Raw genomic sequence first — 56,677 nt, forward strand, 5'->3', positions numbered from 1 at the left:
TTTTTCTGCGGCAACAGGCGGAAGTCCTGGAACACGACGCCGATGCCTCGGCGCAGCTTGGGCACGCGCCACGAGGAGATACGTGCAACGTTCTGCCCGGCAACGTGCACCGAACCACCGGTTGCGACGATTTCGCGAAGGATCAGGCGGAGGAATGTGGACTTGCCGGAACCGGAGGCCCCCACAAGAAACGCGAAGTCACCGCGGTCAATCTCAATGGTTACGTCGTCGAGGCCAGGGCGCGCATTCTCCGAGCCAAGGCGTGACTTTTGGTCATAGACCATCGTGACGTTTTCGAATCTAATCATCGCAGCTCTGCCCGCGGGATCGCCGGCGCATGATCCAGGCACGGGACTTTGTTGAAGGAAGTTGCAAAGCCAGCCCTTGAACTCTATCCGTCCCGGCAGCACACATCCGGGACAAAAAGCGGGTGTGTCACGAAACTGTGAGTCCGATGGGCGCGCACTGCGTATCCGATCCGTGACGTTCAACCGCGGACAGCAGACTCACCACCGCACGTGCAAGTCTCCCGCTAAGGCAACGACGTGCCCGCTCACGGCGCAGGGATCGATGATCTCGTGAACGACCGGGAATCGGCGCTATCCCAGCAACAACGGCGCTTCCGTCGCGGACTGGACCTGCTCGGGGGTGACGCCGGGAGCGCATTCGATCAACCGAAGCCCTGCATCCGTGATGTCGATGACGGCGAGATCTGTGATGATGCGTTGCACCACCGCGCGGCCGGTCAGCGGCAGGGAGCATTCGTTGACGATCTTCGCGCTGCCGTCCTTGGCCACATGCTCCATCAGGACAATCACGCGCTTGGCACCGTGGACCAGGTCCATTGCTCCGCCTGGGCCCTTGACCATCTTGCCCGGAATCATCCAGTTGGCCAGGTCTCCGACGGCGGACACCTGCATGGCACCGAGGATTGCTGCATCGATCTTGCCGCCGCGGATCATCGCGAAGCTGGTGGCCGAATCGAAGTAGCTGGCGCCGGGAAGCACGGTCACGGTTTCCTTCCCGGCATTGATCAGGTCGGGATCGACATCTGCCTCGGCGGGATACGGGCCAACGCCAAGAATCCCATTTTCCGATTGGAGCACCAACGTGCGGTCGGCCGGAACATAGTTCGGCACGAGCGTGGGCAAGCCGATCCCCAGGTTCACGTATGCACCGTCCGGCAGTTCAAGCGCGGCGCGTGCCGCCATTTCATTGCGTGACCAAGACATTGCCTAGGCCTCCTTCGTCAGCGGCCGGTCGCCCGATGCAGCGCCTGCTGCCTGCACGGTGCGCTTTTCAATTGGCTTTTCGATGTCGGTTCCGACTTCGACCACGCGGTGGACAAAGACCCCGGGCAGATGGATTGCATCGGGATCGAGTTCGCCAGGCTCGACCAGGTGCTCCACCTCGGCAATGCAGATCTTCCCTGCCATCGCCGCTACGGGCGAAAATTGCCGGGCGGCCTTGTTGAACACGAGGTTGCCATGACGGTCCCCGTAGGCCGCATGCACCAGCGCATAGTCGGTGACGATGGATTCTTCAAGGACAAAAGTCTTGGTTTCCCCGCCCGGCGCAAAGTCACGCTGGTCCTTGGGTTTGGAAGCCTGGACGATTTCTCCGTCTGGCCCGTATCGCTGGGGCAGCCCGCCCTCGGCCACCTGTGTGCCGACGCCGGTGCGTGTGTAGAAGGCCGCAATTCCGGCTCCGCCCGCGCGTAGTTTCTCGGCGAGCGTTCCCTGCGGGGTCAGCTCGAGCTCCAGTTCGCCTTTGAGGTAGCGGCGCGCAAATTCCTTGTTCTCCCCGACGTAGGAGGACGTCATCTTCGAAATCCGGCCGGCACCCAGCAAAATCCCCAGACCTTGCTCGTCGGTTCCGCAATTGTTCGAGACGATCTTGAGGTCGCCCACCCCGCTTTCCAATACCGCGCGGATCAGTGCGTTGGGATTTCCCGAGAGTCCAAATCCGCCCACCGCGATGGACGCAGATTCGGGGATGTCCGCCACTGCGGCGCCGGCAGATTCGTAGGTCTTGTCTAACATTCCTGCACTCCTGGGATTGCGGATGGACGATACCCGGAGACCACATACCGGTTGGCGCGAAGCACGCGTGCTTGGATGCTTGGCATCGCATGACCTGCGTGTGGTTCCTTAGCCACATCGTAGGACGTCCAAGCGGGAAATTCACCCATAGGCACCGAAGGGCCGTCGAACGGGCTGGCCGGCATCCCGAGATTGCGGCCGGGCCTTCGACCCGTGCGCCCATGTTCCTGCCTCCAGGCGGACAACGACGGAGGTCCCACAGGCACATGGTGAAATGTGCCTGCGGGACCTCCGTCGTGTTGGTGAGTGTTTAGGCCTCCGGGCGGCGCTGCGCGGCGCGCCAGCGGATCCCGGCGTCGATGAAGTCGTCGATGTCGCCATCGAGCACCGCAGAGGTGTTTCCAACCTCGTGTTCGGTGCGCAGGTCCTTGACCATTTGGTAGGGGTTGAGGACGTAGGAGCGCATCTGGTCGCCCCACGATGCCTTCACGTCGCCGGCCATCTGCTTCTTTTGTGCGTCCTGCTCGGCCTTTTTCACGAGCAATAGGCGCGACTGCAGGACGCGCAGCGCGGCCGCGCGGTTCTGGATCTGCGACTTTTCGTTCTGCATCGACACCACGATGCCCGTGGGGATGTGGGTCATGCGCACCGCGGAGTCGGTGGTGTTCACGGACTGCCCACCGGGGCCCGAGGAACGGTAGACATCGACGCGGATCTCATTTTCCGGGATCTCGAGGGAGTCGTTTTGCTCGATCAGCGGGATGACCTCGACCGCGGCGAAGGATGTCTGGCGGCGGCCTTGGTTGTCGAAGGGCGAGATGCGCACCAGGCGGTGGGTTCCGGCCTCGACCGACAGTGTGCCGAATGCGTAGGGGGCGTTGACCTCGAAGGTCGCTGACTTCAGGCCGGCCTCTTCGGCGTATGAGGTGTCCATGACCCGGGTGGGGTGGCCGTGTTTTTCCGCCCAACGCAGGTACATGCGCATCAGCATCTCGGCAAAATCGGCTGCGTCCACCCCTCCGGCCCCGGCACGGATGGTGACGACGGCCTCGCGCGAATCAAATTCGCCGGAGAGCAGGGTCACCACCTCCAGGTCGGCCAATGCCTTGCGCACCGACTTGAATTCGGTCTCGGCCTCCTGCAAGGTGTCGGCGTCGCCTTCCATTTCCGCGAGTTCGACGAGCACTTCCAGATCCTCGATGCGGTTGTGGATGACGGTCAGTCGCTCAAGCTCGGATTGGCGGTGCGAGAGCTTGGAGGTGACTACCTGCGCGGCGGCCGGGTTGTCCCAAAGATCGGGAACGCCGGCTTCCTCGGAGAGCATTGCAATGTCCGCACGGATGCGCGGCACATCGGAGACCTCTTCAATGGAGGCATAGGTGGAGCGCAGTGATTTGATTTCGGCAGAAAAGTCAGTTGAAGCCATGGTAGTTTCCAGCCTACGACATTTGCGGGGCCAGGCATTGCGCCGACCGGTGATTGTGCCCAATGCGTCCGGGCACGATGGGGCTGTGCTGCGGTTCGGATCCGGCCGGCAAGGTGTTCCCGGCGAGCGCAGTGGCCGAGGGCCAACCGGCGAGCGCAGTACCCATCGTCCCGTGCACGTGGGGCGGGGATTCAGCGTGAAAGCAGCGTCCGCGCATAGGCGTCCACCCGGATATTCACGCCGCCCGGGACCACCCAGCCGATGATCGGCGGGTGCACGACCGCACCGAGCCGCACATGTGCGGTGACTGCGTCCGGTTCCACCCCGGCGGCAACGATGTGCAGGTTGGAAAAGCCCGCCCCGGCGTTGACGTCGCCGAGGTATTTTTCCGCAGCGTGCCGGACCTCGGATGGCTGCAGGCGGAGCGTGGCAATGTCCTCACCGCCGGCGGTGAGCTCGAAGTTGTCGGCCGCCGCCGCGACCGCGCCGTCGGCCACCGACAGCAGCTTGTGCGCCTGGACGTTGACCGCCGTGGCGGCGAGCACGACGCTGATGGCCAGCAGGGCGATCGCTACCATTCCGATGATCAGCACCATGGATTGGCCCGCTTCGCGCCCCGGTGGAAGCAGGGTTCGCAACGCGCTCCGGTGGCCCCCGGAGCCCGGCCGGGGTGCGGGAGTGTCCCCCGGGCGGGGCTTCGCGCGTATTCCCGTGCGGCTACCCATATCGATCAACCCGTTGGGTTGCGTCGGATTGGACGCTGCCGGTGCGCCAGCTCCAGCCCTCGGGGAGCAGCGGGAGGACCGTTTCAACGGACACGTGGACCGTCACGGTGCTTCCCGCACTCAGGCAGGCGCCCCGGCAGCTGTAGGTGAAATGTGTGCGGCCGGGCCCGATCTCCATGTTGGCCGCGGCGCGTTGCACGGCATCGGCCGCCCTTGCACGGCCCTGGCCTTCGGTTTGGGCGGTGACGAAGACCTTGGCGGCGTGGTCCGCCGCTCCCACTGCGGCGTAACTGGCCGCCTGGACGTGCGCGGCACCCACCACCAGGTAGACCAGCGGCACCAGCAGCAGCACCACCAGGAAGATGAATTCGATGATGGACGAGCCGTCCTGGGTGCCGCGGGACGCCCGACGACGTATGCTGGTTGCTGCGGGGTTCGCAGCGGTTGTGGCCCGGATCGCGGCGGCGGGACGGCATGCGTTACCCGGGCACCGGCGCCGGGAACCGGCCTCCCGGGGAGCGGCGTGGCCTCGTGCCCTATCCATACCGCACCGACTCCCCCTGGACCACGAACTCGCCCATGAACGGGACCATGCCGAACAGCGGGATTCCTGCCCGCACGGTGATCCGCACGCCCGGTGTGCCGCCGATGTCGATGGGGGTGGCGTGCACGTTGGAAGCGAACCGGTCGCTGAGCGCCCCGCGGATCAGTTCCTGGGTGCGGCGCACCCCGTCGCCGGGCCCGCGGTCGGCCAGGGTTCCGTATCTGGCGCCGGCCGCCGCCGCATCCATGAGCGTGTTGCGCACATGCAGCGCAAAAGTCAGCTGCAGGATGCCCATGAAAACCGCAATCAGCAGCGCGGAGACCATCACGAATTCGGCGACCGCCGAACCCTGTTGGTTCTCCTGCGTGCCGTGCTTCCGGGATTCATGGGGCCGTGGCATGCGCGCGTCGCTAGCCCATCCCCGCAACCCGGTCGATCGCCTGGTTGAACAGCTCTTCCAGGCGCGGGCCGGCGATGGCCAGGAGCGCCGCAACGAGCAACGCGCTCATTAAAGTGATCATGACCCAACCCGGGACGTCCCCGCGTTCGTTGCGCTTGATGCTTCCGGCCAGGCCCATGGTGCGGGTCCCGACCCACATTCCCATGCCGATGACCATCAACCCGATCCTGTCTGCGATCCTCATGTTCCTTCTCCTTGCTGGATTGCCCCGCCGCCTTCACGGCCGCGGGAGCCTGGTGCTTCATGATGCGATGTCTTGCCCCGTGCCTTCGGTCCTTCCCCTCCCGGGGGCAGGTTGCCGACCCGAAGATGGCGGCGATGGCCATCAACGCCCGGGCAGCTTCGTCGGTGCCCCTGCCGGTGTGGCCTCGCCGCCTTCCGGTGGGCGGTTTGCGGTGTGATCCCTCCTGTCAGTAGTTCATGTCGATCAGCGCGAGCCCCGGGAACACCGCAAAAACGATGGTCAGCGGCAGCACGCCGAAAACTATGGGCACCATCATGCCGATTTCCTTTTTCCCCGCCGATTCCATCAGCTCGCGCTTGGCCGCGTCGCGCACGTCCTGGGCCTGGGCTCGCATCACCGCGGCGATCGGGGTCCCTCGCTCGGCCGCCACGGTGATCGCGTCGACGAATCGGGTCATGGCCGTCAACTGGATCCGGTCCGACATCTCCGCCAGGGCCTCGGCCAGGGTTGCCCCGGCGCGGACGTGGGCCAGCGTCAGCGCGAATTCCTCGCTGAGCGCTCCCCTGGAGGTGCGGGCCACCCGTTCGATGGATCCCACGGTGCTCTCCCCCGCGGCCACCGCCAACGCCATGAGTTCGGCGATCGTGGGGAACTGGGCCAGGATCCGCCTGCTGCGCCGGGTGGTCTGCTCCCCCAGGTACCAGTCGCGCAGCAGGTAGCCCCCGACGGCGCAAAAGACCAGCACGAGGAACGCGAACATCGGGTTGAAGCGCCCGGCCACGAGGTTCGCGGCCAGCATCGCGGCACCGGCCAGGGTCAGCCCGGCGGACCACAGCAGCTGCTGGGCACGGAAATCCAGCACGCTGATACCCAGCCCGGCCCGGGCCAGTCTCCGGGCCATGGCCTCGTTGCTGGGGTTCAGGCGCTGGGACAGCCTGGCCGCGTCGGCCAGCATCGGACCAAGAATGCGGCCCAGCGGGCCAAAGGGCGTCTGCGCCGCGAAGGACTCGTTGAGCATCCGCGATCCGCTGCGCCCGGCACGCAGGTGCGGGGCCACGCGTTGGGCGAAGGTGACCGGGCGCATCGCCGGGATCCGCACCAGCACCAGCCACAGCCCGCTGCCCAGGGACAGCCCGAGGACCAGCGACAGGATCATGGCGGAGCTCATCGGAACACCCGTTCTTCCTCGGGCAGCCGGCCGATGCGCATCATCGTCCGGTAGCAAATGAACGAGACGACCAGCCCTCCGATGAGCACCAGCATTCCGGTGACCGAGGAGTAGGCGATGACGGCCGCCGGCTGTCCGGCCAGCAGCAGGAGGATGACCCAGGGTGCGGCGATGGCCAGGCGGGCCGCGGACACCGTCCAGGACTGCCTGGCCTCGAGTTCCCCGCGGGTGCGGGCCGAGTCGCGCAGGAAGGAGCTGAGGGTGCCGAGCATCTCGCCCAGGTCGGTGCCGCCGACCTCGCGGGTGATGCGCAGGGCCTCGACGATCTTGTCGGCCACCGGGTCGGCCAGGCGCGCGGCGAGGGACTCGAGGGAGTCGTTGAAGCGGGCAGTGGCCCGGTAGTCCAGGCCGAAGTCGGTGAAGGCCGGGCGCAGCGCCTCGGGCCCCTGCGATCCCAGTTGCGTCAGCGCTTCGGGCAGCGACATCCCGGCCCGGATTGCCGAGCGCAGGTGGTCCACCACGTCGGGCCATTGCTCGCGCAGGTTTGCCGCGCGCTTGGCCCCTTGGCGGCGCACCAGCGCCCAGGGCGCGCCGGCCCCGAACCCGGCGAAGGTCAGTGCGATCAGCGGGGCACCGGTGAGGATCAGCACGATGAGCCCGACGATGACCGCGGCGGTGATCGAGGCGGAGATGAAGCCGCCGCGGGTGACCTTGTCCAGCCCCGCATGCAGCAACAGAGTCTCGATGCGCCCGTTGCCGGCCCTCACTCCGGGGTGCGCCGCGGCGGTGAAGGCGCGGAATACCAGCAGCAGCCCGAACCCGAGGGTCAGTCCCAGGAAGACGCTCATGCCACGATCCGTCCCAGTTCGGCCACGTCGATCCCCGCGTCGATGAGCTTTTGGTGGGCCAGGTCCGCCGTCGGGGCCAGGGTCAACTGTCCGTCGAGGTGTTCGAACAGCGTGGTGGTCTCGATGGCCCCGTTTTCCACGCGGCGGCCCAACGCCATGATTTCCCCGACGAAGCGCCTGCCCGCCGCGTCCCGGCGGCAGTGCACCACCAGGTCCAGGCACGCGGCCACCGTGGGAACCACAAACGCACTGGAAATGTTCTCCCCGGCCAGCAGCGGCAGCGTGCAGATCTTCGTCAGCGCGTCGTGGGCGGAATTCGCATGGATCGTCGAAAGCCCGGGCAGCCCTGAATTCAGGGCAATGAGCATGTCCAGCGATTCCGCCTCGCGGACCTCGCCGATGACCAGCCGGTCCGGGCGCATCCGCAGCGCCTCCTTAACCAGGCGGCGCATGTTGATTTCCCCGTTCCCTTCCAGGTTTTGCTGCCTGGTCTGCATGGCCACCACGTCGCGCAGGTTGATCTTCAGCTCGAAGATTTCCTCGATGGTGACCACGCGCTCGCGGCTGCCGATCGAGGAGGCCAGGCAATTGAGCATCGTGGTCTTTCCCGCCTGTGTGGCCCCGGAGACCAGCACGTTCAACCCCGCGCCCACGGCGACATCCAGGTAGTGTGCGGCCTGCCGGGACAGCGAACCGAGTTCGACCAGGTGCTCGAGCCTGCTGGCCCGGGCGATGAACTTGCGGATGTTCACCGCCCAGTGCTTGCGGGTGATGTCCGGGATGACCACGTGCAGGCGGGAGCCGTCGGCCAGCTGGCAGTCTACGAACGGCTGGGACAGGTCCAGGCGGCGGCCCGAGGACTTGAGCATGCGCTCCACCAGTGCCGGGACCTCGGCCTCGGTAAGCCGGATGGAGGTCAGCTCGGAGGTTCCCCCGCGCGCGCAGAACACCTCGTGGGGTCCGTTGAGCCAGATTTCCTCGACGTCGGGATCATCCAGCAGGGGCTGGAGGGCGCCGAGCCCGGCCACAGCGTCCATGATGCGGCGCCGGGCCAGGCCGAGTTCCCCCAGCGCCGGGAGCACCCCCAGCAAGGAGCGTTCGTCATAGTCGCGAACCACGTCGTCCACCAACCGGCGGACCTCCCCCACCTGGGTGGAGGGGTCAAGCCCGTTCCTGCGGATGAGTTCGCGTACCTCATCCTCAACTATCGCCAGTCCGTCCGCCATCGTGCATCCCTGCCGTGACCGGCTCCCGGCCGGTGGCCGGGAGCCATGCCGTTCGCCAGGGCGTGCGGGGGCCGGTGCTTGGGATGGCCTCGCGAGGCACCCCGGAGTGCTGGTGAGCGGCAATATCCAGTTAGTTTCATGACGCAATACCGCGACCATACCCGGGTGCCGCGGCGGCTACAAGGCTCCGGCCGAATCTGTGGAGAAACTCCCGGGGCGCATCGGGGTCCGTCCACAGGGGGTGCCATGTTTCCGCGGGCCGGGCGCCGGGCGGTCCTAACGTTGGGGAAGGGGAATCGGGACCGCGGTTCGGCAACGCGCGGCGAAAGGCAGGTGGGCACAAGGCCCATGGGAGGGAAACTGTTCATCAGGCTCGTCTCGGCGGCCCTGGGCCAGCCGGTGCTGGTGGAGCTGGAGGCCGCGGAGCCTCTCGGCGGACCGGTGCTGGCCGCTGCCCTGGCCCGCCGCTGGCCACGGCTGCGCTGGCATGCCGGCGGGAGGCCGCTGGAGGAGATCGCTCAGCTGCCCCGCCAGGGGCGGATGCTGCTGTGCGATGTGCCCGCGGCAACCGCGGACCTTGCTCCCCGCCGATGGCAGGGCGCGTCCGGCGAGATCAAGCCGGCGGTGCTGGTGGTGTTGCGCGGTCCGGATCCCGGCGGGACGCTGCCGCTGCGTCGCGGCCTGTGGGCCCTGGGCCGCGGTGAGGTCGACTTGCCGATCGGGGACCTTCGGCTCTCGCGCCGCCATGCGCTGGTCCGGGTGACCGACACCTCCATCGTGCTCAGCGACGAGGGATCGGCCAACGGGGTCTGGTTCGCCCAGACCCCGATCCGGGAGCGGCGCCTGTTGATCGGGGACACCTTCAGCGCGGGCGACAGCAGCTTCGGGGTGCTGCCGCCCGGCGGGCTGTCCCCCGGGTCCTCCCGATGGCCGCTGCAGCCGGTGCCGATCGCCGCGGAGGAACCGGGCAGCCGGTTGGCGATGATGCTGGTTGGGGCGTTGGCGCCACTGGGGCTGGGCGTGGGGCTGTTCCTGATGACCCACAGCGTGTTCTTCCTGGCCTTCTCCGCGATTTCCCTGGTGACCGGCGGGTTGCCGGCGTTGCTGGTGCTCCGGGGGAAGGCCGGCTTCCGGCGCGCCTGGGCCCGGGCCACCGCTGCCGATGCGAGGCGCCGCGAGGACCTGGCTCCTGCGCTGGGAGCGGTTGCGGCCGGGCTGGCCGCCGGGATTGCGGTGGATGACGACGGATTCCCCGCAATCGTGCTGGGGCACGGACGGCTGGCGGCGTGGTTGTGCACCGCCTCGGGGGCCGCCCCTCCGGATCCGCGACCCGGCCGCGGGCATCGGGAGCGAGGCCGGGAGTCGCGGGGGCGTGCGCGCGGGAAGCCGCGATCCGGGCCCGGGAACAACGGCGGGGCGGCGGGCGACGTGGACAGCGAACCGGTGGTGGATCCCGGCATCTTGTCCGATTCCCCGGTGCCGCTGGCCCTGCAGGCCGGTTCGGCCGTGTGGTTCCAGGGCCCCGAATCGGCGTGGGGTCCGGTGCTGCGCGCGGTGCTGGTGCGCTGGCTTCCGTTGCTCGCATCCGGATCCCTGCGCGTGGTGGTGCAGGGACCCGCCGGCTTCCTTCCCTCGGAATTCGCGATGCTGCCCGGCGTCCAGGTCGGCGGGGCCGACACGCCGATTGCCCCGGATCCGAGGCCCACGATCGTGCTGCTTACCACGCCCGGGCCGCTCCGGGCCGCGGTCGGCGCGGTCGCCGCGCTCGGGGAGTCACGTGGTGCGGCATGCCCCGGTGCGCCCGCCTCCATCCGCTGCGGAGGCCCGGCCCCCGCGCCCGGGGCGGAGGTCCACATCGACTGCTCCACCGGCCGGATCCTGTTGCAGGGGGCGGGCAGCGAACTGAACCCCTGGCTGCGCTCGGCACCCCCGGCAGGGATCCGGAAGTCCCGCCGCTTCCCCGGCGCCCGCACACGTCCCGGGCGGGGCCGGCGGTCCCCGGAGACCGGGGCGCCGCCGCACGGCACCCGGGAACCGTCCCTGCACGTGCTCACCGAAGGCATTGGGTTGCCCGTCCTGGCCCGCGCGGTCTCACGCATGCTGCCCTGGGTCGAGGCAGGTTCGGAGGCCGACGGGGAAAGCGGCACGGGCACCCCGCCCGGGGCCATCGTCGGGGACACCGATGCCGGTCCGCTGCGCGTGGACCTGGATGCCGAGGGGCCGCACCTCCTGGTCGCCGGGACCACCGGGTCGGGCAAGTCCGAGCTGCTGCGCACCCTGGTGCTGGGCCTGGCCGCGGATTCGGGTCCCGATGAACTGGCCTTCATGCTCGTGGATTTCAAGGGCGGGGCGACGTTGGCGCCGCTGCGCGGATTGCCGCACGTGCAGCTTTTCGTCTCCGACCTGGACGCGGCCGAGGCCGAACGGATCCTGGAACTGCTCGACAACGAGCTGCATCGCCGCGAGGCCTTCCTGGCGGCGCATGCGGCCACCGACCACAGGGACTACCTGCGCTCGCGCGCGCCGGACGATCTCCCGCTGCCTAGGCTGGTGGTGCTCATCGACGAATTCCGCGTCTTTGCCACCGAGCTGCCCGAGGCCCTGGAACGGGTCATCCACATCGCCACCGTCGGACGGTCGCTGGGGATCCACCTGGTGCTCAGCACACAGCGGCCCGCCGGGACCGTCAGCGCGCCGCTGCGGGCCAACATCGGCTCGGTCATCGCGTTGCGCACCATCGGCGAAGCCGAGTCCAACGACCTGATCGGTTCGCCGGTGGCGGCCCGGCTGGATCCCGCTGCCCCGGGGCTGGCGTATTTCCGGCGCGGGGGCGGTGCCCCGGTGGGTTTCCGGGCCCGTGTGAACGCCCGCCCCAGCGTCCCGGCCCGGCTGCGGGCCTTCGGGGCCGACCTGGGCGAAATGCTGTTCTCCGAGCAGCTGCCGCATGCCGGATCCGGGCCGGGGCCCGCCGCCACCGGGGTGCCGGATGCCGAAGCCTCCCAAGGCTCCGACGCGGAGTTGGCGGAAGCGGTGTGCCGCATCGTGCTGGGGCACCGGGATATCGAACCCGCGCCGAACCCGTTTTCCGCCGCACTTCCTTCGTCCCTGCCCGCGATCGGCCGTGCGGTGCTGCGGCAGGTGCCAGGAGGCACCGGAGCCATCGGGCTGGTTGATCGCCCGAAGCTGCCCCAGCCAGGTCCCCTGGTCTTTGACCCGCGCACCACGGCCCGGCTGGTGGTGTGCGGGCTGCCGGCCTCCGGCATCGAGAACGTCCCCGGCCTGTTGCTGCACGCGGTGAACCGCCAATCCTGGCGCATGCCGACGCTGCTGCTCGACGGCAACGGGACCCACGGCGCGCTGCGCGGCCACCCGGCGGTGGGCGGATACTTCGGTCCCGGCGATTCGTGGCGCATCAACGAGTTGCTCCTGCAGCTGGGTGATCCCGCGTGCGTGGAGCCGATGCTGCTGCTGGTGTGCGGGCTCGGCGGTTGGGCCCAGGCATTGGAGGGAAGCGTGTTCATGCGCCTCGAGGCGCAGCTGGCGGCGTTCGCCCGCACCGCCCCCGAGCTGGGCCGCGCCCTGGTGGTGAGCGGGGACAGGGATCTGGCCGGTTCGCGGGCGGCATCGCTGTGCGAGACCCGCTGGTATTTCCCGCGCGGCGCCGGACCAGAGGTCCTCATGGGATGGCCGCAGCTGCGCAAGGTGGCCCCGCAGGTGGGCCGGGGCGTGCTGCTGGGGCCCGATGAGCCGGAGCGCGGCACGGCATTCCAATTGCTCGACGACGCGGCGAGCCTGCCGCTGCCCGGCGGGGAGTTCCCCGGCGCGTGGTTGCGTTCCGTGCCGCTGCCCGAATCCCTGGCCGCCGAACAGCTGCCGGCGCTGCCTCCGGGGCCACAGGCGGCTCCGGAACTGGCCATCGGCCTCTGCGGTCCGGACAACCGCACCTTCGTGTGGGCACCGGGCCCCTGCGGGCTGGTCATCGGACACGAGGGTTCGGGCAAGTCCACGTTGATGAGGCACCTGGCCTCGCTGGGCGATGCGGATACCGGCCACACCGTGCACCTGGGCCTTGGGGACGAGTTGCCGGTGCAGGCCGAGGAATTCATGCAGGGCCACCCGAAGGCGGCGCGGGTGCTGGTGGATCGCGCGGACTTGCGCGTGGCCCGGGCTGCACGGGCCGCCGAGGTGCTGCTGGGTGCCGGGCTCCAGCTGGTGCTCAGCGCCGAACCCGGTTCACGGTTGCTGTTCGAGTTGGGGCTCTCGGCGGTGGTGCGCGATGCGCGTTCGTTCCTCGTGCTTGATCCGCAGTTCGGTGCGGACGCCGATCCCAGCGGCTTCAGGTTGCCGCCGGCCACCGTGAGCGTGCGCGGCCGTGCCATGGTCGCGGACCGGGGAACGATCCGCCAAGTCCAATGCGTGAATCGGGTTCCGTGAACCATCCGCCCCCGCGGCGCGGAACAGGGGAATCAGGGTTTGTTGCCGGTCCCGGGGCGCGTCGTCGGCCGGTCGCCCAGGAACGCGGTGGTGCGCGGGTCAAAGAGCAGCACAACGACCACCGCCGCAGGCACCAGCCACAGCCACGCCACCAGCACGTCGACCGGCATGGCGATCTGCAAGGCCAGGATGATCTGGAAGACCTGCCAGACCAGGACGGCCGCACGCGTCCAGGCCCGGGCCCGGAAGAAGTGGTGGGCCACCAGCAGCTGCCAGGCACCGGCCGCAATGATCAGCACCAGCATGAATATCCGTGCCCCCATGCCCAGCTCACCCGTTTGGCCCAGGGACAGGGCATAGGTCAGTGCGTAGGCAAGCACCGCGAGCCCCTCGAGGACCAGAAGCGCCGAAATCAGCAGCACCGAGATCGGGCGGCGTGGGATCGCGGGGCGGCTGGACTGGGGCGCTGGCTGGTTCATCACGCCTCAAATCTAGTACGGCCACCACCGGCGAAGCCAAAGCGGAAGCCGGGCCCGCGTGTGACAAAGACCCCGCAACGGGCCAAGAAACACCCTTGTCACGATGGGACAAACCTGTTAGCGGGAGCCGTAAAACGGGTGCTTGTGACCAAGCACTCAAGGAAGCCAAGGTATTTGCAACACGGGACCCTTGTTTACGTGAACGTAACATGAAAACCTTGTTAGGCAGTCGTTCGGGTATGGCAATTTTCCCGCCACACTGCTTTTGCCCGGCCTCACGGCCCAGGGCGATCCCCCTCACTTTTCCTACCCCCAAGGAGCATCAACAAGCATGGATTGGCGTAGCCGCGCGGCCTGTCTGGACAAGGACCCGGAACTCTTCTTCCCCGTCGGGAACACCGGACCGGCCCTGCTCCAGATTGAAGAAGCCAAGAGTGTCTGCCGACGGTGCCCCGTGGTGGACACGTGCTTGGCATGGGCCATCGAGTCCGGCCAGGATGCCGGGGTCTGGGGCGGAATGAGCGAAGACGAGCGCCGGGCGCTGAAGCGCCGGGCAGCACGGGCCCGTCGAGCCTCCTAGGTCGATTGGTGCTCCACAGCACAGCAAGGTGAGGGGTCGGTTCCACTGGAACCGACCCCTCGTCTGCTTCTGGGCCCCGATGCCCGCCGCACCGGCCGGGCAAGAACCACGTGCCGCCCGTGTGCCACACTCCCCCAAGTCCCCAACCACTGGTTACGATCGATAAGTGACAGCGCCACACACCGACCCCCGCCTGGGCACGATCCTCGATGAACGCTATCGACTCGATGCCCGCATTGCCGACGGCGGCATGTCCACCGTCTACCGAGCCACGGACCTGCGGCTGCACCGCACGGTTGCCGTGAAGGTCCTGCACGCCCACCTGGCCTCCGATCCGGTCATCCTGGAACGCTTCGAGGCCGAGGCGATCATTGCCGCCGGGCTGACCCACGACAACATCGTGGGCATCCGCGACCACCACGTCTCCGGGTCCACCGCGTACCTGGTCATGGAATTCGTGCGCGGGCTGAACCTGAGCCAGTCGCTGAAATCCCGTGGCCGCTACACCCCGCGCCAGGCGCTGGTGGTGCTGCAGGCGATCTGCACCGGGCTGTCGGTGGCGCACGAGGAAGGCATCGTGCACCGCGACATGAAGCCGGCCAACGTGCTGATTTCCGATGAGGGGCGCATCAAGGTCGCCGACTTCGGGCTGGCCCGGGCAGCCACCGCCCACACCAATGCCACCAACTTCCTCGGAACCGCCGCATACATCTCCCCCGAGCTGGCCAAGGGCGAACCGGCCGACGAACGCAGCGACATCTACGCCGTGGGCATCATCGCCTACGAGTTGCTCACCGGCCGCCAGCCCTTCTCCTCGGACAGCGCCTACGGGCTGGCGTTCAAGCACATCAACGACGACGTCCCGCCGCCCTCGGCGCTCGTGCCCGGGCTGTCGGGCGAGCTCGACGAGCTGGTCGCCTATTGCACCAACAAGGACCCCGGGGACCGGCCGCAGAACGCCTCGTTCCTGCTCAGCGACCTCAAGCAGATCCACGATTCGCTGTCCCCCGCGCAGTTGGACCTGGGCTCCGAGACCCTCGGCGGGCTCAAGGACCTGATCCCCCCGGCGACCTCCGCGCACACCTCGGTGCACGAGGCCCTGGCCCAGGCCCAGGAGTACCGCGATTCCGCCGCGGCCGGCCGGGCCGCCAACGGCGCCGACGCGACCATGGCATTGCCGGCAGCCTCCGGGGGTGCCGAGGGCCCCTCGGCCGAGGACGCCACCCGCGCGCTGGGCGTGCCCGGTGACCAGACCACCGTCCTGGGCGGCGCCGGACGCACCCGGGCCCTCGGCGAAAGCCGGGACCACGCCCAGGCCGGGCCGTCCCACACCGAAGCCATGGAGTCCGGGCCGCAGCGTCCGGTGTCCGCCCGGCAGGCCAGGAAAAACGCCAAGGCCGCAGCGATCGCGTGGAAGAAGGATGCGCAGATCCCGACGCACCAGCTGGCACCCCGGACCCCGGCGCGCCGCAAGTGGCTCCTCGGAATCCTGCTGGTGCTGCTGGCCTCGATCGTGGCCGCGGTCTCCCTGTTCTTCGGCATGGGCCCGGGCGCACCCTTCCAGATCCCGACGCTGAAGGGCGCCTCCGCCAGCCAGGCGGTCGACCAGCTGGCGGCCACCGGTGTGCAGGCAGGCACCCGCGAGGTATTCGACGACAAGCTTGAGCGTGGCCTCGTGGTTGGAAGTGAACCCGCCGCCGGGGAAACGATCCGTCGATTTCAGGGCCTGACGCTGATGGTCTCCAAGGGCCCCGAACTCTTTGCCGTCCCCAACCTGACCGGCCGCAAGCAGGCCGACGCCGAGGCCGATCTGAAGACGGCTTTCCTGGCAGCGGGCAAGGTCACGCGGAAGTACTCCGAAGAGGTCGCCAAGGGCGTGGTGCTGAAGCAGGATCCGGACTCCGGGGAGAAGCTGCGCCGCGGCACCAGGGTCGCGCTGGTCGTTTCGCGCGGCCCGGCGCCCGTGGACGTCCCCTCCCTGGCCGGGATGACGCCAAAGGCTGCCGATGCCGCATTGGAGAAGGCCGGACTGAAGGGCAAGAACGCCGGCAAGGAATACAGCACCAGGGTGGAAGCCGGGCAGATCCTGTCGCAGAAGCCGGCCGGCGGGCAGCTGGAGCGCGGCTCGACGGTCGAATACGTCGTTTCGCGCGGTCCGCGGATGATCGAGGTGCCCGACATGCAGGGCCGCCAGCTGGCCCAGGCGCGCCGGGAGCTTGAGGCGCTGGGCTTCAAGGTCGAGGTCGAGGAGTTCCTCGGCGGGTTCTTCGGGACCGTTCGCTCCCAGTCACCCGCCGGCGGCAGCGCCCCGGAGGGTTCGACCATCAAGCTTGTGGTCGTCTAGCACCAAGCCGCGGCCGCTGCCGCCGCGCTCCCCGTCGCGCCGGGTTCCGGGCTGCCGGACCTTTCAGCGATCCACCGAAACGCCGATGGCCGGGTTCCGCTCCCCCGAGGGGGAAGGAACCCGGCCAATGTGCATGGGCCGAAGGTGGCGTTAGCCGCGCGGACCGCGTTTGGCCAGCGCACCGGAAACCAGGAAGGCCATCTCCAGGGACTGCTTGTGGTTCAGGCGCGGGTCGCAGACCGACTCGTAGAGGTCGTCGAACTGCTCCTGGCGGATCGGGTCGGCACCTCCCAGGCACTCGGCCACGTCGTCGCCGGTCATCTCCACATGCAGGCCGCCCGGGAAGGTGCCCAGCGCGTCGTGGACCTCGAAGAAGCCGCGGACCTCGTCCATGACGTCGTCGAAGCGGCGGGTCTTGTAGCCGTTCTCCGAGGTGACGGTGTTCCCGTGCATCGGGTCGGTGACCCAGAGGACCTGGGCGCCGGAGGCGGTGACCTTCTCCACCAGGTTCGGCAGCTTCTCGCGGATGTTGCCCGCTCCCATCCGGGTGATGAAGGTCAGGCGGCCCGGCTCGCGGTTCGGGTCGAGCTTGTCGATGAGCGCCAGGGCGTCCTCGGGGGTGGTGGTCGGGCCGAGCTTGACGCCGATCGGGTTGCGCACCCGCGAGAGGAAGTCCACGTGCGCGCCATCGAGCTGGCGGGTGCGCTCACCGATCCACAGGAAGTGGCCGGAAGTGTCGTAGGGCTGGGAGGTGCGCGAGTCGGTGCGGGTCAGCGCGCGCTCGTAGTCCAGCAGCAGGGCCTCGTGGGAGGCGAAGAACTCGGTGCGCTTCAGCGCCTCGAAGTCCGCGCCGCAGGCGTCCATGAACTTCACCGCGCGGTCGATCTCCCCGGCGAGCTGCTCGTAGGCGGTGTGCGCCGGGTTCGCCATGAAGCCCTTGTTCCAGGAGTGCACGCTGCGCAGGTCGGCAAAGCCGCCCTGGGTGAAGGCGCGGATCAGGTTCAGCGTGGCCGAGGAGGTGTTGTAGGCCTCGACCATGCGGCGCGGGTCGTGCGCGCGGGATTCGGGGGTGAAGTCGTAGCCGTTGACGATGTCGCCGCGGAAGGCCGGCAGCGTCACCCCGTCGCGGGTCTCGTCGTTGGAGGAACGCGGCTTGGCGAACTGGCCCGCCATGCGTCCCATCTTGATGACCGGCATCGAGGCGCCATAGGTCAGCACGACGGCCATCTGCAGGATGGTCTTCACGCGGGCGGAGATCTTGTCGGCGGTGGCGCCGTCGAAGGTCTCGGCGCAGTCGCCGCCCTGGAGCAGGAAGGCCTTGCCCTGGGCCGCGGCGGCCAGGCGATCGCGCAGGATGTCCACCTCGCCGGCGAAGACCAGCGGCGGGCGGGAACCGAGTTCGCGGACGGACTCGGCATAATGCGGGCTCTCGCTCCACGTCGGCTGCTGGGCGATGGGCAGGGTGCGCCAGATGTCCAGGGCGGGGTCCGCTGCCGGACCCGCCGGGGATTGTCCGGGCATTGAGGAAGTCGAAGATAGCTGAGTCACCCCTCTAGGGTAAACCGCCCCGGGGCCCGGCGGGCATTTTGCGCGTAACCGTCCGACTCGGGGCGTTCACAGTGCCGCGCACCGGCACCGGGCGCTACTTCTTCTTGCCGCTCGCGCGGCGCTCGGCATCCAGCTTCGCCTTCACCGTGGCGGCGTAGGTGTCCACGTATTCCTGCCCGGACAGGCGCATGATCGCGTACATGATCTCGTCCACCACCGAGCGCTGCACGAAGCGGTCCTCGCTCATCCCGGCGTAGCGGGAGAAGTCCAGCGGCTCGCCGATGATCATGCCCACGCGGCGGATGGTCGGCACCCGCTTGCCGATGGGCTGGACCTTGTCGGTGCCGATCATCGCGACCGGGATCACCGGGACCCCGGCCTCCAGCGCCAGCTTCGCGACCCCCAGCTTGCCGCGGTAGAGCCGGCCGTCGGGGCTGCGGGTGCCCTCGGGGTAGATGCCCAGCAGGGATCCGTCGACCAGCGCCTGGGCACCGGCACCGAGCGAGTTCGCGCTGGCGGCCCCGCCGGAGCGGTCCATCGGGATCTGGTTGATCATGCGGAAGAACCAGGCGGTGATCCGGCCCTTGGGGCCCTTGCCGGTGAAGTAGTCCATCTTCGCCAGGAAGATCACCGTGCGGTCCACGGCCACGGGCAGGAAGATCGAATCCGAGACCGAGAGGTGGTTGCTGGCCAGGATCGCGCCTCCCTCGGCCGGGATGTTCTCCAGCCCCTTGGCCCAGGGGCGGAAGAACACGTTCACCAGCGGCCCGACGATGAACCTCTTCATGAATTGGTAGAACATTTCCGTGGGTGCCTTCCGGGCCGAGGTGCGGGGTGCGGTGGGGTGGTCGCGGTGTTCCCTCCGGAATCCGCGCGCCCGGGGCCCGCGGACCCGGCGGGGAATGCCGGGTTCTCAGTTAGGCTCTAACTGTAGGCAAAAAACGCCATCGGTCACACTCGGCACGACGCAGGCACCGGGTGCAGCTCCGCGGCGGACCTCCGATTCCCACCCAGGAGCACGCACCAGATGCCAGAGACACCAGGGTCCGCCGGCCCCAATGCACCGTTCCACCACGACGGGACGAACGGCGAGGCGGTGTTGGTGCTGCACGGGTTCACGGCCGGGCCGGCCGGGCTGCTGCCGTGGGCCCGCGCCCTGGCCGGGGCCGGCTACACCGTTGACCTGCCGCTGCTGCCCGGGCACGGCACCAGTTGGCAGGACCTGGCCGGCACCAGGTACACGCAGATCCTCGAGGCGGTGCACCAGGGGTACGCGGCGCTGGCCGCCACGCATTCACGCGTCTTTGTCGCGGGCCTGTCGATGGGAGGTGCGCTGGCGCTGAACCTGGCCTCGACCCACGCGGTGGCCGGGCTTGCCCTGGTGAACCCGGGGCTGACCATCGCCTCCCCGCTGGCCCCGTTCACCGGGGCGCTGCGCTTCGTGGCGCCGAGCGTCGCGGCCATCGCCAACGACATCGCCAAGCCCGGCGGCAACGAGCACGCCTACGACCGCACCCCGGTGGCCGGGGTGCACGAGCTGCGCAAGCTTTTCAAGGCCACCGCCGCGCGGCTGGGATCCATCACCGCACCGGTGCTCGTGTTCCGCTCGGACACCGACCACGTGGTGCCCGAATCCAGCCTTCAGGTGCTGCGCGCCGGACTCAAGCCCGGTGTCCACCTTGAGGTGAAACGGTTGACGCGCAGCTACCACGTGGCCACGCTTGACCATGAGGCGGAAGAGATTTTCGCCCGCACCATCGAGTTCTTTCAGGAAGTGGACACCAGCAGGCCATGACCAACCCGTTTCACGAGCCGGCCGAATCCGGCGATTCCGACGACGCCGTCTGGGAGGACCTGGTCCGCCGCCTGGAGGCGGACCCCGCCGCCGCCCCGGAGGCCCCCGACGCGCCCCCGGGCGACTCCCCCGGGCCCGATGCCCCCGGGACCGTGCTGCCCGGCGCCAACACGCCGCCGGCCGTGGACCCGCAGCTGTTCCGGATGCACCCGGCCCTCACCGGGCCGCGGGACTACGAGGCGTCCGAGGACGATGACGACGGCGCATTCATCCCCGAGGAACCCCCGGCACTTGGATCGGGAAACCCGCTGCTGACCCTGGCCTGGACCTGCGCCGCGGGGGCGCCGATGGCGCTGTTGCTGCTGGCCATCTTCTGGCGCCGGGCGCCGATGCCGCTGTGGATCGGGCTGGTGGTCATCGCCGTTGCCGCCGCGGTGTTCCTCTTCGCCCGGTTGCCGCGGCACCGCCAGGACGACGACGACGGGGCGCGCGTCTAGCGCCGGCGTCCCCGGGCACCGTGCCGGCGCCCGCGACGGTCCCCGCACGGGCAGCGCAGCGCCGTACGGCGGCGGGGTTTGTTGCGAAGCCGGGCAAATACCCGTAAGTTACTAGTGAGTAAACAATGTGACCCGAACCACTAAGATGGGTGGTGAGGGGATCGATGGGGGTTGGCTGGCTCGCACCGCCCCGCCCCGGAACCGAAGGAGCGCAAAATGCAGGAACTAGTAGTCCCTCCGCTGGTGGAGAACACTCCGCAGACCAACATCACCGACCTGCTCCTGCGCCACGCCCGCTCCGCGGCCGACCCGGCGCTGCTGGCCAAGCCCGGCCCGAACGGCACCTGGATCGACATCCCCGCCTCCGAATTCGCCGCCGACGCCGCGGCCCTGGCCAAGGGCTTCATCGCCTCCGGCATCGAACCGGGGGCCCGCATCGGCCTGATGGCCCGCACCCGCTACGAATGGACGCTGGTGGACTTCGCCATCTGGTTCGCCGGCTGCGTCACGGTCCCGGTCTACGAGACCTCCTCCCCCGGACAGGTCGCCTGGATCCTGGGCGACTCCCACGCGGTGGCCGCCGTCGTCGAGGCCCCGCACCACGAGAACGTTGTGCGCCAGGCGGCCCACCAGGAAGGGCTCGACGAGCTGAAGCACGTCTGGCAGATCGAGGGCAACGGGCTTGACGCGCTGCGCACCGCGGGCAAGGACGTGGACGACGCGGTGCTCGAGGAACGCCGGAGTTCAGCCGGACTGGACTCGCTGGCCACCATCATCTACACCTCCGGGACCACCGGGCGGCCCAAGGGCTGCGAGCTGACCCACTCGAACTTCGTGGAACTCAGCGACAACGCCGCCGCCGAGCTTCCCGAAGTCGTCTACCCGGGCGCGGCGACCATCATGTTCCTGCCGCTGGCCCACGTCTTCGCCCGCTACATCTCGGTGCTCGCCGTGGCCGGCGGGGTCAAGGTGGCCCACACCGCCGACGTGAAGAACCTGCTTCCGGATCTGCAGTCCTTCCAGCCCAACTTCATCCTCGCCGTGCCGCGCGTGTTCGAGAAGGTGTACAACTCCTCGATGCTCAAGGCCGAGGACGCCGGGAAGGGCAAGATCTTCCACGCCGGCGCCGACACCGCCATCGCCTTCTCGCGCGCCGAACAGGACGGCAAGGTGCCGCTGGGACTCAAGCTCAAGCACAAGCTCTTCGACGTGCTGCTCTACTCCAAGATCCGCGCCGCCATGGGCGGGAAGGTCGTTCATGCCGTCTCCGGCGGCGCCCCGCTGGGCGAACGCCTGGGGCACTTCTTCCACGGCATCGGCCTGACGGTGCTGGAGGGCTACGGCCTGACCGAGACCACCGCCCCGATCACCGTGAACACCCCCAAGCACCTGAAGATCGGCACCGTGGGGCGCCCGTTGCCGGGCAACGGCGTGAGGATCGCCGCCGACGGGGAGATCCTGGCCAAGGGCTTCTGCGTGATGCGCGGCTACTACAACCGCCCGGACCTGACCGACGAGACCTTTGTCGATGGCTGGTTCCGCACCGGGGACATCGGCGAGCTGGATGCCGACGGGTTCCTGAGGATCACCGGGCGCAAGAAGGAAATCATCGTCACCGCCAGCGGCAAGAACGTGATCCCCGCACAGCTCGAGGACCAGATCCGCGCCGACGCGCTGGTCTCCCAGTGCGTGGTGGTCGGCGATGCCCGTCCGTTCATCGCCGCGCTCATCACCCTGGACGCGGAGGCGCTTCCGGGCTGGCTGGAACGCCACCAGCTGCCCGCCGGCACCACCGTCGCGCAGGCCGCGGAATTGCCGCAGGTCCGAGACGCCATCGCCGCGCTGGTTCAGAAGGCCAACACCGCTGTCTCGCGGGCCGAGGCGATCAAGGAGTTCCGCATCGTGCCCACCGACTTCACCGAGGAATCGGGGCACCTGACCCCGTCGATGAAGATCAAGCGCGCCCAGGTGCTCAAGGACTACGATTCGGTGCTCGAGGAGATCTACTCCGCCGCCAAGCCGCGCGCCTAGCACCTTCGCCGGCGGCAACAAGGCGCCGTGGTGCGGACACCGGCCGGTGTCCGCCCCACGGCGCCTTCGCGTTCCCCCCGGCGCACGGCCCGGTGAACGCCGGCAGGCCGGCCGGGGCCGCGGGCAGGCAGGGCCCCGCGTTCTAGAGCGGGTCCGATTCCTGCGCCGGAACGCCCAGGCCCAGCAGCGCGTTTTCCACGACCTCGCTCAGCGCCGGGTGGATCCAGAACTGCCCGCGGGCCATGGTCGCCACGTCCAGCCCGGTGGCCATGGCCTGGATCAGCGGCTGAATCAGCAACGAGGCCTCGTGCCCCATGATGTGGGCGCCAAGCAGCAACCCGGTGTCCCGGTGGGCCAGCAGCTTCACGATGCCCTCGGAATCCTCCATGGCCCAGCCGTAGGCTGTGGACCCGTAGGGCTGGATGACCGAGAGCACCGCATCGGCACCGTGTTCCGCCCGCGCCTGGGCCTCGGTCGCGCCGACGTAGGCGATCTGCGGGTTGCTGAACACCGCGGCAGGCACGGCGCGCCGGTCCATGGGCCGCATCGCGCCGGGGTTCTCCAGGTTGTGGATCACCACGCGCGCCTCGCGGTTGGCCACGTGCTTGAGCTGCTCGGTGTTGGCCGCGTCGCCGAGGCCGAAGATGCCCTCCACGGGAAGGCCGTCGGCCACCAGGCGCTGGTACTCGTCCACCACCAGCGAGCCGTCTTCGCGCATCTCGAACCCGAGTTCCGCGACCCCGAGGGCATCGGTGTTGGGCGTGCGCCCGGTGGCCACCAGCACCACGTCGGCCTCGAGGTCCAGGGGCTGCCCGTCGCGCCGCAGGCGGACGACCAGCGAATCGCCGCGCTGCTCGATGCCCTGCAGCCCAGCGTTGAGCTCGACGCCCCAGCGCGCGGAGGCTGCCTGCGTGAAGGCCGCAGAGATGTCGGCATCCTGCCGGCGCATCAACGTGCCGGAGCGGTTGACCTGGGTGACCTCGCTGCCCAGCGCGGAGAAGACGGCCGCGAATTCGCTGGCGATGTAGCCGCCGCCGAGGATCACCAGGCGCTGGGGCAGCGCGTCGAGGCGCATGATGGTGTCCGAGGTGTGCACCCCGGGCAGGTCGATCCCCTCGACCTGCGGCAGCACCGGGCGCGAGCCGGTGGCGATCACGAAGTTGTCGGCGGTGATGCTCTGGCCGCTGGCGGTGTTCAGCTCATTGCGCGAGACGAACCGGACATGCTCGGTGTAGAGCGTGACGTTTTCCAGTTCGTGGGCGCGGTAGTTCTTGCCGGCCTCGGAGATGGCGTCGATGCGCCCGAAGATCCGATCCCGCATCGCCGCCCAGTCGGCCCCGTCGAAGCTCATCGACACGCCCAGGGCCTTGGCCTCGGCCACGGATGCGGCCAGCTGCGCCGGGTAGACGAACATCTTGGTGGGGATGCAGCCGACATTCAGGCAGGTGCCGCCGAAGGTGCCGGCATCGATGATCGCCACCTTCCGCCCGTCCCAGTGCTCGGTGATCAGCGAGTTTCCGGATCCCGATCCGATGATGGCGAGGTCGTAGTGTGCCATGTGGTGTTTGGTGCCCCTTCAAGGATGGTGGTCAGTTCGTCGACAAGTTGGCCCAGGGCCCGCCGCGTCGCCCGCCTGGGGGCGGGTCTTCCGGTGGCGGACAGGCCCAGCGCCGCGTCGAAGGGCAGCAGGATCACCGGCCGGTCGAGGTCCGCCGGGAGCACCAGCTCCCCGCCGTCCCCGGCCCCGAGATTAACAACCACGAGTGTGCGTGCGGGTATTCCCGGCCTGCCGTTGGCCTCCAGCCAGGCCAGCTTCTCGCCCAGCGTGGCGCTGAGGGCCGGGTCCCCCGGGGAAACGAGCACCAGCGCGTCGGTGTCATCCAGCATTCCGGCGAACGCTGCCCGGAGCAGGCCCGGTCCGCCCGTCCGGATCCGCCAATCGTTTCCCTCGGTCCGGCGCGCCAATGCGGCCGCCAGTGTCCTGGCACCGGCGTGCTCCCCCAGGGAGAGGAGCGTAATGACCCGGTGGTCCCGGGCGGGCACTGCTGCATCCGGCAGGGGCGCGGGAACCGGGTCCAGGGGCCGGCCGGGATCCGGCGTGCCGCCGTGGCCCGGGCCGCCGTCGTCCTCCGGCAGTTCCCCGGTTTCCACCTCGGCTTCGGACTCCGGTGCGTCCGTGGCCGCGGCCCCGGCAGCGGGAGCCCCGGCGTCCTTCCGGTCGCCGGGATCGGCGGGTGCCCGGTACCCCTCGTCCAGGGGCCCGTCGCCGGTTGGCCCGTCGGGGAACGAAGCGGCGGGGATCCGTTGCCCGGGCGTTGGCGCCGCGGTCGACGCCGCATCCTCGGTTGGCGCCGCGGTCGACGCCGCCTCCTCGGTTGCCGCCCGTGCGGCGGCCTCCTGCTCCGGTGCCGGCGGCAAGGGGTCGGTGGCTCCGCCGGAGGTTGACGCGGCGGGCCCGGACGTCCTGTCGCCGGCGGTGCCCGCGGATTCGGCCGTGTCGGCAGGTGGCGGCGTCGCGGGGCGCGTGTCCGCGCCGGCAGCGGCATCGCGCTCCGGCGCGTTCCCGGCGGAGGCCGGGACGGCTCCCGTTTCCGGGGCAACCCGCCCTGCCCGCCGCGCGAGCCATCGTGCAATGGGGCCTGTCCGCTTGCTGGCCATGGGGCCCACTCCTTACCAGCGGCTCCCCTGGCTCGGTTTGCCGCCACATGTTTCCTGCCCCTGGCGCATCCACTGGCAGTTCGCACCATAACACGCGAACGGGGATGGCCCGTGCCGCGCCCCCGGTGTCGGGGTGCGGCGGGTCCATCCCCGTGCGCATCAGGCGCCCTGGTGCCGGCCCGCCGTTGCGGGCCGGCAAGCGGCAGCTAGGCCGTCTCGATGACCAGCAGCAGATCCCCGCCCTGGACCTGGGAGGTGCCGGAGATCGCCAGGCGGGCCACGGTGCCGGCCACCGTGGAGGTGATTCCGGCTTCCATCTTCATGGCCTCGATGGTGGCGACCGTGCCGCCGACCTCGATCCGGTCGCCCACCGCAACCTGCGGGGTCACCGCACCGGCAAACGGCGCGGCAACGTGGTTCGGGTTCCCCGCGTCGGCCTTCTCGGCGACGACCACGGTGGACTCCACCGAGTTGTCGCGCACCAAAAGCTGGCGCGACTGGCCGTTGAGCAGCACCGTGACGGTGCGCATGCCCTTCTCGTCGGACTCGGAGATCGACTGCAGGATCACCAGCAGGCGCACGCCCTTGCCCAGCGAGACCACGTGTTCGCGGCCCTTGACCAACCCGTAGAGGTAGTCGCGGGTGTGCAGCGTGGAGACGTCGCCGTAGTTTTCGACGGTCGCCTCGTAGTCACGGGTCGGGCCGGCGAAGAGCAGGCGGTTGAGCGTGGCGCGGCGGGTGTCCGAATCCTTGGTCAGCGCGGCGGAGTCCTCGGCCGAAAGCTCCTCGACGTGCGGGCGCACGACGCGGCCCTCGAGGGCCTTGGAACGGAACGGCTCGGGCCAGCCGCCCGGGGGGTTGCCGAGCTCGCCGGAGAGGAACTGGATCACGGAGTCCGGAATGTCGAAGGACTTCGGGTCGCGCGCGAACTCGTCCGGGTCCACGCCCATGCCCACCAGTTGCAGGGCGAGGTCGCCGACCACCTTGGAGGACGGGGTGACCTTCACCAGGCGGCCCAGGATGTGGTTCGCCGCGGTGTACATGTCCTCGATGGCCTCGAAGCGCTCCCCCAGGCCCAGCGCGATGGCCTGCTGGCGCAGGTTCGACAGCTGGCCGCCGGGGATCTCGTGGCGGTAGACCCGTCCGGTCGGCGCGGCAAGCCCGGACTCGAACGGTGCATACATGGTGCGCACCGATTCCCAGTACGGCTCCAGGGAGGCCGCGGCCTCCAGGGAGATGCCGGTGTCGCGCTCGGTGTTCTCCAGTGCGGCCACCAGTGCCGAGGCGGATGGCTGGGAGGTGGTCCCGGCCATGGATGCGGCGGCAACGTCCACCGCATCGACACCCGCATTGATGGCAGCCATGAGCGTGGCCATCTGGCCGCCGGCGGTGTCGTGGGTGTGCAGGTGCACCGGCAGGTCGAAGCGTTCGCGCAGCGCGGTGACCAGCTTGGCGGCCGCGGCAGGGCGCAGCAGCCCGGCCATGTCCTTGATGGCCAGGATGTGTGCGCCGGCGTCGACGATTTCCTGGGCCAGGTTCAGGTAGTACTCGAGGGTGTACAGGTCCTCGTTGGGGTCCAGCAGGTTGCCGGTGTAGCACAGGGCCACTTCGGCCACCGCGGTGCCGGTCGCGCGGACCGCCTTGATGGCCGGTGCCATCTGCGAGACGTCGTTCAGCGCATCGAAGATGCGGAAGATGTCGATGCCGGTGGCGGCGGCTTCCTTCACGAACGCGTCGGTGACCTCGGTCGGGTACGGGGTGTAGCCCACGGTGTTGCGTCCGCGCAGCAGCATCTGCAGCGGGATGTTCGGCAGCTCGGCACGCAGCAGCGCCAGGCGCTTCCACGGGTCCTCGCCCAGGAAGCGCAGCGACACGTCGTACGTCGCCCCGCCCCAGACCTCCATGGAGAACAGCTGCGGCAGCACGTGTGCGTAGGCCGGGGCCGCGGCGAGCAGGTCGCGGGTGCGCACGCGGGTGGCCAGCAGCGACTGGTGGGCGTCGCGGAAGGTGGTGTCGGTGACGGCCACGGCGGTCTCCGCACGCAGGGCCTTGGCGAAGCCCTCCGGGCCGAGTTCCAGCAGGCGCTGGCGCCAGCCGTCGGCCGGGGCCTGGTCCGAGGGGCCGTCGAACGGGCTGCGCTCCGGCTCGGAGGCCTTGTCCCCCGGGAAGGCGGGAAGCTTCTTGCGCGGGTCGATGCCTTCCACGCGTTCCCCGTTGGGCTGGTTGACGGTGACCTCGGCCAGGAAGGACAGGGCCTTGGTGCCGCGGTCCTGGGACTTGCGTCCGGCCAGCAGCTCGGGGTGCTTGTCGATGAAGTCGGTAGCGACCTCCCCGGCCAGGAATGCCGGGTCGTCAAGTACGTTCTGCAGGAACGGGATGTTGGTGGTGACCCCGCGGACCCGGAATTCGGCCAGCGCACGCCGCAGCCGGGCAGCGGCCGTGGCGAAGTCGCGGCCGCGGCAGGTGAGCTTGACCAGCATCGAGTCGAAGTGCGGGGAGACCTCGGCACCGGTGTAGATGGTGCCGCCGTCCAGGCGCACCCCGGAGCCGCCTGCGGAGCGGTACACCGTGATGGTGCCGACGTCCGGGCGGAACCCGTTGGCCGGGTCCTCGGTGGTGATGCGCGACTGCATGGCGACGCCGCGGATCTGCAGCTCGTCCTGGCGGATGCCCAGGTCCTCGAGCGTGGCGCCGGCGGCAATGCGCATCTGCGCCTGCACCAGGTCGACGTCGGTGATTTCCTCGGTGACGGTGTGCTCGACCTGGATGCGCGGGTTCATCTCGATGAACACGTGCTGTCCGGCGCGCTCGCCCTCGGTGTCCACGAGGAACTCCACGGTGCCGGCGTTCTGGTAGTTCAGTGCCTTGGCGAACTTGACCGCGTCCTTGTAGAGCGCCTGGCGGATGGACTCGTCCAGGTTCGGCGCCGGGGCGATCTCGATGACCTTCTGGTGGCGGCGCTGCAGCGAGCAGTCCCGTTCAAAGAGGTGCACGACGTTGCCGTGCTCATCGGCAAGGAGCTGGACCTCGATGTGGCGCGGACGCAGCACGGCCTGCTCGACGAACATCGTGTCATCGCCAAAGGCGCTTGCGGCTTCGCGCATCGCTGCGGAGAGCGATTCGGCAAGCTGGTCGCGGGTGTCCACGCGGCGCATGCCACGCCCGCCTCCGCCGGCCACTGCCTTGACGAAGACCGGGAAACCGATCTTGTCCGCCTCCGCCGTGAGGTACTCGACATCGGAGCTGGGTTCCGAGGACTGCAGCACCGGGATGCCCGCCGCACGGGCGGCACGCAGGGCCTCCACCTTGTTTCCGGCCAATTCAAGGATCTCGGCCGCCGGGCCGATGAACTTGATGCCCGCTTCCGCTGCTGCGCGCGAGAGGTCGGGGTTTTCGGCCAGGAATCCGTAGCCCGGGTAAATGGCATCCGCGCCGGCTTCCTTGGCGACACGGATGACTTCTGCAACGTCCAGGTACGCACGGACCGGATGGCCCTCCTGGCCGATCTGGTATGCCTCATCTGACTTCTGGCGATGGATCGAATTGCGATCCTCGTACGGGTAAACGGCGACGGTCTTCGCGCCCAGCTCATAGCCGGCGCGGAAGGCGCGAATTGCGATCTCGCCGCGGTTGGCTACCAAGATCTTCTTAAACATGGCGCTCCTGCGAAATGATAATCGGGGGTGAAAACGCACGCGATTCTGGGTCTGAACCGGTGCCTCGTGGCGGGTGTCGGCCTAAGTGCGGCGTCCCAAAATCACACCCTACCGTGATCGGCCACACGTCCGGCAAAAGATTGCGCCGGGCACGAAACAGTGGTGTCAATCGGTCATTATTCCCCGTGGCGGCAAAGGAAGCAGAACCCGATTATGATGTTATGGGAACCAGTCGTTACATCGCGAGCAACTAACAGTAGAAAAGGGCGTGGTCCGTTCCGTGCAGGTAGTGAGCATTAGCAGCCTTAAAGGTGGCGTAGGGAAGACCTCCGTTACATTGGGGCTCGCTTCGGCCGCCCTTGCAGCTGGTATCCCCACACTCGTCATCGATCTGGATCCCCATGCCGATGCCAGCACAGGTCTGGGCGTGCGTGCCGACGGGAAGATGACCATCGGGCGGATGCTGAAGGCCTCCCGGAAGGCAAGCTTGTCCGACAACATCGTTTCCAGCTCGTGGCAGGCCAAGGCCGTTTCCAAGCGGTCGCTGACTCGGGTCCCGGTGCTCGATGTGGCCGTGGGCGATGCCTACACCGGCATCTACGACCGTCCCGACCTGCGCGCCCGCGACCTGCGCCGACTGACGCAACTGCTGGGCAAGACCTCCGGCTACTCCCTGGTCCTCATCGATTGCCCGCCCTCGCTGAACGGCTTGACCCGCATGGCGTGGAGCGCGAGCGACCGCATCCTGCTCGTTGCGGAGCCTTCGCTGTTCTCGGTAGCGGGAACCGAACGCACGCAGCGTGCCCTGGAGATGTTCCGCAAGGAGTACGCCCCGGACCTCGGGCGCATCGACGTGGTGGCCAACCGCGTGCGCAAGGATTCGGACGAGCACCGCTTCCGGTTGACCGAGATGCGCTCCATGTTTGGCGCCTCCGTGTTGAGCCCCGAGCTTCCGGAGTTCGCGGACTGGCAGCAGATCCAGGGAGCTGCGTACTCCGTGCACCAGTGGCCGGGCCAGCCGGCCCAGAGGACCGCAGGGCTCTTCGACGAATTGCTCCGCAACATCACCGACACGGCAGCAAAGCCCGGTCGCGCATAGCCTGGTCGGGTTTCCGCCTCCGAAACACGAAAACCGCTCCGTGGCCCACCGGCATTGCCGGTCGGACCTGGGGCGGTTTCTTGTTGGCGGGCCATCTTTTGTGCCGGCACGGCCGTCCTGAGCGTCAACAGGACGCAGGCCGGATGCCCCCGGTTGGCACCCTAGGGCGCTCCGGTGGCCTCCGGCCTGCATTCGTGGATTCTTGGGAGCCCGGGCTCAGCTGGCCGAACGCTTGGCGGCCCGACGCTGGGCCAGTTCGTCTTCCGGGAAGTCCGAGGCGCGCTCGCTGGGCAGCTGCGACAGAGATCCCTCAACCTCACGCCACACGCGCCCCACGGCGATCCCGAACACTCCCTGGCCTCCCTGCACCAAATCAATGACTTCATCTGCCGAGGTGCACTCGTACACGGAGGCGCCGTCGCTCATCAAGGTGATCTGGGCCAGGTCCTCGACACCGTGCTCGCGCAGGTGCCCGACAGCGGTCCGGATCTGCTGCAGCGAGACACCGGTGTCCAGGAGGCGCTTGACGACCTTGAGGACCAGGATGTCACGGAAGCCGTAGAGACGCTGGGTGCCCGAACCGCTGGCTCCGCGCACTGCCGGTTCCACCAGTCCGGTGCGTGCCCAGTAGTCGAGCTGGCGGTAGGTGATGCCTGCGGCCTTGCAGACGATGGGGCCCCGGTACCCGGCGTCCTCGTCAAGGACCGGCAGGTCCTCGGTGAACAGGAGCCCCTGGGTATTGTGATGAGACGCGGCATGCCGCAGGGGCTTCGCGTTTTGGTCGTCCATGGGATTCATTGGAATCTCCTTGCTCAAGCATCCCCGTGAGGGAAGGAGGGATGCCGGGGCGTCGAGCGACTTCGTTGCGAGTGAAACCGAAAACCGACCGTGGCAAACCTTGGGAAACTTATGCTTCGACGGTACGACTACATTGGGGCTGCGTCAAAGACCTTCAAGCTTTACTTGAGGCGTGTCGCGGACGGTCGTCTATTTATCGAAATCTTCCGGCTCGACCTCGTTGAGGAATTCGCGGAATTCCCGCACCTGGTCTTCCTCGCCCTCGGCGACCTCGGAATCGTCGGAAACCATCACCGAGGCCTCGTCCAGGACACGCTCGTCGCACAGGATCGGGCACTGCGCGCGCAGCGCCAGCGCGATGGCGTCCGAGGACCGCGCATCGACACGGACGTCGTCGGCAAAGACCAGCTCGGCGGTGAACACCGCGTTGAGGACCGAGACGATTTCCACGCGCACCAGGGGCGCGTGCAGCGCCTGCAAGGTGGAAATCATCAGGTCATGGGTCAGCGGCCGCGGCGGTACGATTCCCTGCTGGAACATGGCAATGGCCGAGGCCTCCGGGGCACCGATCCAGATCGGCAGGTGGCGTTGGGTGTTGGCTTCCTTGAGCAGGACAAGCGGTTGGTTGGAGGGAAGTTCAATGCGAACTCCCACAACTTCAAGTTCGTGCATGGTTCGCTCCTTACTCGGGCGGCTGCAAGCTGCAGCTGCCGTGGCCGACCTAATGATCCAGTTTGGCAATCGCCCCGTTGACGAGCGCACCGTGCAATGCCATGCAGGCATCGCTGATTTCCCGGGCGGTCTCGGCGGCACGCGCACGCGATGCCACGTCGCCCCGGCTCATGTGCGGGGCCACGACCCGTTCGACCAAGCCGACTTCACGGTCCGCGGCCGCTCGGAAGGCGCGCAGGTGGCGTGGTTCGATGCCGTGCGCCGCCAGTGCCGCGGAGGCCGCGGCGATCTTTTGTGCGTGCTCATCGAAGCGGTCGTTCTCCGGCACGATCATGCCAAAGGCCAACAAGTCATCGACCAATTCGGAGCTGGCACCGCACAGGCCCTGCAACTCGGCCTTGGTCACCGGACGGGTCCGGGCAACCAGGTCCTGGGTCATCTGTTCGCTGATGCTGCGCGGAGCCAGCGTGTGGCCGCCGGGCAGTTGGTCGGGGCGTTCACCCCGGTCAACGGCGTCCAGGTAGTCCTTGATGACCTTCAGTGGCAGGTACTGGTCCCGTTGAAGGCCCAGGATGAAACGCAGTCGACCCACGTCGTCGGGCAGGTACTTGCGGTACCCCGCGGACGTGCGTTGCGGGGTCAGCAGGCCCTTTTCCTCGAGGAAGCGGATTTTCGACGCAGTCACCTGCGGGAATTCATCATGAAGCTCCGACAGCACCTCACCGATATTGAGCGCGACGGCGCGTTGGCCGTCGCCGGCCACTACTGCCAGTCGCGGGTTTCGGGCTGCCTGATTCACTAAGTTGTCCTGCTTAGTCGCGGGTGTTGGCCGGGTTGTTGGGCAGCGAGTTGTAGAAGGTCAGACGGAACTTGCCGATCTGCACTTCCGAGCCGTTGGCCAAACGCACCGAGTCGACCCGGTCGTTGTTGACGTAGGTCCCGTTCAGCGAACCGCTGTCCACGACGCTGAATCCGTTGGCGTCGCGAATGAACTTGGCATGCTTGCGCGAGACCGTGACGTCGTCGAGGAACACTGCGGCGTCCGGGTGGCGTCCAGCCTGGGTCACGTCCTGGTCCAGGAGGAAACGTGCGCCCTGGTTCGGTCCGGAGTGTGCGATCAGCAACGCGGAACCGTGCGGCAGTGCGGAAACGGCTGCGCGCTCTTCGGGGCTCAGGCCATAGAAAACTACAGGTTCCCGCGTTACCGGTGGCAAGGCAATTCCCGTAGTTTCGGTTGACGTCTCTTGCTGCTGGTTAGGCACCTGAGCTTCAGCCATTTCCGGTCCTCCCAAAATTCTTTCTCGTAATTCCCTTTGGACGCTGCCCCACCCCAAATTGGGGCAATCGTCCCATCACCAGATTAGCCTACTAGCCGCCAACGGGTTTTCGGGAATAACGTCGCAGTAAATCTCTGCAGTTGCGTGTTCGGCATGGGAGGATGCATTTATGGCTGATTCCGAGAACCAAGCTCCGTCCACGACGAGGGCCTCGCGCAAATCCGACCCGAAGCCCCGGTGGGGCCTCCGCCTTGGACTCGGTGCCGCAGCACTGGTGTTGCTGGCAATTGTCTACTTTGTTGTACGCCTATTCCTGCCCGTTTGGTGGGCCACCCGAATTGGAAATCAAACGCAGGGCTCGATCACCAGCGGGATCCTCCTTGGCCTCATCTACGGCTTTGTATTCACCTTTGTTCCGTTGCTCATTGCATGGCAGGCCCGGTACAAGAAAGTCTCATGGCCGTGGAAGTCCGTGATCGTGCTGGTGGCCGTCTTGGTGGCGATACCGAACCTGCTTACCCTGAGCATCTACGCAAACTCCTCCAGCTCTGCCACCAAGGCCAGGACCATGATCGACACCAGCGCCACGTGGTTCCCGTCGTGGAGCATCGGCGGTGCAGTCGCCGGTTTGGTGCTGTTCGTGGGCATTGCCGCGTTCTGGCACCTGTGGCACTCGCGCGGCAAGAAGATCAAGGCCATGAAATCCGACATCAAGGCGCGGAGCACCGCTCAGGCGACATCCCCGAACCCCGAGTTGCCGAACACGCCGGGTCGCCCGGCTCCGGCCTCCGAGGCCGGCCAGGGTGAGGGGCAGCTTCCCACCTTGTCGCCGGACGAGCGCGCCGGCGACTCCAAGCCGTCCAGCTAACCGCCACGGCCCCCAGCCACACCCAAGGCGCCCCACCCGGCCTCTCCCCGTTGACGACGGTGAGTCGCAGGCGGTGGGGCGCCCTGCTGTTGCCCCTGCGGCGAGACTGCCACCACCCGCCGGCGTTCGCGTCGGCTCCCGGGCATCTGGAGGGAACCCTCCGGCCCTCGAGCCAAGACACCGGGGGAAACGGCCCGCACCCCAGCCAAACGCCAACAATCCAGCCGCGGGGCCCAAGGCAGGCGCCTCCGGGGCGTTGCGTGGGTGCTGGCAGTCCAAGCAGCGAATCGGAAACCCACAGAAGTGCCCGGAGGCGGCAAAACGTCCCCGGACATGGAAAAACCCCGGCAGTTCAACGCTACTTCGTTGATCTGCCGGGGTTGTAACCGGTCGGGCTAGCGGGATTCGAACCCACGGCCTCCTGACCCCCAGTCAGGCGCGCTACCAAGCTGCGCCATAGCCCGGTTGCTTTCGCAGCCGTTCTCCCTCACTTTCGTGAAGGTGCCGTCTGCGAAAAGCTCCGTGATTACCCTACCCTATTTTTTCGACTACTTCGAACGCTGGCGCTTTTCGCGCACCCGCATCGCCACTTCAATGGGCGTGCCTTCGAAGCCGAAGGTCTCACGAAGCCTGCGGGTAATGAACCTGCGGTACCCGGGATCCAGGAAACCTGTGGTGAACAGCACAAAACGGGGTGGTCGCGAGGACACCTGGGTGCCGAAGAGAATACGTGGCTGCTTGCCTCCGCGCAGGGGGTGCGGGTGCGCCGCCACAAGCTCGCCCAGGAAGGTGTTGAGCTTGCCGGTGGAGATGCGCTTGTCCCAGGACTCCAGGGCCGTGTGCAGGGCGGGAACGAGCTTGTCCTTGTGCCATCCGGTCTTCGCCGAGATGTTCACCCGGGGTGCCCACTCCACGTGCGCCAGGTCGGTCTCGATCTCGCGCTCCAGGTAACGGCGGCGGTCGTCGTCCATCAGGTCCCACTTGTTGAAAGCGAGCACCAGGGCACGGCCCGAATCGATGGTCATCTGCAGGATGCGCACATCCTGCTCGGAGAGGACCTCGTCCACCGCAACGAGCACGACGGCGACCTCGGCCTTTTCCAGGGCGGCCTGGGTACGCAGCGAGGCGTAGTAGTCCGAGCCCTGCGCCATGTGCTGGCGGCGGCGGATGCCGGCGGTGTCCACGAAGCGGAAGATCTCGCCGCCGAGTTCGACGAGCTCGTCGACCGGGTCGCGGGTGGTGCCGGCGAGGGTGTCAACGACCACGCGCTCGGAACCGGCCATCTTGTTCAGCAGCGAGGACTTGCCCACGTTCGGGCGGCCGATCAGCGCGATGCGGCGTGGGCCGCCGCGCGGGATGATGCCGCCGAAGGCGGAGAACTCGGGAAGCTTGGCCACCACGGCGTCCAGCAGGTCGGCCGCGCCGCGGCCGTGCAGGGCCGAGACCGGCCAGGGCTGGCCGAAGCCCAGGCCCCAGAGGAATGCGGCCTCGGATTCCTGGTTGAAGTCGTCGACCTTGTTGGCCACCAGCAGCACCGGCTTCTTTTTCCGGCGCAGCATCTTCACGACCGCCTCGTCGGTGGCGGTGGCGCCGACGCGGGAGTCCACGACGAAGAGGATGACGTCGGCCAGGTCGGCTGCGACCTCGGCTTGCTCGGCGACGCGGGCGTGGATGCCCTTGGCATCGTGTTCCCAGCCGCCGGTGTCAACGATGGTGAACTTCTTGCCCAGCCACTCGGCCTGGTAGGACACGCGGTCGCGGGTCACGCCCGGGACGTCCTCCACGACGGCCTCGCGGCGGCCCAGGATGCGGTTGACCAGCGTGGACTTGCCCACGTTGGGGCGCCCGATGATGGCCACGACCGGGGGGATGACCTCGTCGGAGTCGTCGTCGAAGTCGTCGCCCAGGTGCGCCAGCAGTTCGGCGTCCTCCGGGTCCAGTTCGTAGTCGTCGAGGCCGGCCAGCAGCGCGGTGGCGCGTGCCTCGGCGTCCTCGTCGCTGATCTCGGCCAGGCGGTCGGCGATGTGGTCCTCGTTGAACGGGACGTATTCGGCGCCCTCGTCCGGAAGCAGGCTCTCACTCATGGTGTGGTTCCTTTGCGTTGCGTGCCTCCACCAAACGCGGAAGCCGGTATCAATTCAAGCATGTCTCCCGCCCGCGCGTTTCGGTGCCTGGGCACCGCAGCCGCTGGCGGGGATGGTGTGATCCGTTGGTGCTGGATCGAAGTGGTGGAGCTAGGCGGCCTGGGCCTTGATGGCTTCGAGGACGGTTGCAACCGTTTGCTCGAAGTCCAGGTCCGAGGAGTCCACGGTCACGACGCCGTCGGCGGCGACCTGGAAGTTGACCACGGTCGAGTCCTTGGCGTCGCGGGCGAGCACCTGGGCCTCGAGCTCGGCGGCGGACTGGGTGCCGCCCAGCTGCAGCCCGCGGCGGCGCAGGCGTGCCTCCTCGGAGGCGGTGAGCAGGATGCGGGCTTCCGCGTCGGGTGCCACCACGGTGGTGATGTCCCGGCCCTCGGCCACGATGCGCGGGTGCGCCGCGATGATGGCGCGCTGGCGTGCCACCAGCTCCGCGCGTGCCTCCAGGTTCGTCGCGACGGCCGAGACGGCCGCGGAGACGAACGGCTCGCGGATCGCCTCGGTCACGTCGGCGCCGTGGATCGTCACCTTCTCCACGTCGGGATCGGTGGAGATGAACAGGTCGGCGGCCTTCACCGCCGCGGCGACCGCGGCGGCATCGGTCAGGTCGGTGCCGGCATCCAGCGCATGCCAGGTCACGGCGCGGTACATCGCACCGGTGTCCAGGTACGCGGCGCCCAGGCGGCGGGCGGCCTCCTTGGAGACCGAGGACTTGCCGCTTCCGGAGGGGCCGTCGATGGCCACCGTGATTTTCTGCATTACTGCGCAACCTTCCAGCCAAGTGCACTAAGCACTGTGATCAATTCTTCGCGACGTCCCGGGATGACCGAGACGTCGACCAGGCCGACCTGGTGGCCGGCGGAGTGTTCGACCCGAAGGTCCTCGACGTTGATGCCGGCATCCCCGATGTCGGCCAGCAGCTTGGCAACCTGCCCGGGCTTGTCCTTCACCACGACGGTGACCAGCGCGAAGGCCTGCGGCGGGGCGCCGTGCTTGCCCGGGATCCGCGCCTGCCCGGCGTTGCCCTCCCCCATCAGCTGGGCGAGGTCCAGCAGCGCTCCGGAGGCCGTCGGGTCCGAGAGGGTGGCGACAATCCGGTCCAGGTCCTCGCGCATGCCGCGCAGGATCGGGACCAGGGCCCCGGCGTTGTGGCTGAGGATCTGGATCCACAGCTTCGGGTCCGAGGCCGCGATCCGGGTGGTGTCGCGCAACCCGTTGCCGGCCAAGGCCAGCGAGTGGCCCGGGGCGTTGAGCAGCCGCGAGGCGATCAGCGAGGAGGCTACCTGCGGGAAGTGCGAGATCAGGGCGACCGAGGCGTCGTGGTCCTGCGCGTTCATGCGCGCGACCGTGGCGCCCAGGTCGATGGCCAGCGCCTCGGCGGTCTTCACCGAGTCGCCGCGCGATCCCGCGTGCGCGCAGATCACCCACGGCATCGAGGTGAACAGCTCCCCGCGGGCCGAGGCCGGGCCGGAGCGTTCGCGCCCGGCCATCGGGTGGGTGCCCACGTAGCGGGCCAGGTGCTCGTCGGTGATGCGTGCATCGGCACGCACCGCCTCCAGGATCGAGCCCTTGACGGAGGCGATGTCCACCACGGCGGACATCGGGTACTCCAGCAACGCCTCGGTGACCACGGCGGCGGTGACATCCGGCGGCGCGGCGACCACCACGAGCTCGGGGGCCAGCGGGCGCCCCGGGACGTGGATGGTGCCGGCGCCAATGTCCTGTGCGACGGTTTGCGCGCTGGGCGAGGGATCGACAAGCCAGACGTTCAGTCCGCGCTGGCTCAGCCCCAGCCCGACGCTGGTGCCCAGCAGCCCGGTGCCGATGACCAGGATCGGTCCGGCCAGGTGCGTGGTGGGCATGTGGCTACATCCCCACCATTGCCAGCAGGTGCCCGACTTCCTGCTTGCCCAGCGGGCGGATGGTGCCCTGCTTCTGGTCGCCCAGGCGGATCGGGCCGACCTGGACACGGACCAGGCGGGTCACCGGGAAGCCGACCTCTTCGAAGAGGCGGCGCACGATGCGGTTGCGCCCGGAGTGCAGGATGACCTCCACGAGCACGTGCCCGGGGGTGGAGTCGATCAGGCGGAAGGAATCGACGGACTGCCAGCCGTCCTCCAGCTTGATGCCCTTCTTCATCTGCGCGCCGATGCCCGAAGGCAACGGGCCGCGGACCTGCACCAGGTAGGTCTTGGGGACCTCGTGGGACGGGTGGGCCAGCCGGTTGGCGGCCTCCCCGTCGTTGGTCAGGATCAGCAGGCCCTCGGTCTGGTAGTCCAGCCGGCCCACGTGGAAGAGGCGTGTCTGGCCCTGCTTGCGCAGGTAGTCCGCGATGCACTTGCGGCCCTCGGGATCCTCCATGGTGGAGACCACGTTGCGCGGCTTGTTGAAGACGAAGTACTGCATGTCCGCATTCAGCTGCAGGCGCATGCCGTCCACGTGCACGGAGTCCTGCTCGGGGTCGATGCGGATGCCGGGTTCGGTGATGAGCACGCCGTTGACCTCGACGCGGCCGTTGGCGATCATTTCCTCGCAGACGCGGCGCGAGGCCACCCCGGCGTTGGCCATGACCTTCTGCAGGCGCACGCCCTCGAGGTCCGAGTGCGCGGCGGCCGCCTGCGCCCGCTGGGTCGGCCTGGTGCGCTCGGCGTTGACCGGGCCCAGGTTCTTGCCGAAGCGTTCCTTGCCGAAGGCCTGGGGGCCGCCGTACTTCTTCTTGCCCGGGGCCCCGGCCTTCTTGGACTGCTTCGGGCCGCCGTGGGCCTTGGACCAGGACCCGGCCGAGGACTCGGTGCCGCGCTCCGAGCCGGATCGCGGGGTGGATGAGCGTGGGTTTTGGTCGGAACGGCCAGCACCGGTTGCTCCGCGGCCGCGGCCGTTGCCGGAGCCTTGTGGGCGCTGGTTGCCGCGGCCTGGGCGGGATCCCTGGGTCATGATCTGTCCTTATGTTGTTTCGTGGTTCGCCGATTGCCAGGGCGAATCAACGTCGTAGTCGTCGATGTCACCCACTCCGGGAAGATGCGGGGAGATCCTGGGCAGCTCGGAGATACTGCCCAGTCCCAATCTTTCCAGAAAGTACGAGGTGGTCTGATACAACGTGGCACCACTTTCACCGTCGTCGGGTGCTTCGTGGATCAGCCCGCGCGTGAGTAAGGTGCGCACCACCGAATCGACGTTGACCCCGCGAATCGCCGCGATCCTGCCGCGGGAGACCGGTTGCCGGTAGGCGATCACTGCCAAAGTTTCCAGCGCTGCCTGGGTAAGTCTTGCCGTTTGGCCGTCGATGACGAAGCGTGAAACGAAGGGAGCAAATTCACGTCGGGAGAAGATGCGCCAGCCGCCGGCCAATTCACGCAGCTCAAAACCGCGTGGTGTATCCCCACCATCATACTGTGCCCGCAGCTTTTCAAGGGCCGCTGTGACGCGTTCCTCACCGACCTCGAGCACGCGGGCGAGGTGGCCGGCGGAGATCGGTTCGTCGATGACCATCAGCACCGCCTCGATGCCCGCTTCCAGTCCCCCGGGCAGCGAATCAACGGAGCCTTGGCCCTCGGCGGCCTCCCGCGGCGGGGCCGGGGCCGGTGCGGCGGGGTGTGCCGGGGCCGGGGCGGTGACGGGTTCGTTCATGGTTCTTCCCCCTGTGCGGGTGGTGCCAACGTGGCGGATGTCTCGGAGTCGATGCCGGGCCCGGGCCCGTATTCCTCGTGCAGTGCGGCCGGATCCCAGTCGGTGTCGGCCGCCAGCCAGCGCACGGCCAGTTCCTGGAGCGGCGCATCCTGCGAAAAGGCGATGACCTGCTCGCGGTACATCTCCAGCAGGGCCAGGAAACGGGCGACGACCACCAGGTGGCTGGCGGCGTCCGCGACCAGCTCGCCAAACACCAGGGTCCCGCGCTCCTTGAGCATCGAGGCCAGGATGGCGGCCTGCTCGCGCACCGAGACGTTGCCGCCGTGCAGGTGCGCAATGCCGACCTCGGTGGGCTCGGGCGCCTTGGGCGCCAGCGCCGCGACGGCCAGTTGGGCCAGCTCCCCCGGGGTGGTCTTGAAAAGCAGTTCCGGCAGCAGTGCGGCAAAGTGCGCCTCGAGCCCCGCCTGGCGCGGGAAGCTGGCGGCCTCCTCGAGCAGCTTTTCGGAGATCCAGCCGGCGGCGTGCTTGAACGCCTTGTACTGCAGCAACCGGGCGAAGAGCAGGTCGCGGGCCTCGAGCAGCGCCATGTCCTCGTCGGACTCGGCATCGGTGTTCGGCAGCAGGCGGGCGGCCTTCAGGTCCAGCAGCGTGGAGGCGATGACCAGGAACTCGGTGGTCTCATCCAGCGCCTTGGCGCCTCCGCGGGCCTGGAGGGCCTTGAGGTAGGCGATGAACTCGTCGGTGACCTCGGCCATCGCGATCTGGGTGATGTCCATCTCGCGCTTGGCGATCAGCGAGAGCAACAGGTCGAAGGGACCGGTGAAGTTTTCCAGCGAAACCCGAAAGCCACCGGCCGGTTCCTTCTCGGGGACCGGCGCGGTGGCCAGGGGGTCGGCGGCGGGTGCCGTCATTACGGGGCGCCGCCACGGGCGATCAGTTCCTTGGCCAGCTGGCGGTATGCCTCGGCGCCGGGGTGGTTGGTCGCGTAGGACGTGATCGGCTCGGCCGCCACGTTGGCGTCGGCGAACTTGATGGTCCGGCGGATCACGGTCTCGAAGACGGTGTCCCCGAACGCCTCGACCAGCCGTCCCACGACCTCGCGGCCGTGGAGCGTGCGCGGGTCGTACATCGTGGCCAGCACCCCGTCGATGGACAGTGCCGGGTTCAACCGGTCCTGGACCTTCTCGATGGTTTCGACCAGCAGTGCCACGGCGCGCAGCGCGAAGAACTCCGCGGTCAGCGGGATGATCACGCCGTGGGCGGCGGTCAGCGCGTTGACGGTGAGCAGTCCCAGGGACGGCTGGCAGTCGATGAGCACGATGTCGTAGTCGTCGGTGACCGAGCGCAGCGCGCGTTCGAGGACCTGCTCGCGGGCGACCTCGTTGACCAGCTGGACCTCGGCGGCCGAGAGGTCGATGTTGGCCGGCAGCAGATCGACGTTTTCCACGTCGGTGGTGATGATGGCGTCACGGATCGTGGTCTTGCGGTCCATCAGGACGTTGTAGACGGTGACGTCCAGCTCGTGCGGGTTGGTCCCGAAGCCGGCGGACAGCGCGCCCTGCGGGTCGAAGTCGACCAGCAGCACCTTGCGGCCGTACTCGGCCAGCGCCGCGGCCAGGTTGATGGTGGAGGTCGTCTTGCCGACCCCGCCCTTCTGGTTGACCATGGCGATCACGCGGGCCGGGCCGTGGGATTCCAGGGGCAAGGGCTCGGGGAAAATCGTCATCGGGCGACCCGTGGGCCCCAAGGGGGTTGGCTCCTTGAGCAAACCCGCGCCTCGCGACTTGCTGCCCTGTTCCTCGCTCACGGTATGAACCACGCTTCCGTTCGTTGTGCGATCTGTTTGACTACTTCAATCAAGGGTATAGGTTGCGCACCGGGCTTTGCCCAATCGGCTGCACGGCGAGCCTTTACCTTGAAGTTGAAGTCCAATGTTCGGTGCATGGTGTTTCCGGGGCACCTCTGCGCTGGCCGTTTTCCGCGGCCCGGGCCATGCACTGCGCCCAGGCGGCGTGCTCGGCGCCCGGCACCTCGTCGATGAACCGCACCAGCCTCGCCCGCCGCTTCCCGGGGTCGGCATAGCCCCCGGTGCCGGCCGCACAGGAGAATCCCTCGTGGCGCATCCGTTCGGCGGTGCTGCGGTAATTCAGCCACTTGGCATGGAATTGCCCGATCTGCGCCAACCCTCCGACGAGCATGATCAGCGCCCCGAGTCCCGCGGTCACCGGTGCCGCCCATGGGCACGAAGGAACGGGAGGCGCTTGCGCGGCCCACGGGCGAACGCCAGGGTCCCCGGTCGGGGCCCCTGGCGTTCGTGCGGAAGTTCCGCGCAGCCTAGTGCTCGTTGGCGGTCAGCGAGAGTTCGTCGAAGGGACGGTCACCGGCGAGCACGGCGCGGGCCTGCTCCATGTCGATTTCCTTGGTCCACGTGCCGATCAGCAGCGTCGCCACCGCGTTGCCGGTGAAGTTGGTCAGTGCGCGGGCCTCGGACATGAACTTGTCGATGCCCACGATCACTCCCATGCCGTCGAGCAGTTCCGGGCGGTGCGACTGCAGGCCGGCGGCCAACGTGGCCAGGCCCGCGCCGGTGACCCCGGCGGCGCCCTTGGAGGCGATGATCATGAAGACCAGCAGGGAGATCTGCTCGCCGAGGTTCATCGGCATGCCCATGGCGGTGGAGACGAACAGCGCGCTCATGGTCAAGTAGATGGCGGTGCCGTCGAGGTTGAAGGAGTAGCCGGTGGGAACCGTGATGCCCACGACCGGCTTGGAGACGCCCACGTGCTCCATCTTGGCGATCAGGCGCGGCAGGGCCGACTCGGAGGACGAGGTGGAGAAGATCAGCAGGTACTCGCGGGCCAGGTACTTCAGCAGCGCGAAGATGTTCAGCCCGGTCACGGCGCGCAGCAGCGAGCCGAGGATGACCACGATGAACAGGGCACAGGTGGCGTAGAAGGCGCCCATGAGGATGGCCATGGAGCCGATGGCGGCCCAGCCGGTGGCGCCGACGACCGCGGCGATGGCACCGAAGGCGCCGATCGGGGCGATCCACATGATCATCATCATCAGGCGGAAGACCACCGCCTGGATGTGCCTGATGGCGCCGAGCACCGGCTCTCCGCTCTTGCCCATGGACTGCAGTGCGAAGCCGACGAACAGGGCCAGCACCAGGGTGGGCAGCACCGGGATGTCGCCCGGGATCAGTTCGAGCAGGAACTTGACGGTGGCGTTTTCGGTTCCGCCGGCGGCGCCCTCGTAGGGCTGCAGCTTCAGGCCCGCCCCGGGGTGGATCAGGTTGCCGACGAACAGGCCGATGGCCAGGGCGAAGGTGGACATGGTGATGAAGTAGAGCAGTGCCAGGCCGCCGACCTTGCCGACGGTGGCGGCCTTCGCGATCGAGCCGATGCCCAAAACGATGGTGCAGAAGATGACCGGCGCGATGATCATTTTGATCAGCGCGACGAACCCGGTGCCCAGCGGCTTGAGCGCCTTGCCGAGGTCCGGGGCCAGCAGGCCGATCGCGGCACCGGCAACCACGGCGATGATCACCATGATGTACAGCCAGTGTGTGCGGTCCTTCTTGGCGGGTGCTTCCTGGTTCTCGATCGGGTCCCGGTCCAGGACTCCTGTCGATGTTGGCGTCGTTGCCATGGGGTGGCTCCTTCTGAACGAATGTCTGCTGCGGGGAGGCGGCGGGGGCGGTGGCGCTTGGTGTGCCCGGGCTTCTTCATCCATGGTGGGGGCGAACGTGATCGATATCTCTCTTGTGTTCATAATGGTCATGGCGCGCTTGCCCGCGTGCCACCCTTGAAGGCAGCGCCCATGCACCCGGCACCGGGCACCTCAGACGGAAGGGGGCATCGATGCCACGGTCCCCGGGCGGCCCGTCCGCCCCCGCATCCAGGGAACGCCGCCCGATCCCGGCGCGTTCCCCCTACTCGCTGGCGACCCGCATCTTCGTCGCGCAGCTGGCCCTGGTGGCCCTGGTGGTGCTGGTGGTCAGCACGGCCAGCTACCTCAATGCCCGGAGCCAGGCCCACGAATTCGCCGCCAAGCGCGTGCTTTCCGTCGCCGAGACCCTGTCCCACGACCCCTTCGTCATCAACGCGGTGCAGCGCCCGGACCCCTCCGGTGAGCTGGTGCCCTTTGCCAACAGCATCGTTTCGCACGCGGCGGTGGACTTCGTGACCATCATGGACACCGACCGCACCCGCTACACACACCCCACCGCCAGCGAGATCGGCCGCAAGTACGTCGGCAGCGTCGAGCAGGCGCTGGCCGGGCAGAGCCAGGCCGAGGACTACCGCGGCACCCTGGGCCCCTCGGTGCGCGCCATCGCCCCGATCCGGGATGCCGGCGGGAATGTCACCGCGATGGTGGCCGTGGGCGTGACGCTGCAGTCCCTCGGCGCCACCCAGGCCGCGCTGGTTCCGGCGATCCTGGCCGTGGGATTGCTGGCGGCGGGGCTTGGCGCGGTGTTCACCTATGCGCTGGCCCGGTACCTGCGCCGCGCCACCCTGGGCTATGGCCCGGAGGAGCTGCGCCGGCTCTACGCCTACTACTTCTCCGCACTGCATTCGGTGCGCGAGGGCCTGGTGCTGGTCGATGCCAGGGGGCGGCTGGTGCTCTACAACGACCAGGCGGCGCAATTGCTGGGCCTGCCGCCGGCCGGGTCGCTGCGCCCGCTGCCGGTCGACCGCCTGGGGCTGCCCGAGACCGTGGCCGAGCTCTTTGCCTCCGGGCGCCGGGCCGTCGACGAGATCCACCTGACCAGCGACCGGGTGCTGGTGATCTCCCAGCAGAACGCCGAGCAGCCCGACACCGGCCCCGGGGCGAAGGTGCGCTGGCCGCTGCGCCGCCGCCTGGTGGAGAGCAAGCTGGGCACCGTGGCCACGCTGCGCGACCACACCGAGGTCCAGGCGCTGACCGGGCAGCTCGAATCGATGCGCACGCTCACCGAGGCGCTGCGCGCGCAGACCCACGAGCACGCCAACCGGCTGCACACCGTGGCGACGCTGATCGAGCTGGGCCGCGAGCGCGAGGCGCTGGAGTTCGCGGTGGCCGACCGGCAGGAATCCCAGCGATTGACCGACGAGTTCGTGCTGGCGGTCGACGAGCCGTACCTGACCTCGCTGCTGGTGGGCAAGGCCGCCCAGGCCCACGAGCGCGGCATCGCCCTGACCCTGACCGCCTCCGGGCAGCTGCCCACCGGCGCCCTGGATGCCCGGGACCTGGTCACCATCACCGGGAACCTGCTGGACAACGCGTTCGACGCGGCGGCCGGCTCCGAGCTGCGCCGGGTGTGGGCGGATTTCGCCGCCGACGCGGAATCCGTGGTGATCTCGATCGCCGATTCGGGCCCCGGCGTGGATCCGGACCTGCTCGACGAGTACTTCCGCCTGGGGGTCTCCTCCAAGCCGGTGGTCCCCGGATCCGGCTCGCGCGGGCTGGGCCTGGCGCTGGTGCGCCAGGCGGTCGCGCGCCTGGGCGGGTCCCTGGAAGTGGATAATGATGCCGGGGCGATCTTCACCGTGACCCTGCCGATGTCCCGGCACGGCGGGCCCCCGGTCCGCGGCGGGCGCTGAGCCCACCGGGTGGCGCCGCGCCGGCGCACCGCCCTTGACCAGATATTCACGACAGACACGAGGAACCACCGGTCCATGGATACGCACAGAAGCCTCCGCGTCCTGGTCGTGGACGACGAGCCCACCACTGCCGCCGCGCACGCGAAGTTCGTGGCCCGCGTGCCGGGCTTCAGCGTGCATTCCATCGCGCACAGCGGCAACGAGGTCTTCGCGGCCCTGGATGCGGCGCAGGAGGCGGGCACCCCGATCGACCTGGTGCTGCTGGACATGAACCTGCCGGACCTGCACGGCCTGGACGTGGCCCGGCGGGTGCGCGGGCGCGGGAACACCGTGGACATCATCGCCATCACCGCGATCCGGGACCTGAACGTGGTGCGCACCGCGATTTCCGCCGGGGTGACCCAGTACCTGATCAAGCCCTTCGGCTTCGCCGCCTTTGCCGAGAAGCTGGAGAACTACCGGCTATTCCGCTTCAACCTGGGCAACGCGGGGCGCACCGCGTCCCAGTCCTCGATCGACAACGCGTTTGCGGCGCTGCGCTCGGTGGGCCCCGCTCCCCTGCCCAAGGGGTTGATCACCGAGACCCTCGGCGCGATCTCCGAGACGCTGCGCTCGGCGAGCGCCGCGCTCTCGGCCACCGAGGTCTCCGAACTGCTGGAGCTGTCCCGGGTCACCGCGAGGCGCTACCTGGAGCACCTGGCCGACACCGGGGACGCGGCCAAGGCCCCGCGCCACGGGACCCGCGGCCGGCCCGAGTACGAGTACCGCTGGGTCGGCAACGGCTGACCGGCCACCTGGTTAGCGGGCGGGGCGCAGGAACGGGAGCAGGTCCTCGATGACGCCCGGATCCTCGATGGTGGAGGGCACCGCGTATGGCTTGCCGTCGGCGATCTGCCGCATGGTCTTGCGCAGGATCTTGCCCGAGCGGGTCTTGGGCAGCGCCGCGACGATGCGCACCTCGCGGAAGTCCGCGACCGGTCCGATGTGCGCGCGCACCATGGACACCAGCTCGCCGCGCAGTTGCTCCTCGGTGATCCGGGTGCCGCTCTTGAGCACCACGTAGCCGCTGGGGCGCTGGCCCTTGAGCTCGTCCGCCACGCCGATCACGGCGCATTCGGCGACCGCCGGGTGGGAGCCGAGCACCTGTTCCATGGCACCGGTGGACAGCCGGTGGCCCGAGACGTTGATGACGTCGTCGGTCCGTCCCATGACGAAGAGGTAGCCGTCCTCATCCAGGTACCCGGAGTCCCCGGTGGCGTAGTGCCCGGGGAACTGCTCCAGGTAGGTGGCGATGAAGCGCTCGTCGTTGCCCCAGAGCGTGGCCAGGGTGCCCGGGGGCAGCGGCAGCTTGATGGCGATGTTCCCCTCCTCGCCCGGCCCCAGCTCGGCGCCGAGCCCGTCGAGGATCCGCACGTCGTAGCCGGGCACCGGGACCGTGGGAGAGCCGGCCTTGGGTTCGAGGGTTTCCAGGCCCACGCAGTTCGAGGCGATGGGCCACCCGGTCTCGGTCTGCCACCAGTTGTCGATCACCGGCACCCCGAGCTTCTCCCGCGCCCAGGCGTAGGTGTCAGGGTCCAGGCGTTCGCCGGCCACGAAGAAGTGGCGCAGGGAAGTGATGTCGTGCCCGGCCAGCAGCGCGGCCTGGGGGTCGGCCTTGCGGATGGCCCGCAGCGCGGTGGGTGCGGTGAAGAAGGTGTCGACCTGGTGGTCCTCGATGAGCCGCCAGAAGGCCCCGGCATCGGGGGTGCCCACGGGTTTGCCCTCGTAGAGCACCGTGGTGGCGCCGGCGATCAGCGGCCCGTAGACGATGTAGGAGTGGCCCACGACCCAGCCCACATCCGAGGCGGTGAGCATGGTGGAGCCGGGCCCCACCCCGTAGACGGTGCGCATCGAGTAGTCCATGGCCACCGCGTAGCCTCCCGAGTCCCGCACCACGCCCTTGGGCGATCCGGTGGTTCCGGAGGTGTACAGGATGTACAGCGGGTGGGTCGAGGGCACCGGGACGGCCGCGGCGGCGGTGGCCGAGGAGACGAGTTCGTCCCAGTCGTGCCAGGGGGTGCCCGTCCCGGCGAACTCGGCCAGGGAGTGCTCGAAGCCGTCGCGGTGGGCGACGATGACGGTGCGGATCTTGTGCGTGGCCATGGCGATGGCTTCGTTGACGGCCGGCAGGTATTCGATGCGGCGCGAGGGCTCGATGCCGCCGGTGGCGGTGATGATGGCAACCGGGGTCGCGTCGTCGATGCGTGCGGCCAGTTCCTTGGGCGCGAAGCCGCCAAAGACCACCGAGTGGATGGCGCCGATGCGGGCGCAGGCGAGCATCGCGATGTGGGCCTGCGGGATCATCGGCAGGTAGATCAGTACCCGGTCCCCCAGGCCGATTCCCTGCCCGCGCAGGACGCCGGCGAAGCGCGCGACCCGATCCAGCAAGTCGGCATAGCTGTAGCGTTCCTGGATGCCCAGGAGCGCGGAGTCGTAGACCAGGGCGGTGGCATCCCCGCGGCCGGCGGCCACGTGGCGGTCCAGTGCGTTGTGGCAGACGTTGAGCATCCCGTCGGGGAACCAGGCGTTGATCGGGGCGCGGCTGGAGTCGAGTCCGGTGGCCGGCGCCCGTTCCCAGTCGATCGAGGTGGCGGCCTTGAGCCAGAAGGCCGCCGGGTCGCTGGTGGATTCGGCAAAGGTCTGCGCGTAGGAAGGTGCCATGCGAACCGTCCATCCGTTCGGGTCTGGGGGTTTGTTCGGGTGGAGTCGAGCTTATGACCCGCACCACGAAATTTCAAGAGTCGTGTATACATGTAACGAAAATTTGGCCGCATTCTTTCGAATTGGACGTGACATTTGGCAATTTCTGTATACAGTTGATGTCATGAGAGCAAGCGACAAGGCCTATGAGGAGCTGCGGACGGACATCGTCGAATGGCGGTTGCGTCCCGGTGCCGTGCTGGGCGAGGTCGAGCAGGCCGAACGCCTGGGCGTCTCACGCACCCCGCTGCGCGAGGCCCTGGCCCGGCTGGTGGCCGACGGACTGGCCGTGCAGCAGCGCGGACGCGGCGCCGTCGTCTCGGACGTCTCGCTCGAACACGTCGATGACCTCTTCGCCCTGCGCCGCGCCTTGGAGATCGAATCCGCCCGGATTGCCGCACGCCGCGCGGACCCGGCGGTTTTCACCGAGCTGCGCACCCGCTTCCTGGAGGCAGGGAAGGGCGCTGATCCGGAATCCCGGGAATCCTTCTACCACCTGGCCGCCGAGCTCGATGGCCGCATCGACGCCGCGGTGGCCAACCCCTACATCCAGCAGTCGTTGCGCTCCCTGCGCGTGCACCTGGCCCGGGTCCGCCGCCTGGCCCAGGACGATCCCGCACGCCTGGCCGTCTCGGCGCTCGAGCACGCAGCGATCGCCGAGGGCATTGCCGCCCGAAACCCCGACATCGCCGCGGCGGCCACCCAGTTGCACCTGCACCACAGCCTTGAACACATCAAAGCCCATTCCGGCACCCGAGAGGACACCTAAATGATCAACCACCCAGTACGCGTGTACCGCAGTGAAGAAAACCTGGCCCACGAGGACCAGCTCGCGCACAAGATCGCCGTGGTCGCCGCCGACCCCGTCGAGGTCCCCGCGGAGGTCACCGAGATGATCATCAACCGCGTCATCGACAACGCCTCGGTGGCCATCGCCTCGCTGAACCGCGGCCCGATCGTTGCGGCCCGCGCCCAGGCCCTGACCCATGCCCCGTCCACCGGCGGCCAGGGTGCCTCGGTCTTCGGGATTTCCGGGAAGGTCTCCCCCGAATGGGCAGCCTGGGCCAACGGCGTGGCGGTGCGCGAGCTCGACTACCACGACACCTTCCTGGCCGCCGACTACTCCCACCCGGGCGACAACATCCCGCCGATCCTGGCCGTCGCCCAGCACACCGGCGCCAGCGGCAAGGACCTGATCCGCGGGATCGCCACCGGATACGAGATCCAGGTCGACCTGGTCAAGGCCATCTGCCTGCACAAGCACAAGATCGACCACGTCGCGCACCTGGGCCCCTCGGCCGCCGCCGGCATCGGCACCCTGCTTGGACTGGATGTCGAAACCATTTTCCAGGCCGTCGGCCAGGGCCTGCACACCACCACCGCCACCCGCCAGTCGCGCAAGGGCGAGATCTCCACCTGGAAGGCCCACGCCCCGGCCTTCGCCGGCAAGATGGCCGTGGAGGCGGCCGACCGCGCGATGCGCGGCCAGACCTCCCCGGTGCCGATCTACGAGGGCGAGGACGGCGTCATCGCCTGGCTGCTGGACGGCCCGGACGCCGCCTACACCGTGCCGCTGCCCGCGTCCGGCGAGGCCAAGCGCGCGATCCTCGACACCTACACCAAGGAGCACTCGGCCGAGTACCAGGCGCAGGCCTGGATCGACCTGGCCCGCAAGCTGAACCGCGAACACCCCGAGGCCACCGACCCGAAGAACGTCGCCTCCATCCTGATCAAGACCTCCCACCACACGCACTACGTGATCGGCTCGGGCGCCAACGACCCGCAGAAATACGACCCGACCGCCTCGCGCGAGACCCTGGACCACTCGATCCCGTACATCTTCGCCGTGGCCCTGCAGGACGGCTCCTGGCACCACGTCGATTCATACTCCCCGGAGCGTGCCGGCCGGCCGGACACGGTCGAACTGTGGAACAAGGTCACCACCGAGGAAGACGCGGAGTGGACCCGCCGCTACCATTCGCTGGACATCAGCGAAAAGGCCTTCGGCGGCACCGTGGTCATCACCCTGGCCGACGGCACCGTGGTCACCGACGAGATCGCCGTGGCCGACGCGCACCCGCTCGGCGCCCGCCCGTTCGCCCGCGAGCAGTACATCAACAAGTTCCGCACCCTGGCCGCCGGCCTGGTGGAGGACGACGAAATCGACCGCTTCATCGCGGCGGCCGAGAACCTGGAGAAGCTGGGTGCCGGCGAGCTGGACCAGCTGAACATCCTTGCGGCACCGGGCGTCATCGACCTCGCCGCCGCCCCGAAGGGACTGTTCTAGATGTTGTACTCGAGCGTCACCCCCGAGCAGAAGCGCGCGGCCCTGCGTGAGATGCTCGTGCCGGGAACCGCGCGCCAGTTCCCGGGGGCCTTCAACCCGCTTTCGGCCCGGCTGATCGCGGAAAAGGGCTTCGACGGCGTCTACATCTCCGGCGCCGTGCTGGCCAACGACCTGGGACTGCCGGACATCGGTCTGACCACACTCACCGAGGTCGCCACGCGCGCCGGGCAGATCGCCCGGATGACGGACCTGCCGGCCCTGGTCGATGCCGACACCGGCTTCGGCGAGCCCATGAACGTGGCCCGCACCATCCAGGAACTCGAGCACGCGGGCCTGGCCGGTTGCCACATCGAGGACCAGTTCAACCCCAAGCGCTGCGGCCACCTGGACGGCAAGAACGTCGTGGACCTGGACACCATGGTCAAGCGCATTGCCGCCGCCGCCGACGCGCGGCGCGATCCGAACTTCCTGGTCATGGCGCGCACCGACGTGCGTGGCGTCGAGGGCCTGGGTGCCGTCGTCAACCGGGCCAAGGCCCTGGTGGATGCCGGCGCGGACGCCATCTTCCCCGAGGCCATGAAGGACCTGTCCGAATTCGAGGCGGTGTGCAAGGCCGTGGATGTCCCGGTGCTGGCGAACATGACGGAGTTCGGCAAATCCGAACTTTTCACCCGCGAACAGCTGGCCGCCACCGGCGTGGCCATGGTCATCTACCCGGTGACCCTGCTGCGCAGCGCCATGGGCGAGGCCGAGCGGGTCCTGGACGCGATTGCTGCCCATGGAACCCAGGAGTCTCGGGTAGATTCAATGTTGACGCGTGCTCGTCTGTACGAGCTGGTTGATTACGAGGCGTACAACCGCTTTGACACCGGGATCTTCAATTTCCAGGTTCCGGACCTGGATATCCACTCAAACAACGCGAATCTGTAGGAAACAGGAGCGAGCGATGACTGAAACAACAGAGATCAAGAAGGGCCTGGCCGGGGTCGTTGTCGACTACACGGCCGTTTCCAAGGTCAACCCGGACACGAATTCGCTGCTTTACCGCGGATACCCCGTCCAGGACCTGGCCGCGTCCAAGAGCTTCGAAGAGGTTGCCCTGCTGCTGTGGACCGGCGAGCTGCCCAGCGAAATCGAGCTCACCGATTTCGTGGCCGCCGAGCGCGCCGGGCGCGCCCTGGCCTCCAACGTCAAGGCCGCGATCGACCTGCTGCCGCTGGATTGCCATCCGATGGACGTGGGCCGGACCGCGGTGTCCGTCATCGGCGCCAACCATGCCCTGGCCGGGGATTCCTCCCCCGAGGCGGAGTTCATCAAGGCCAAGGAACTCTTTGCCGCGTTCCCCGCGATTGTCGCCTACGACCAGCGCCGCCGCCGCGGCCTGGGCGTCGTGGAGCCGCGGGAGGACCTGGACTACTCGCAGAACTTCCTGTGGATGACCTTCGGCGAGGAGGCCGCCCCCGAGGTGGTCGACGCGTTCCGGGTCTCGATGGTGCTCTACGCGGAGCACTCGTTCAACGCCTCCACGTTCACCGCCCGCGTGGTCACCTCCACGCTATCGGACCTGCATTCGGCCGTTACCGCCGCCATCGGTGCGCTGAAGGGCCCGCTGCACGGAGGCGCCAACGAGGCGGTCATGCACACCTTCCAGGAGATCGGGATCGACAAGAACGAATCCCGCGAGGATGCCGCCGCGCGTGCCAAGGCCTGGATGGAGCAGGCCCTGGCGGCCAAGAAGAAGGTCATGGGCTTCGGGCACCGCGTGTACAAGCACGGCGATTCCCGGGTTCCGACCATGAAGGCCGCGTTGGACAAGATGGTCGCATACTACGACCGCGGCGAGCTGCTGGGCCTGTACGACGGGCTGGAGGCCGCCATGGACGAGGCCAAGGCCATCAAGCCGAACCTCGACTACCCGGCGGGACCGACGTACCACCTGATGGGCTTCGACACCGACATGTTCACGCCGATCTTCATCGCCTCGCGCATTGTCGGCTGGACCGCGCACATCGCCGAACAGCGCGCCTCCAACGCGCTGATCCGCCCGCTCTCGGCCTACAACGGCCCGGAGCAGCGCGCCCTATAGGCGCACGCCGGAGCACCGCAACGGGGTGCCGGGACCAGTGCGGTCCCGGCACCCCGTTTTTGCGTGTTGCGCCGGTGGCAGGACCGGTCACCAGTACATGATTGCGCTCGAGCCCGATCCCCCTGCCCAGTACAGGCGCAGGCGCACCACGTAGCGTCGCCCGGCCAGCAGCCGCAGGTGCAACCTGGCGTTCAGGCCGGTCCCGCCGTCGTCGTCCCCGCCCAGGTAGCGCAGCGTCCCGGCGTCGTCCTCGAAGAGCACCATCACCACGTCCGAGGCGCCGAAGGTGGAGATCGTGTAGGGGCGCGATTGCTCCGGTTCCAGGGCGAAGTCGGCCTGCTCCCCCGGCCCCAGACTCAGCGGGCGGGAGGTGAACGGCTCGAGCACCTCCGGCCCCGGGGCCTGCCCGGGATAGAACTTCTTGGCCCACTCGATGTCTTGCGCCGACAGGCCGCCGGCGGGCATGAGCCCGGCGGCATACTGTGCCGGCTCGATGATCAGCCCGGCGGGGAACCAGTACTCCATCACCGAATCCGGGTCCCAGGCCGAGCCATCAACCTCGGTGGTGGTGAACTTGTGCAGCACGTTGGACTCGGTCTGTGCCCGGGACCAGTTGTTCGGGGAACCGGTGAAATAGGCGTAGACCTTCTCCACGTCCCACTGGATGCCGGAGAACGGGTTCTGGTGCTCGTGCGGCAGCCCCAGGGTGTGCCCGATTTCGTGTAGCGCGGTGGTGTGCCCGTAGTCGTCGGTCAAATCCCAGCCGAAGTTCATGGTGGCCTGGGTGTTGGGGATGCCCAGCACGTCCCTGCCCACGTAGGACCAGGAACCGTCGGCCGCATCGAAGGAGATGCGCACCTCCGAGGCCGCGCGGTTGGTCGTCTCGGTGAACTTCAGGCCCAGCGGCAGCCCCCTCCATTCGGTGAAGGCGTCGCGCACGGCCTGGCGCTGGGGCTCTGGCCCGTTGATGAGGAAGTAGTGCAGCTCGGTGCCGTTGACCCAGACGTTGGCCAGGACCCGCAGCAGGCGGTCGCGTTCGAAGGGCATTCCGGGGGGCAGCGGGCGGGGCGCCGGGGTCCGCGGGACGCAGAGGGGTTGGTTCTCGTACTTCATGGTGGTTCCTTTTCGGCCGGTGGTGCTGAGGTGGTGTGCAACAAGGATGGCGGGGAACGGCGGCCGGTGCGGCGCCGGGCTGTGGGCCCTGCGCCGCACCGGCCGCCGACGGGCGTCAGCTGACGTAGACCAGCGGAACGCCCAGGTAGTTGGCGTTGCCGGTGGAGAAGTCCAGCTGGGCGGTTGAACCGCCGCCGCGCGCGTACACGTAGAGCCTCGCGCTCACCAACAGGTAGGCCTGGTCGGCGCCCAAGAGGTCGGCATAGTACATCGTGCGCCAGCCGTCGAAACGGTCGTTGACGTTGATGTTGTCGTTGCCGACCGAAAGCACGTTGGCGCTGCCCGCGGGCTTGTAGTTGTACTGGTAGCCCCTCGCCGTCAGCGAGATATTGACCTTGGCTTCCTTCGAGTCGAACCATCCGTCGTCGGCGCGCACGATGTAGAAACCGTTGAACGGCACATACACCTGATGCGAATAGTTGCGGTTCTCCGGGGCCCTGAAGGTGAACCACCAGTCCATGTACACCGAGAACGATGCCGCGCCGGTGCCGAAGATGCCCGAACCACCGCCGTTGGCGTAGCACGAGGCGTTGATGTTCCCGGGGTTGTAGCCCTGCCAGTACACCGATCCGTCGGAGCCGTGCAGGGTTCCGTAGTACGGGCTGAGCCAGCCCACGGCCGCGGCTGCCGGGCCGTTGCCCAGCACCAGCTGCAGCGCGGTGGACTCGGTCGGGTCGGCCTCCGCCAGCCGGGCGGCCACCGCTTCGGCGTCCTTCGCTGCGGCGGCTGTTGCCTTGGGTTCCGCTTCCTCGGCCTTGGCCAGATAGGCAGCCAGCTCCTTGGGCAACGACTTCTTCAGGCCGGCCAGCCTGCCCTGCCCGCGTGCCTCGATGTCCGCCAGTTCCTCGGCCTGCGCCTTTTGGAGGGCAACGACCTGCTCGCGCCGGGCGGCCAGCAGCCGCTCGAAGACGACGTCGGTGCCCTTGTGGATCTCTTCCATGGTTCTCTCCCATTCTGAACCCCACCACGGCAGACGCCCACGGTGTCGGAACCGCCCCCTAGCCCCTGGCGGCCCCCACCCGTCTCCACGATGGTGATTCAGCGTAAACGGCACGCCGTTATCGGGAAGTTACGCGCCCATTACCTCGCCATGATTCTCCACCGCCCGCGTGTCGTCCCCCGGGTTTCGCTCAGATCCTGAACGGTTCCGGGGCACCGCGAAACCCGGCCAGGGAGACAATCGTGGCACCCCGCACGCGGGCCTCGAGCCGGTCCAGCGCCGGAGAACCCGACATTCCAAGTTCATGGCGGGCCGTGCGACGGAACGCGGCAATGGCCCCCATCGCCGAGATGGACTGGCCCAGGGCGAGTTGGGCGGTGACCATGATTTCCAGCGCCGCCTCGTCCAGCATGTCAAGGCGCAGCACGCGGGCCGCCGCTTCCACGGCGCCGCGGCAATCGTCATGCCGCAGGCAGCGGGCGGCCACCTGGTGCCAGTACGCCGTGCGGGCCTGCAACAACCCCGCCTGCTCTTCGAGGACCCAGTCCTCGTACCAGCCCATCAGCAGTGGCTCGTTGCGTGGACGGGGCGTCCGCCCCTGCCCGTCGAAGCCTTCGAGCGCTGCCCGCTCCCGGTGCAGGTCCACCCGTGCAGTCGGGGAGATGCCCACCGAATGCCTGTCCACGGTGAGCATCCCGGGCAGGGAGTGGGTGACATGGTGGATGCTCACGCGCAGGTTGTCCTGCGCCGAGCGGTCGCAGGATTCGGGCCACAGCAGTCCTGCCACCCGATCGCGCTTGCTCGGTCCGTGGATCGCCAGCACGGCCAGCAGCCGTTGCTCGCGCAGGCACACATGGAGCCTGATGCCGTTGTCCCGCAGCTCCCACAGCGGCATCAGGTGCAACGAATACCCGGCTTGTGGCATCTTTGACGTATCGCCCATGACGGACAGCTCCCCCTTGGCCCCTGTACCCTGGACCATTTCTTTCTTCGCTCCCATTCGAATCGTCCGCCAACAGCGGGTGCAGGTCAAGAGCACGCGGGGAGATTCTCCAATGATTCGACGTGGGGCCCGCGCCTCACCGTCCGTGCGGTTGCGTTTCCGCCGCCGGGTGGAACAACGAGGCGCCGATCCGCCGTGCGGCAAGGCGGGCATCGGCCGCCCCGTCGAGCAGTTCCTGCTGCCGTTGGACATCGAGCACGGGCTTCAGCGCGGAAAAGGCCAGCCGCCCGCCTTCGTCGAACCGCAGAAGTCCCCCGCCACGCAACACCACTGCCGAGCGGCTGCGCAATCCCCGCTTCCTGGCCGCGGCGGCATCCAGCCGCAGTTCCTGGACGAAGGACACCTCGATCTCGGACACGGCGAATCCGTCGGGGCTGATGCGCTGGCTGGGCCGCACCCGGTCCAGCACGATTCGTCCCGCCGGATCCAATTTGGCCGCGTCCATGAGCCGCGGGTTGTCCCAGATGAAACGGAGCACCTCGTCGGAATCCGAAACCAGTGCCGAGAGCCGCACCGGGTAGTTCAACTCCCCCAGGCCGAAGAGGCCATCCAGGGTGCCGTCGGCTCCGGCGACGATTCCAACCTCGGCAAAGCACGCGCGCAGGGTGCCGCGGTAGTTGTGCTCATCGCGCGGGACAACGACGGCGTCGGCGGCCAGGATCCCGCGCAACAGGTCCTCCCAGAGAACATCCACCGGCGGCATGTATGCCAACCCGCGAAGGAGCATGTTCAGCAACCGCTCCCCGATTCGGGAACCGGCCGCGGCCACCTGGTAGACACTGGCCCGGCGGCCCGGCCTCCCCAGTTCCGCCCGCCACAGCCGCAGCACGGTTCCCAGTACAGCGTGCACCGCACCGGCGGCCCGCCGATGCGGCTCCGTGTCCGAGCGCCAGTCCGCCGGCGGACTGCCCGACATCGGGCTGCGTCCCGCCCCGCCGCGGCTGAACAGGTTGTCGGCAAAGCGGAAGAGCCCCGAGGCCAGCAGTGTCGAATCGATCGATTCCAGGGTTGCCCCGGAGGCCTTCAGCTGGCCGGCAATGATTCCTTCGACCACCGGCACCGCCGTGAAGACCCCCAGCATCGCCAGCAGGTCTGCCAGCGCCTCATGCAGCGCAAGCTGGTCGGCACCGGCCAGGGCATCGGCCCAGCGTGGACGGTAGCCGTCGATGACGGCGTGGGCCACCTCGTGGGCGACCAGGTCCCGATAGAGCACCAGTGGCAGCTTCTCCGCGTGCCGGGAATCCTCGATCAGCCCGAACCTGATGGAGCAGTCACTTCGGGTGTAGCCGGTGTTGCGGTAATCGATGGGGTCGTTGGCGTAGAGCCGGAGCCTGCCCGCCGAGGCCCATCCCATGCGCCGGCCCAGCGCGCGTTCAACTGATTCCAGGGTGTCGGCGGCAACCCCGTATGCCTGCTGGGCCAGGAAGCGCCGGTCGCGCGGCAGGTCCTCCGGGTTAGGGATCCCCAGGTCGCGGGCACCCCAGTCGCCGTCGCCCAGCACCTGGTTCTCCCGGCGCCCGCTCGAATCGAGCACCACCACCTCGAGGCGTGCACCCAGCGGGCCGGAGACCAGGCGCTCGCTGGGAACCCGCAGGAGCTGGGTCATCAACCGCCCGTCGGTCGTGAACGAGTGCGGTCCCTGGGCCAGCACCTCCAGCGGACTCAGATCCCCGGCACGGTGCGGGAGAAGGGCTGCCACCTTTACCCCGCGGCACCCGCGAAGGCGCTGCCCCACGGGGT

Annotated in this window: 50 protein-coding genes and 1 tRNA gene (2 of these 51 only partly in view); 14 read left to right on the forward strand and 37 right to left on the reverse strand. The window is 68.4% G+C overall.

Annotation, left to right across the window (positions count from 1 at the left end; translation table 11 throughout):
• From ftsE to J2T21_RS15960, 11 genes are all read right to left on the reverse strand, one after another.
• Positions 1-308, reverse strand: the 5' end (the start) of a protein-coding gene (gene ftsE, locus J2T21_RS15910; protein ID WP_307582617.1) for a cell division ATP-binding protein FtsE. Its footprint begins 520 nt before the window's first position; only the first 308 of its 828 coding nucleotides appear in the window; the start codon lies at positions 306-308; its stop codon lies off the left edge, out of view.
• Between the two features lie 291 nt (positions 309-599).
• Positions 600-1,232 (reverse strand): CoA transferase subunit B, encoded by a 633-nt coding sequence (locus J2T21_RS15915; RefSeq protein ID WP_307582619.1) that lies wholly within the window; start codon positions 1,230-1,232, stop codon positions 600-602.
• A 3-nt stretch (positions 1,233-1,235) separates the two neighbouring features.
• The gene (locus tag J2T21_RS15920) at positions 1,236-2,042 is read right to left on the reverse strand and encodes a CoA transferase subunit A (RefSeq protein ID WP_307582621.1); all 807 of its coding nucleotides are present in this window, start codon (positions 2,040-2,042) and stop codon (positions 1,236-1,238) included.
• Positions 2,043-2,352: 310 nt separating this feature from the next.
• Positions 2,353-3,468, reverse strand: coding sequence for a peptide chain release factor 2 (gene prfB / locus J2T21_RS15925; protein ID WP_307582622.1), 1,116 nt, complete (start codon positions 3,466-3,468; stop codon positions 2,353-2,355).
• A gap of 191 nt (positions 3,469-3,659) precedes the next feature.
• The gene (locus tag J2T21_RS15930; RefSeq protein ID WP_083411006.1) at positions 3,660-4,064 is read right to left on the reverse strand and encodes a hypothetical protein; all 405 of its coding nucleotides are present in this window, start codon (positions 4,062-4,064) and stop codon (positions 3,660-3,662) included.
• A 121-nt stretch (positions 4,065-4,185) separates the two neighbouring features.
• Positions 4,186-4,737: a hypothetical protein gene (locus J2T21_RS15935; RefSeq protein WP_307582623.1), complete on the reverse strand. Its 552-nt coding sequence runs from the start codon at positions 4,735-4,737 to the stop codon at positions 4,186-4,188.
• Positions 4,730-5,137 carry a TadE family protein gene (locus J2T21_RS15940; RefSeq protein WP_307582625.1) on the reverse strand — a complete coding sequence of 136 codons (408 nt, stop codon included), beginning with the start codon at positions 5,135-5,137 and terminating at the stop codon, positions 4,730-4,732. Before J2T21_RS15940 ends, J2T21_RS15935 begins: the two co-directional genes overlap by 8 nt.
• 10 nt (positions 5,138-5,147) lie before the next feature.
• Positions 5,148-5,342: a hypothetical protein gene (locus J2T21_RS15945; protein ID WP_307582720.1), complete on the reverse strand. Its 195-nt coding sequence runs from the start codon at positions 5,340-5,342 to the stop codon at positions 5,148-5,150.
• A gap of 265 nt (positions 5,343-5,607) precedes the next feature.
• Positions 5,608-6,549 (reverse strand): type II secretion system F family protein, encoded by a 942-nt coding sequence (locus J2T21_RS15950; protein WP_307582627.1) that lies wholly within the window; start codon positions 6,547-6,549, stop codon positions 5,608-5,610.
• Positions 6,546-7,397: a type II secretion system F family protein gene (locus tag J2T21_RS15955; RefSeq protein WP_307582629.1), complete on the reverse strand. Its 852-nt coding sequence runs from the start codon at positions 7,395-7,397 to the stop codon at positions 6,546-6,548. The genes J2T21_RS15950 and J2T21_RS15955 overlap by 4 nt, the downstream gene beginning before the upstream one ends.
• Positions 7,394-8,623: a CpaF family protein gene (locus J2T21_RS15960; protein ID WP_307582631.1), complete on the reverse strand. Its 1,230-nt coding sequence runs from the start codon at positions 8,621-8,623 to the stop codon at positions 7,394-7,396. The genes J2T21_RS15955 and J2T21_RS15960 overlap by 4 nt, the downstream gene beginning before the upstream one ends.
• Positions 8,624-8,971: 348 nt before the next feature.
• Between J2T21_RS15960 and J2T21_RS15965 the strand changes: the two genes are divergently transcribed.
• Positions 8,972-13,057, forward strand: coding sequence for an FtsK/SpoIIIE domain-containing protein (locus J2T21_RS15965; RefSeq protein ID WP_307582633.1), 4,086 nt, complete (start codon positions 8,972-8,974; stop codon positions 13,055-13,057).
• 32 nt (positions 13,058-13,089) lie between these two features.
• On the opposite strand, the gene J2T21_RS15970 is transcribed toward J2T21_RS15965, so the two are convergent.
• On the reverse strand, positions 13,090-13,539 hold the full coding sequence (locus tag J2T21_RS15970; RefSeq protein ID WP_307582635.1) for a hypothetical protein: 450 nt from the start codon (positions 13,537-13,539) through the stop codon (positions 13,090-13,092).
• A gap of 328 nt (positions 13,540-13,867) precedes the next feature.
• Here J2T21_RS15970 and J2T21_RS15975 point away from each other — a divergent pair, with 328 nt between their 5' ends.
• Both J2T21_RS15975 and J2T21_RS15980 read left to right on the forward strand, forming a co-directional pair.
• On the forward strand, positions 13,868-14,116 hold the full coding sequence (locus J2T21_RS15975; protein WP_007271814.1) for a WhiB family transcriptional regulator: 249 nt from the start codon (positions 13,868-13,870) through the stop codon (positions 14,114-14,116).
• 166 nt (positions 14,117-14,282) lie between these two features.
• A complete protein-coding gene (locus J2T21_RS15980; protein ID WP_307582639.1) occupies positions 14,283-16,460 on the forward strand; it encodes a Stk1 family PASTA domain-containing Ser/Thr kinase in 2,178 nt (725 codons plus the stop codon).
• Positions 16,461-16,610: 150 nt separating this feature from the next.
• Here the strand turns inward: J2T21_RS15980 and J2T21_RS15985 are convergent, their stop codons facing one another.
• Positions 16,611-17,981, reverse strand: coding sequence for a class II 3-deoxy-7-phosphoheptulonate synthase (locus tag J2T21_RS15985; protein WP_307582640.1), 1,371 nt, complete (start codon positions 17,979-17,981; stop codon positions 16,611-16,613).
• A 121-nt stretch (positions 17,982-18,102) separates the two neighbouring features.
• Positions 18,103-18,810, reverse strand: coding sequence for a lysophospholipid acyltransferase family protein (locus J2T21_RS15990; RefSeq protein ID WP_307582642.1), 708 nt, complete (start codon positions 18,808-18,810; stop codon positions 18,103-18,105).
• Between the two features lie 225 nt (positions 18,811-19,035).
• Here J2T21_RS15990 and J2T21_RS15995 point away from each other — a divergent pair, with 225 nt between their 5' ends.
• The 3 genes from J2T21_RS15995 to J2T21_RS16005 all read left to right on the forward strand — a co-directional run bounded on the left by J2T21_RS15995 (position 19,036) and on the right by J2T21_RS16005 (position 22,331).
• Complete coding sequence (locus J2T21_RS15995; RefSeq protein ID WP_307582644.1) at positions 19,036-19,803, forward strand: alpha/beta hydrolase; 768 nt, start codon at positions 19,036-19,038, stop codon at positions 19,801-19,803.
• Positions 19,800-20,300, forward strand: a complete 501-nt coding sequence (locus J2T21_RS16000) for a hypothetical protein (RefSeq protein ID WP_307582646.1) — start codon at positions 19,800-19,802, stop codon at positions 20,298-20,300. Before J2T21_RS15995 ends, J2T21_RS16000 begins: the two co-directional genes overlap by 4 nt.
• Positions 20,301-20,516: 216 nt before the next feature.
• A complete protein-coding gene (locus J2T21_RS16005; RefSeq protein ID WP_307582647.1) occupies positions 20,517-22,331 on the forward strand; it encodes an AMP-dependent synthetase/ligase in 1,815 nt (604 codons plus the stop codon).
• A gap of 142 nt (positions 22,332-22,473) precedes the next feature.
• Here J2T21_RS16005 and J2T21_RS16010 read toward each other — a convergent pair whose 3' ends face one another.
• From J2T21_RS16010 to J2T21_RS16020, 3 genes are all read right to left on the reverse strand, one after another.
• A complete protein-coding gene (locus J2T21_RS16010; RefSeq protein WP_307582650.1) occupies positions 22,474-23,889 on the reverse strand; it encodes a mycothione reductase in 1,416 nt (471 codons plus the stop codon).
• The gene (locus J2T21_RS16015; RefSeq protein ID WP_307582651.1) at positions 23,838-24,989 is read right to left on the reverse strand and encodes a hypothetical protein; all 1,152 of its coding nucleotides are present in this window, start codon (positions 24,987-24,989) and stop codon (positions 23,838-23,840) included. The genes J2T21_RS16010 and J2T21_RS16015 overlap by 52 nt, the downstream gene beginning before the upstream one ends.
• A gap of 206 nt (positions 24,990-25,195) precedes the next feature.
• On the reverse strand, positions 25,196-28,645 hold the full coding sequence (locus tag J2T21_RS16020) for a pyruvate carboxylase (RefSeq protein WP_307582653.1): 3,450 nt from the start codon (positions 28,643-28,645) through the stop codon (positions 25,196-25,198).
• Positions 28,646-28,925: 280 nt separating this feature from the next.
• Here J2T21_RS16020 and J2T21_RS16025 point away from each other — a divergent pair, with 280 nt between their 5' ends.
• Entirely contained in the window at positions 28,926-29,744 is an 819-nt protein-coding gene (locus J2T21_RS16025) for a ParA family protein (protein ID WP_113761216.1), read from the forward strand.
• Positions 29,745-29,960: 216 nt separating this feature from the next.
• Here J2T21_RS16025 and J2T21_RS16030 read toward each other — a convergent pair whose 3' ends face one another.
• From J2T21_RS16030 to J2T21_RS16045, 4 genes are all read right to left on the reverse strand, one after another.
• Complete coding sequence (locus tag J2T21_RS16030; protein ID WP_307582721.1) at positions 29,961-30,533, reverse strand: MerR family transcriptional regulator; 573 nt, start codon at positions 30,531-30,533, stop codon at positions 29,961-29,963.
• A gap of 198 nt (positions 30,534-30,731) precedes the next feature.
• A complete protein-coding gene (locus tag J2T21_RS16035) occupies positions 30,732-31,214 on the reverse strand; it encodes a bifunctional nuclease family protein (protein WP_307582655.1) in 483 nt (160 codons plus the stop codon).
• Between the two features lie 49 nt (positions 31,215-31,263).
• Positions 31,264-32,013 carry a transcriptional regulator FtsR gene (gene ftsR, locus J2T21_RS16040; protein WP_307582657.1) on the reverse strand — a complete coding sequence of 250 codons (750 nt, stop codon included), beginning with the start codon at positions 32,011-32,013 and terminating at the stop codon, positions 31,264-31,266.
• A 13-nt stretch (positions 32,014-32,026) separates the two neighbouring features.
• Positions 32,027-32,491 (reverse strand): FHA domain-containing protein, encoded by a 465-nt coding sequence (locus J2T21_RS16045; protein ID WP_071213579.1) that lies wholly within the window; start codon positions 32,489-32,491, stop codon positions 32,027-32,029.
• A gap of 169 nt (positions 32,492-32,660) precedes the next feature.
• Here J2T21_RS16045 and J2T21_RS16050 point away from each other — a divergent pair, with 169 nt between their 5' ends.
• Positions 32,661-33,359: a hypothetical protein gene (locus tag J2T21_RS16050; protein WP_307582660.1), complete on the forward strand. Its 699-nt coding sequence runs from the start codon at positions 32,661-32,663 to the stop codon at positions 33,357-33,359.
• Positions 33,360-33,749: 390 nt separating this feature from the next.
• Here the strand turns inward: J2T21_RS16050 and J2T21_RS16055 are convergent.
• The 10 genes from J2T21_RS16055 to J2T21_RS16100 form a co-directional block, all read right to left on the reverse strand.
• Positions 33,750-33,823: transfer RNA gene (locus J2T21_RS16055), tRNA-Pro, on the reverse strand.
• Positions 33,824-33,907: 84 nt separating this feature from the next.
• Positions 33,908-35,443: a ribosome biogenesis GTPase Der gene (gene der / locus J2T21_RS16060; protein WP_307582662.1), complete on the reverse strand. Its 1,536-nt coding sequence runs from the start codon at positions 35,441-35,443 to the stop codon at positions 33,908-33,910.
• Positions 35,444-35,593: 150 nt separating this feature from the next.
• Complete coding sequence (cmk, locus tag J2T21_RS16065) at positions 35,594-36,256, reverse strand: (d)CMP kinase (protein WP_307582663.1); 663 nt, start codon at positions 36,254-36,256, stop codon at positions 35,594-35,596.
• Positions 36,256-37,359 (reverse strand): prephenate dehydrogenase, encoded by a 1,104-nt coding sequence (locus J2T21_RS16070; RefSeq protein ID WP_307582665.1) that lies wholly within the window; start codon positions 37,357-37,359, stop codon positions 36,256-36,258. The genes cmk and J2T21_RS16070 overlap by 1 nt, the downstream gene beginning before the upstream one ends.
• Positions 37,360-37,363: 4 nt before the next feature.
• Positions 37,364-38,431 carry a pseudouridine synthase gene (locus J2T21_RS16075; protein ID WP_307582667.1) on the reverse strand — a complete coding sequence of 356 codons (1,068 nt, stop codon included), beginning with the start codon at positions 38,429-38,431 and terminating at the stop codon, positions 37,364-37,366.
• A 9-nt stretch (positions 38,432-38,440) separates the two neighbouring features.
• On the reverse strand, positions 38,441-39,124 hold the full coding sequence (gene scpB / locus J2T21_RS16080; RefSeq protein WP_307582669.1) for an SMC-Scp complex subunit ScpB: 684 nt from the start codon (positions 39,122-39,124) through the stop codon (positions 38,441-38,443).
• A complete protein-coding gene (locus J2T21_RS16085; protein WP_307582670.1) occupies positions 39,121-40,035 on the reverse strand; it encodes a segregation and condensation protein A in 915 nt (304 codons plus the stop codon). The genes scpB and J2T21_RS16085 overlap by 4 nt, the downstream gene beginning before the upstream one ends.
• Positions 40,035-40,931: a ParA family protein gene (locus J2T21_RS16090; RefSeq protein ID WP_071216901.1), complete on the reverse strand. Its 897-nt coding sequence runs from the start codon at positions 40,929-40,931 to the stop codon at positions 40,035-40,037. The genes J2T21_RS16085 and J2T21_RS16090 overlap by 1 nt, the downstream gene beginning before the upstream one ends.
• Positions 40,932-41,034: 103 nt before the next feature.
• The gene (locus tag J2T21_RS16095) at positions 41,035-41,349 is read right to left on the reverse strand and encodes a DUF4231 domain-containing protein (protein ID WP_373458058.1); all 315 of its coding nucleotides are present in this window, start codon (positions 41,347-41,349) and stop codon (positions 41,035-41,037) included.
• A gap of 109 nt (positions 41,350-41,458) precedes the next feature.
• Entirely contained in the window at positions 41,459-42,775 is a 1,317-nt protein-coding gene (locus J2T21_RS16100; RefSeq protein WP_307582674.1) for a cation:dicarboxylate symporter family transporter, read from the reverse strand.
• Between the two features lie 212 nt (positions 42,776-42,987).
• Here J2T21_RS16100 and J2T21_RS16105 point away from each other — a divergent pair, with 212 nt between their 5' ends.
• The gene (locus J2T21_RS16105) at positions 42,988-44,709 is read left to right on the forward strand and encodes a sensor histidine kinase (RefSeq protein WP_307582675.1); all 1,722 of its coding nucleotides are present in this window, start codon (positions 42,988-42,990) and stop codon (positions 44,707-44,709) included.
• Positions 44,710-44,784: 75 nt separating this feature from the next.
• Complete coding sequence (locus J2T21_RS16110) at positions 44,785-45,495, forward strand: response regulator (RefSeq protein WP_307582677.1); 711 nt, start codon at positions 44,785-44,787, stop codon at positions 45,493-45,495.
• Between the two features lie 12 nt (positions 45,496-45,507).
• Here J2T21_RS16110 and J2T21_RS16115 read toward each other — a convergent pair whose 3' ends face one another.
• Positions 45,508-47,409, reverse strand: coding sequence for an AMP-binding protein (locus J2T21_RS16115; RefSeq protein WP_307582679.1), 1,902 nt, complete (start codon positions 47,407-47,409; stop codon positions 45,508-45,510).
• Positions 47,410-47,572: 163 nt separating this feature from the next.
• Here J2T21_RS16115 and J2T21_RS16120 point away from each other — a divergent pair, with 163 nt between their 5' ends.
• Genes J2T21_RS16120 through J2T21_RS16135 form a run of 4 tightly spaced genes read left to right on the forward strand, consistent with a single transcriptional unit; the run spans position 47,573 to position 51,821 of the window.
• Complete coding sequence (locus tag J2T21_RS16120; RefSeq protein WP_071216905.1) at positions 47,573-48,217, forward strand: GntR family transcriptional regulator; 645 nt, start codon at positions 47,573-47,575, stop codon at positions 48,215-48,217.
• Positions 48,218-49,735, forward strand: coding sequence for an MmgE/PrpD family protein (locus tag J2T21_RS16125; RefSeq protein ID WP_307582681.1), 1,518 nt, complete (start codon positions 48,218-48,220; stop codon positions 49,733-49,735).
• Positions 49,736-50,665: a methylisocitrate lyase gene (gene prpB / locus J2T21_RS16130; protein ID WP_307582683.1), complete on the forward strand. Its 930-nt coding sequence runs from the start codon at positions 49,736-49,738 to the stop codon at positions 50,663-50,665.
• Positions 50,666-50,681: 16 nt separating this feature from the next.
• Positions 50,682-51,821 (forward strand): bifunctional 2-methylcitrate synthase/citrate synthase, encoded by a 1,140-nt coding sequence (locus J2T21_RS16135; RefSeq protein WP_307582684.1) that lies wholly within the window; start codon positions 50,682-50,684, stop codon positions 51,819-51,821.
• 87 nt (positions 51,822-51,908) lie between these two features.
• On the opposite strand, the gene J2T21_RS16140 is transcribed toward J2T21_RS16135, so the two are convergent.
• The 5 genes from J2T21_RS16140 to J2T21_RS16160 form a co-directional block, all read right to left on the reverse strand.
• On the reverse strand, positions 51,909-52,934 hold the full coding sequence (locus J2T21_RS16140; RefSeq protein WP_307582686.1) for a M12 family metallopeptidase: 1,026 nt from the start codon (positions 52,932-52,934) through the stop codon (positions 51,909-51,911).
• A gap of 115 nt (positions 52,935-53,049) precedes the next feature.
• Positions 53,050-53,934 (reverse strand): hypothetical protein, encoded by an 885-nt coding sequence (locus J2T21_RS16145; protein ID WP_307582688.1) that lies wholly within the window; start codon positions 53,932-53,934, stop codon positions 53,050-53,052.
• Positions 53,935-54,124: 190 nt separating this feature from the next.
• Positions 54,125-54,916: an AfsR/SARP family transcriptional regulator gene (locus tag J2T21_RS16150; RefSeq protein WP_307582689.1), complete on the reverse strand. Its 792-nt coding sequence runs from the start codon at positions 54,914-54,916 to the stop codon at positions 54,125-54,127.
• A gap of 97 nt (positions 54,917-55,013) precedes the next feature.
• On the reverse strand, positions 55,014-56,636 hold the full coding sequence (locus J2T21_RS16155) for a hypothetical protein (RefSeq protein ID WP_307582691.1): 1,623 nt from the start codon (positions 56,634-56,636) through the stop codon (positions 55,014-55,016).
• Positions 56,637-56,638: 2 nt separating this feature from the next.
• A protein-coding gene (locus tag J2T21_RS16160) for a caspase family protein (RefSeq protein WP_307582692.1) crosses the window boundary here: on the reverse strand, positions 56,639-56,677 show its 3' portion. The gene runs 2,031 nt beyond the window's last position; 39 of the gene's 2,070 nt are visible here — the last part of the coding sequence; its start codon lies beyond the right edge, outside the window; its stop codon occupies positions 56,639-56,641.

It is taken from the genome of Paeniglutamicibacter psychrophenolicus (assembly GCF_030812255.1).
GTDB lineage: Bacteria > Actinomycetota > Actinomycetes > Actinomycetales > Micrococcaceae > Paeniglutamicibacter > Paeniglutamicibacter psychrophenolicus_A.

Excerpts from the sequence above, each read along its gene's own strand:
- J2T21_RS15945 (WP_307582720.1), bottom strand. The coding sequence starts at position 5,342 with ATGGGAATGTGGGTCGGGACCCGCACCATGGGCCTGGCCGGAAGCATC.
- J2T21_RS15920 (WP_307582621.1), bottom strand. The coding sequence starts at position 2,042 with ATGTTAGACAAGACCTACGAATCTGCCGGCGCCGCAGTGGCGGACATC.
- cmk (WP_307582663.1), bottom strand. The coding sequence starts at position 36,256 with ATGCAGAAAATCACGGTGGCCATCGACGGCCCCTCCGGAAGCGGCAAG.
- J2T21_RS15985 (WP_307582640.1), bottom strand. The coding sequence starts at position 17,981 with ATGCCCGGACAATCCCCGGCGGGTCCGGCAGCGGACCCCGCCCTGGAC.
- J2T21_RS15940 (WP_307582625.1), bottom strand. The coding sequence starts at position 5,137 with ATGCCACGGCCCCATGAATCCCGGAAGCACGGCACGCAGGAGAACCAA.
- J2T21_RS16035 (WP_307582655.1), bottom strand. The coding sequence starts at position 31,214 with ATGCACGAACTTGAAGTTGTGGGAGTTCGCATTGAACTTCCCTCCAAC.
- prfB (WP_307582622.1), bottom strand. The coding sequence starts at position 3,468 with ATGGCTTCAACTGACTTTTCTGCCGAAATCAAATCACTGCGCTCCACC.
- J2T21_RS15975 (WP_007271814.1), top strand. The coding sequence starts at position 13,868 with ATGGATTGGCGTAGCCGCGCGGCCTGTCTGGACAAGGACCCGGAACTC.
- J2T21_RS16150 (WP_307582689.1), bottom strand. The coding sequence starts at position 54,916 with ATGGTCCAGGGTACAGGGGCCAAGGGGGAGCTGTCCGTCATGGGCGAT.
- J2T21_RS16120 (WP_071216905.1), top strand. The coding sequence starts at position 47,573 with ATGAGAGCAAGCGACAAGGCCTATGAGGAGCTGCGGACGGACATCGTC.
- J2T21_RS16100 (WP_307582674.1), bottom strand. The coding sequence starts at position 42,775 with ATGGCAACGACGCCAACATCGACAGGAGTCCTGGACCGGGACCCGATC.
- J2T21_RS15930 (WP_083411006.1), bottom strand. The coding sequence starts at position 4,064 with ATGGTGCTGATCATCGGAATGGTAGCGATCGCCCTGCTGGCCATCAGC.
- J2T21_RS16020 (WP_307582653.1), bottom strand. The coding sequence starts at position 28,645 with ATGTTTAAGAAGATCTTGGTAGCCAACCGCGGCGAGATCGCAATTCGC.
- J2T21_RS15915 (WP_307582619.1), bottom strand. The coding sequence starts at position 1,232 with ATGTCTTGGTCACGCAATGAAATGGCGGCACGCGCCGCGCTTGAACTG.
- J2T21_RS16045 (WP_071213579.1), bottom strand. The coding sequence starts at position 32,491 with ATGGCTGAAGCTCAGGTGCCTAACCAGCAGCAAGAGACGTCAACCGAA.
- J2T21_RS16145 (WP_307582688.1), bottom strand. The coding sequence starts at position 53,934 with ATGGAAGAGATCCACAAGGGCACCGACGTCGTCTTCGAGCGGCTGCTG.
- J2T21_RS16000 (WP_307582646.1), top strand. The coding sequence starts at position 19,800 with ATGACCAACCCGTTTCACGAGCCGGCCGAATCCGGCGATTCCGACGAC.
- J2T21_RS15955 (WP_307582629.1), bottom strand. The coding sequence starts at position 7,397 with ATGAGCGTCTTCCTGGGACTGACCCTCGGGTTCGGGCTGCTGCTGGTA.
- J2T21_RS16010 (WP_307582650.1), bottom strand. The coding sequence starts at position 23,889 with ATGGCACACTACGACCTCGCCATCATCGGATCGGGATCCGGAAACTCG.
- J2T21_RS15990 (WP_307582642.1), bottom strand. The coding sequence starts at position 18,810 with ATGTTCTACCAATTCATGAAGAGGTTCATCGTCGGGCCGCTGGTGAAC.
- J2T21_RS16085 (WP_307582670.1), bottom strand. The coding sequence starts at position 40,035 with ATGACGGCACCCGCCGCCGACCCCCTGGCCACCGCGCCGGTCCCCGAG.
- J2T21_RS16135 (WP_307582684.1), top strand. The coding sequence starts at position 50,682 with ATGACTGAAACAACAGAGATCAAGAAGGGCCTGGCCGGGGTCGTTGTC.
- J2T21_RS15965 (WP_307582633.1), top strand. The coding sequence starts at position 8,972 with ATGGGAGGGAAACTGTTCATCAGGCTCGTCTCGGCGGCCCTGGGCCAG.
- J2T21_RS16015 (WP_307582651.1), bottom strand. The coding sequence starts at position 24,989 with ATGGCCAGCAAGCGGACAGGCCCCATTGCACGATGGCTCGCGCGGCGG.
- J2T21_RS15935 (WP_307582623.1), bottom strand. The coding sequence starts at position 4,737 with ATGGATAGGGCACGAGGCCACGCCGCTCCCCGGGAGGCCGGTTCCCGG.
- J2T21_RS15995 (WP_307582644.1), top strand. The coding sequence starts at position 19,036 with ATGCCAGAGACACCAGGGTCCGCCGGCCCCAATGCACCGTTCCACCAC.
- J2T21_RS16075 (WP_307582667.1), bottom strand. The coding sequence starts at position 38,431 with ATGACCCAGGGATCCCGCCCAGGCCGCGGCAACCAGCGCCCACAAGGC.
- J2T21_RS16070 (WP_307582665.1), bottom strand. The coding sequence starts at position 37,359 with ATGCCCACCACGCACCTGGCCGGACCGATCCTGGTCATCGGCACCGGG.
- J2T21_RS15960 (WP_307582631.1), bottom strand. The coding sequence starts at position 8,623 with ATGGCGGACGGACTGGCGATAGTTGAGGATGAGGTACGCGAACTCATC.
- J2T21_RS16005 (WP_307582647.1), top strand. The coding sequence starts at position 20,517 with ATGCAGGAACTAGTAGTCCCTCCGCTGGTGGAGAACACTCCGCAGACC.
- J2T21_RS15950 (WP_307582627.1), bottom strand. The coding sequence starts at position 6,549 with ATGAGCTCCGCCATGATCCTGTCGCTGGTCCTCGGGCTGTCCCTGGGC.
- J2T21_RS16140 (WP_307582686.1), bottom strand. The coding sequence starts at position 52,934 with ATGAAGTACGAGAACCAACCCCTCTGCGTCCCGCGGACCCCGGCGCCC.
- scpB (WP_307582669.1), bottom strand. The coding sequence starts at position 39,124 with ATGAACGAACCCGTCACCGCCCCGGCCCCGGCACACCCCGCCGCACCG.
- prpB (WP_307582683.1), top strand. The coding sequence starts at position 49,736 with ATGTTGTACTCGAGCGTCACCCCCGAGCAGAAGCGCGCGGCCCTGCGT.
- J2T21_RS16050 (WP_307582660.1), top strand. The coding sequence starts at position 32,661 with ATGGCTGATTCCGAGAACCAAGCTCCGTCCACGACGAGGGCCTCGCGC.
- J2T21_RS16110 (WP_307582677.1), top strand. The coding sequence starts at position 44,785 with ATGGATACGCACAGAAGCCTCCGCGTCCTGGTCGTGGACGACGAGCCC.
- J2T21_RS16030 (WP_307582721.1), bottom strand. The coding sequence starts at position 30,533 with ATGGACGACCAAAACGCGAAGCCCCTGCGGCATGCCGCGTCTCATCAC.
- der (WP_307582662.1), bottom strand. The coding sequence starts at position 35,443 with ATGAGTGAGAGCCTGCTTCCGGACGAGGGCGCCGAATACGTCCCGTTC.
- J2T21_RS16115 (WP_307582679.1), bottom strand. The coding sequence starts at position 47,409 with ATGGCACCTTCCTACGCGCAGACCTTTGCCGAATCCACCAGCGACCCG.
- J2T21_RS16105 (WP_307582675.1), top strand. The coding sequence starts at position 42,988 with ATGCCACGGTCCCCGGGCGGCCCGTCCGCCCCCGCATCCAGGGAACGC.
- J2T21_RS16125 (WP_307582681.1), top strand. The coding sequence starts at position 48,218 with ATGATCAACCACCCAGTACGCGTGTACCGCAGTGAAGAAAACCTGGCC.